Below are 57,671 nucleotides of genomic sequence, written 5' to 3'. Positions count from 1 at the left end.
GAAATGCCCTGCAACCAGATCATGATGCGTATGCTGGCCTCGCTGTCGCGTGTGGATCAGACCCGTATTCGTACCGGCCAGTTGGACGATGAGGACTGGGCGCGAATTTCCAGCACCATGGGTATCCTGCTGGAGAAGCGCAATATGTACATTGACGACTCCTCTGGCCTGACGCCAACCGAAGTGCGCTCCCGTGCGCGGCGTATTTTCCGTGAACATGACGGCATCAGCCTGATCATGATCGACTACCTGCAGTTGATGCGCGTGCCGTCGCTCTCCGACAACCGAACGTTGGAAATCGCCGAGATCTCCCGCTCGTTAAAAGCCCTGGCGAAAGAGCTGCAGGTACCGGTGGTGGCGCTGTCGCAGCTGAACCGAAGCCTGGAGCAGCGCGCCGACAAGCGCCCGGTCAACTCCGACCTGCGTGAGTCCGGCTCCATCGAGCAGGACGCCGACCTGATTATGTTCATCTACCGTGATGAGGTTTATCACGAGAACAGCGATCTGAAAGGGATTGCCGAAATTATTCTGGGTAAGCAGCGTAACGGCCCAATCGGTACCGTACGCCTTACCTTTAACGGCCAGTGGTCGCGCTTCGATAACTATGCGGGGCCACAGTATGATGACGAATAATCAGCTAAGGAACTGAAATGAAAGCGGCAACCGCTGTAATCGACCGCCGCGCTCTGCGACATAATCTGCAACAGGTGCGCCGTCAGGCGCCGCAAAGTCGCCTGATTGCCGTTGTGAAAGCAAACGCTTATGGACATGGCCTGCTGGAAACAGCCCACACCCTGCAAGATGCCGACTGTTACGGCGTGGCCCGCATTGGCGAGGCGTTGAAGCTGCGCTCCGGCGGCATCGTCAAACCCATCCTGATGCTCGAGGGCTTCTTCTCGGCCGAGGATCTGCCGGTGCTGGTGGCCAATAACATCGAAACCGCCGTGCACAGTATCGAACAGCTTGAAGCGCTGGAGCAGGCCACGCTGGCGCGTCCGGTGCCGGTGTGGATGAAGCTGGATACCGGCATGCATCGTCTGGGGGTCCGCCCTGAGCATGCCGAGGCGTTTTATCAGCGTCTCAGCGCCTGCCGCAATGTGGTGCAGCCGGTGAATATCATGAGCCACTTCAGCCGTGCCGATGAGCCGAGTTCCGATGCCACGCTCAAACAAATGCAGTGCTTTGAACAGTTTGCCCGTGGTAAACCGGGCCAGCGTTCTATTGCCGCCTCCGGCGGTACCCTGCTGTGGCCAGATGCGCATAACGACTGGGTTCGCCCAGGCATTATCCTGTATGGCGTCTCGCCGATGGAGGACGCCAACGGCAGCCAGTTTGATCTGCAGCCGGCGATGACGCTCAAGTCCAACCTGATCGCGGTGCGTGAGCACAAGGCCGGCGAGTCCGTAGGCTACGGTGGCACCTGGGTCAGTGAAGGTGATACTCGCTTGGGCGTGGTGGCGATGGGTTACGGCGACGGTTACCCGCGCAGCGCGCCTTCCGGTACGCCGGTGTGGCTCAACGGCCGTGAAGTGCCGATCGTGGGCCGGGTGTCGATGGACATGATGTCGGTCGATCTGGGGCCGAACGCGACCGACAAGGTCGGGGATGAGGTGGTGCTGTGGGGGCGGGAGTTACCGGTCGAACGCATCGCCGAATGCACTGGCATCAGTGCTTATGAACTGATTACCAAGCTGACGCAGCGCGTGGCGATGGAATATATCGGCGAATAAGTCCATTGAGGGGCCGCCAGGCAGCGGCCCCGTTATATTGAGTTACTTCTTCACTGCCAACCACTGATCGATAATGCTTTGATACTCACCGGTCGCCTTGGCCAGGTGCAGCCACTGATCCACATACAGCTTCCAGCTCAAATCGTCACGCGGCAGCATGTAAGCCTTTTCGCCATACTGCATCGGCTTTTTCGGGTTGACCGCGCACAGCTTCGGATAGCGTTTTTGCTGATACTGCGCCTCGGAAGCGTCGGTAATCATCACATCGGCTTTCTTGTCGACCAACTGCTGGAAAATCCCCAAATTATCATGGGTCAACGTCAGTTTGGCCTTGGGCAGATAGGCGTGGACAAAGGCCTCGTTGGTGCCGCCCGCTGGCTCAAGCAGGCGCACGGACGCTTTATTGATCTGATCAATGGTGCGGTATTTCTTCACGTCGGTGCAGCGCACTAACGGGATCTTGCCGTCGGTATCCAACGGGTCGGCGAAGAACACCTGCTTTTGACGTTGCAAGGTGACTGAGATGCCGCCCATGGCGATATCACATTTGCCGGCGACAAAGTCCGGCGTCAGGGTTTTCCAACTGGTTTTCACCCATTTCACCTTGGCGCCCAGGCTTTTTGCCAGCGATTCCGCCATGGCGATATCAATGCCTTCGTAGCTGCCGTCTTCTTTTTGGAAGGTATAGGGTTTGTAATCGCCGGTGGTGCACACTTCCAGCGTGCCTTGTTGTATCACCTTATCCAAATGCGATTGTGCGCTGGCGCTTCCGGCGGCAACCAGCAGTGCGAGAGGGAGAAATCTTTTCATCGGCATCCTTATTATACATTCGTGGTTTTATGCGCTATTTAACCGCTCATTGTTGCTGACTTGCGCGAGTTACCCGTTTTTTATGCCATTGGCAGGCGGAAACGTCCGGCATTGCTGCTGTGCGCTTCACAACCTCGGCGCGGGAAGGGTATCCACAGTCAAAAAACTGATAGGCTGTAACGTCAACATTTATTAACACAGTTTACAGGTGGCTATGTACAACATTGACGATTTTGATATGAAAATCCTGACGCTGTTACAGGCCAATGGCCGTCTGACCAATCAGGAGCTGAGCGATCTGGTGGGGCTGTCGGCATCCCAGTGTTCGCGGCGGCGCATCAGCCTGGAACAGGCACAACTGATCCGCGGTTACCACGCGCGACTGGCACCGGAGGCCGTCGGGCTAGGGTTGGTTGGCCTGATAGAAGTGAGTCTGACCCACCATGCTCAGGAGCAGATCGACAGTTTCCACCAGATGCTGGAAGAAGTGGACGCCATTCTTGACGCTTACAAAACCACTGGCGATGCTGATTATCTGCTGAAGGTTGCGGTGGCGGACCTGCCGGCACTGGACGATTTGATCAGCCAGACGCTGTCCCGCCACAAAAGCGTGGCGCATATCAAAACGGCGGTGGTGCTCAACCGAATCAAGGAAAATGGTTTGTTGCCGGTTGCGAGATAAAGCTCAAACTGAACGGCCTTTTCCGTCTATATTAGGAGCGTAACGCTGTGCCTACTCACCATAATCCAGGAGAATAATCCGTGTTCCAGAATGTTGATGCCTACGCAGGTGACCCGATCCTGTCGCTGATGGAAAAATTCAAAAAAGACTCACGTGCGCACAAGGTTAACCTGAGTATCGGCCTTTACTATGATGAGCAGGGTATTATCCCGCAGATGAAAGCGGTTGCTGCGGCAGAAGCGCAGCTGAACAGCGTGGATCATGGGGCATCGGTGTACCTGCCGATGGAAGGTCTGCTGCCTTACCGCACGGCGATCCAACATTTGCTGTTCGGTGCCGAACACCCGATGCTGCAGCAAGGGCGCATCGCCACCATTCAAACCGTGGGCGGTTCCGGCGCGCTGAAAGTCGGTGCCGACTTCCTGAAAAGCTACTTCCCGGATTCGCAGGTGTGGGTCAGCGATCCGACCTGGGAAAACCACGTTGCCATCTTTGGCGGCGCTGGGTTCAAAGTGAACACCTATCCGTACTTCGACAGCGAAAGCCTGGGCGTGAAATTTGACGCCATGCTGAGCGCGTTGAAACAGCTGCCGAAGCACAGCATCGCATTGCTGCACCCGTGCTGCCATAACCCGACAGGTTCCGACCTGACCCACACTCAGTGGGATGAAGTGGTCAAAGTGATTGCCGAGCGTGAACTGATCCCGTTCCTCGATATCGCTTATCAGGGCTTCGGTGGCGGCATTGACGATGATGCCTACGCTATCCGCACTATTGCTGCGGCCGGTCTGCCATGCCTGGTGAGCAATTCCTTCTCGAAAATTTTCTCGCTGTACGGCGAACGCGTCGGCGGCCTGTCGGTGGTGTGTGAAAGCGAAGAAGCGGCCGGACGCGTGTTGGGGCAACTGAAGGCCACGGTGCGTCGTAACTACTCCAGCCCGCCGAACTTCGGTGCGCAGGTGGTGGCTAAGGTGCTGAACGACGCGCAGCTGAAAGCCCAGTGGTTGGCCGAAGTGGAAACCATGCGCACCCGTATTCTCGAGATGCGCAAGACGCTGGTGGAAGCGCTGAAAATCGCCCTGCCGCAACGGAACTTCGATTATCTGCTCGCACAGCGCGGCATGTTCAGCTACACCGGCTTTAGCGCTGCACAGGTTGATCGCCTGCGTGAAGAATTCGGCGTGTACCTGATCCACAGTGGACGCGTTTGCATGGCTGGCCTGAACCACCACAACGTGCATCAGGTAGCCGAGGCGTTTGCCGCCGTGCAGTAAAAGCTGTTAGGGTAAACTGACGTTAGCCAGGGAGCGATAGCGATATCGCTCCTTTTTTGTTGTCGGTTTGCCGCCAGAGTTGCCGCAAACTGGAGAGAGAATATACTGATTGAGGGGCGCTCACTTATGTGGCATCAGCAAACGCTTATCCTCAGCGCAAAAGCGCGTGGTTTTCATCTGGTTACCGAAGAGATTACTGACCAGCTAACCCACTTACACCGCCTGCAAACTGGCCTGCTGCATCTGTTATTGCAGCATACCTCGGCCTCGCTGACGCTGAACGAGAACTGCGATCCTACGGTGCGAGCCGACATGGAGCAGCATTTCCTGCGTCAGGTGCCAGAGAACGCACCCTATCAGCATGACTACGAAGGGCCGGACGACATGCCGGCGCACATCAAATCCTCTCTGTTGGGCACGTCGTTGACGCTGCCTGTCGGTCACGGGCGGCTGATGCTGGGCACATGGCAGGGAATTTGGCTGGGGGAGCACCGCATCCACGGCGGTTCACGCCGGGTTGTGGCCACGTTACAGGGGGAATAACCCAATGAATAACACAGCATTGCTGGAATACTGCATGGCGAAACCGGGCGCGGAACAGAGCGACCAGAACCAGTGGCAGGCCAGCCAGATCAAAGTCGGCGACGTTATGTTCGCCATGGTGTGCGAGGTTCAGGGGCGACCTGCTTTGGCGGTAAAATCCAGCCCGGAACTGGCGGAAAGCCTACGGGAGCATCACCCGGAGATCGTCCCCTGCGTCGGACTGAACAAGGCACACTGGAATACGGTCTTTCTTGATGGCAATCTGCCGAACTCGCAGTTCTATACGTTGATCGACAGTTCCTATCAACTGGTGCTGGAAGGGTTACCCGACCATGTGCGCCAGGAATTGCGCGCCTAGCCATAGATAACGGCAGGTGTAGCGCCTGCCTGAGTCCTTCGTTTATTTCTTCTGTTTTCAAGCCAAACTGTGATCGCGATTCGATATTGGGAACGTTCCCGTTTTATTGTTGATGAGGAAAGACTAGGCTTTTTAATCAATAAGCCGAAATACCAAAGGATGCCGCGAGATGGCGATGAGTGAAGAAAAACGCAAAATGATTGCCGGTGAATTGTACGACGCCGGCGACGAACTGCTGCGCAGCGAGCGCAAGCGCGCACGCCAATTGATCCACCGCTACAACCATTCGTCACCGGATGAGGGCGACCTGCGTAAACAGGGATTGGCGGAGCTGCTGGGCCAGTATCAGGGGGGTACCATCGAACCGACGTTTCGCTGCGATTACGGCTACAACATCTATCTGGGGAAGAATTTCTACGCCAATTTTGACTGCGTGATCCTCGACGTATGCGAAGTGCATATCGGTGATAACTGCCTGCTGGCGCCTGGAGTGCATATTTATACCGCCACCCATCCGCTGGATGCGGAAACCCGCGTGGGCGGGGCGGAGTTCGGCAAGCCGGTGCGCATTGGCAATAATGTGTGGATTGGCGGTCGTGCGGTGATTAATCCTGGCGTTACGCTGGGGGATAACGTGGTGGTGGCGTCCGGTGCGGTGGTGACCAAGGACGTGCCTGCGAACTGCGTGGTCGGCGGCAATCCGGCGCGAGTGATAAAGCAGCTGTAAGAAAATCGGGCGCCGCTGTGGGCGCCCGAGAGGCTTAGGCTCGCAAAGAGTCGATATCCACCACGAAGCGATATTTCACGTCGCTTTTCAGCATCCGCTCGAAGGCTTCATTGATTTGCTGCATCGGGATCAGTTCGATATCCGAGGTAATGCCGTGCTGGCCGCAGAAATCCAGCATCTCCTGGGTTTCTGCAATGCCGCCAATCAGTGAACCGGCGATGCGACGACGCTTCATGATCAGGTTAAACACCTGCGGTGACGGGTGGTCATGCTCCGGTGCGCCAACCAGCGTCAGGGTGCCGTCACGGCGTAGCAGATTGAGGAACGGGTTCAGATCGTGCTGAGCCGCCACCGTGTTAAGAATAAAATCGAAACTGTTGGTGTGCTGCGCCATCTCTTCCGGATTGCGTGAGATCACCACTTCGTGAGCGCCGAGGCGTTTGGCATCTTCGACTTTGGACGCTGAAGTCGTGAACAGCACCACATGCGCTCCCATCGCCCGGGCCAGTTTAACGCCCATGTGCCCCAGCCCGCCGAGACCGACGATGCCCACCTTTTTACCCGGACCGGCGCCCCATTGACGCAGCGGGGAATAGGTGGTGATACCAGCGCACAGTAAGGGGGCGACACCGGCAGGATCGAGGTTTTCCGGTACGCGAAGTACAAAGTCCTGATCTACTACCATATCGGTGGAGTAGCCGCCGTAGGTGGTGGCGCCGGTTTGTCGATCCTCACCGTTATAGGTGCCGGTAAACCCATTTTCACAATATTGCTCCAGACCCTCGTCACAGCTCGGACAGCTGCGGCAGGAGTCCACCATACAGCCCACGCCGACCAAATCACCGACCTGATAGCGTGACACATGGTTGCCGACGGCGCTCACGCGCCCCACAATTTCGTGGCCGGGAACCACCGGAAAAAGAGTGTTGCTCCATTCGTTGCGGGCCTGGTGCAAATCCGAATGGCAGACGCCACAGAACAGAACCTTGATTTGCACATCGTGGTCGCGCAAGGTGCGCGGCGTGTAATCAAAAGGAACTAACGCTGATTTGGCGTCATGCGCGGCATAGGCGTGCGTAATGTTCATGGTAACTCCAGTCATCAGTGTATGGGGGGAACGGCTTCCGGCAATAGGGTACCGGTGGACGTGGCCTGAGTACGGCAAAGGGCCACAGAGGGAACATTGATGATAAAAGCTGAGAGCGGGGAGGGAAATGCCTGAAAATGTCTAAATCTTGCCTGTTTCTGTTCAATTTGACCGAAACGGGTAAGCGTGCGGGCCGCTACAGTAACGGCCCGCCTGGCAGGGGATTATTTCTTCTTCAGTAACGGCTTAAGGAAGCGCGCGGTGTGCGACGTTTCGCAGTTAGCCACGGTTTCCGGCGTGCCGGCAACCAGGATCTCACCGCCGCCGCTGCCGCCTTCCGGCCCCAGGTCGACAATCCAGTCCGCGGTTTTAATCACGTCCAGGTTGTGCTCAATCACCACGATGGTATTGCCCTGATCGCGCAGTTGATGCAGCACCGCCAGCAGTTGCTGAATATCGGCGAAGTGCAGCCCGGTGGTCGGCTCATCCAGGATGTACAGCGTTTGACCGGTACCGCGTTTTGACAGCTCACGAGCCAGCTTGACGCGCTGCGCCTCCCCGCCGGACAGCGTGGTCGCCGACTGGCCGAGACGGATGTAAGACAGGCCGACTTCAATCAAGGTTTGCAACTTACGCGCCAATGCCGGTACCGCGTCGAAGAAATCACGAGCCTCTTCGATGGTCATCTCCAGCACTTCGTGGATGCTTTTGCCTTTGTACTTCACTTCCAGCGTTTCGCGGTTATAGCGTTTGCCTTTGCACTGGTCGCACGGCACATAGATGTCCGGCAGGAAGTGCATTTCCACCTTGATCACACCGTCACCCTGGCAGGCTTCGCAGCGGCCGCCCTTGACGTTAAAGCTGAAGCGGCCCGGGTTGTAACCGCGACTGCGCGATTCCGGCACGCCGGCGAACAGCTCACGCACCGGGGTAAAGATGCCGGTGTAGGTCGCCGGGTTGGAACGCGGAGTGCGCCCGATCGGGCTTTGATCGATGTCGATCACCTTGTCGAAATGTTCCAGACCGGTCACTTCGCGGAACGGCGCCGGTTCGGCGATAGTGGCACCGTTGAGCTGGCGCTGGGCGATCGGGAACAGCGTGTCGTTGATCAGCGTGGATTTGCCGGAGCCGGATACCCCGGTAATGCAGGTAAATAGCCCCACCGGCAGCGTCAGCGTCACGTCCTTCAGGTTGTTACCGCGAGCACCGCTCAGTTTCAGCACCTTGGTCGGGTCCGCCGGGACGCGTTGCTCCGGAATGGAAATCTCGCGTTTGCCGCTGAGGAACTGGCCGGTCAAGGACTCAGGCTGCGCCATGATGTCTTCGACGGTGCCTTCCGCCACTACCTGGCCGCCGTGCACGCCAGCACCGGGACCGATGTCGATGACATGGTCGGCGGCGCGGATGGCGTCTTCGTCATGTTCCACCACGATCACCGTGTTACCGAGGTTACGCAGGTGGATCAGGGTTTCCAGCAGGCGTTCGTTGTCGCGCTGATGCAGGCCGATTGACGGCTCATCGAGCACGTACATCACGCCCACCAGGCCGGCACCAATCTGGCTGGCCAAACGGATACGCTGCGCTTCACCGCCGGAGAGGGTTTCCGCCGAACGCGACAGCGACAGGTAGTTCAGGCCGACGTTCACCAGGAATTTCAGGCGATCGCCAATCTCTTTCAGCACTTTCTCTGCGATCTTGGCGCGCTGGCCGCTGAGCTTCATGTTCTGGAAGAAGGTCATCGCATGGCCGATGCTCAGATCGGAAATTTCCGGCAGCGTGGTGTCTTCAACGAACACGTTTCGCGCTTCTTCGCGCAGACGGGTGCCGTGGCACGAGGCACAAGGGCGGTTGCTGATAAACTTCGCCAGCTCTTCGCGCACCGCACTGGATTCGGTTTCTTTATAACGGCGCTCCATGTTGTGCAGCACGCCTTCGAACGGATGGCGGCGCACGGTGGTGTCACCGCGATCGTTGATGTATTTGAATTCGATCGATTCTTTACCGGAGCCGCTGAGCACCGCTTTCTGCACGTTGGCGTCCAGGCTGTTGAAAGGCGCTTCAACGTCAAACGCGTAATGCTCTGCCAGCGAACGCAGCATCTGGAAGTAGTAGAAGTTGCGACGATCCCAACCGCGAATGGCACCGCCGGCCAGCGAAAGCTCGGGGTTCTGCACTACGCGTTCCGGATCGAAGAACTGCTGTACGCCCAGACCGTCGCACGTTGGGCAGGCGCCAGCCGGGTTGTTGAACGAAAACAGGCGCGGTTCGAGTTCGCGCATGCTGTAGCCGCAGATAGGGCAGGCGAAGTTGGCGGAGAACAGCAGCTCATCCGCTTTTTCGTCGTCCATATCAGCCACAATGGCGGTGCCGCCGGACAGCTCCAGCGCGGTCTCGAAGGATTCCGCCAGACGCTGCGACAGGTCATCACGCACTTTAAAGCGATCGACTACCACTTCGATGGTGTGCTTTTTCTGCAACTCCAGCTTCGGGGGATCGGAAAGATCGCACACTTCGCCGTCGATGCGCGCACGGATATAGCCCTGGCTCGCGAGGTTTTCCAGCGTTTTGGTGTGCTCGCCCTTGCGGTCTTTTACCACCGGGGCCAGCAGCATCAGGCGTTTGCCTTCCGGCTGGCTGAGCACGTTATCCACCATCTGGCTAACGGTCTGTGCCGCCAGTTCGACATGGTGATCCGGGCAACGCGGTTCGCCGACGCGGGCAAACAGCAGACGCAGGTAATCGTGGATCTCGGTGATGGTGCCGACCGTCGATCGCGGGTTATGCGAGGTCGATTTCTGCTCAATGGAAATTGCCGGTGACAGACCTTCAATGTGGTCGACGTCCGGTTTTTCCATCAGCGAAAGGAACTGGCGTGCATAGGCGGAGAGCGATTCGACGTAGCGACGCTGCCCTTCGGCATAAAGGGTATCAAAGGCCAGCGAGGACTTGCCTGAACCGGACAGACCGGTGACGACGATCAGCTTGTCACGCGGGATAATCAGGTTGATGTTTTTGAGATTATGGGTTCGAGCACCACGAACTTCGATATTGTCCATTTACACTTCCCGTCTTGATGATACACCGCGCCTGTCTGGGTGATTTACGCACGATTATGTGATCGAACGCGCAAAAAACCGGCACAGCCAGTACGAAACGCATAATTATGACACAAAAAAACCTGAATGAATATCCAGTACATGAATGCAAACAGGTCGATCGAAAGGACAATTCCGGAATACAGCACGCAGTAATCAACACGGGTGTCGTTTCAGGCTGAGCGTGTTAAACTTACTCGTTTATACTGTGTAAAAATCAATCATCAGGAGAGTTCTCATGGCCAGCAGAGGCGTAAACAAAGTAATTCTGGTCGGGAATCTGGGCCAAGACCCGGAAGTCCGTTACATGCCGAATGGCGGTGCAGTGGCCAACATTACCCTGGCAACCTCCGAAAGCTGGCGTGACAAGGCGACTGGCGAGCAGAAAGAAAAGACCGAGTGGCACCGTGTCGTGCTGTTCGGCAAGCTGGCTGAAGTGGCGGGCGAATATCTGCGTAAAGGTTCCCAGGTGTACATCGAGGGCGCGCTGCAGACTCGCAAATGGACCGATCAGGCTGGCGTAGAAAAATACACCACCGAAGTTGTGGTTAACGTTGGCGGCACCATGCAGATGCTGGGCGGCCGTCAAGGCGGTGGCGCACCGGCAGGCGGTGGTCAGGCTTCCGGCGGCCAGGGCGGTTGGGGTCAACCTCAGCAGCCACAAGGCGGCAACCAGTTCAGCGGTGGCCAGCAGGCGCGCCCGGCGCAGAACAACGCACCGGCAGCCAGCAGCAATGAACCGCCAATGGACTTCGACGACGATATTCCTTTCTGATATCAGGTTGTCCTAAGCCCAAAAAAAAGCCCCGAAAGGGGCTTTTTGCTTTTCAGAACATTTAAGCCGAAAAACCGCCGTCGATGCTCAGGCTGGCGCCGGTGATATAGCCCGCCTCCGGACCGGCGAGGTAAGCGACAAAGCTGGCGATCTCCTCATCTTTGCCGTAACGGCTGATGGCCATCATGGCTTTTAACTGTTCGGCGAAATCACCGTTGGCCGGATTCATGTCGGTATCGACCGGGCCGGGTTGCACGTTATTGACGGTGATGCCGCGTGGGCCCAGATCGCGCGCCATGCCTTTGGTCAGACCGACCAGCGCGGATTTGCTCATGGCATAAACTGCGCCGCCGGCAAAGGGCATGCGTTCAGCGTTGGTGCTGCCAATATTGATGATTCGGCCACCGTCATTCATATGGCGCGCCGCTTCCTGGCTGGCGACAAATACGCTGCGCACGTTGACAGCCAGCGTGCGATCCAGATCTTCCAGCGGCAGCTCTTCGGTACTGCCCATCGCAAGCACGCCGGCGTTGTTCACCAGAATGTCCAGATTACCCAGGCTGTTTACTGCCTGGCGTACCGCTTGTTGCAGGGCCGCGGCATCGGCACTGTCGGCCTTGATGGCGAGCGCTTTACCGCCGGTGGCGGTGATTTCGGCCACCAGGGCGTCTGCTTTTTCGGCGGAGGCGACGTAGGTGAAGGCTACGGTGGCGCCTTCACGTGCCAGGCGCTTAACGATAGCGGCACCAATGCCGCGTGAGCCGCCCTGAATAAATGCGACTTTGTTTTGCAGAGGATGTGCTGTTGTCATGGTGCTTCTCCAGAGTGGGGTGAGGTTAAACATCTACCGGATCAGTATCTGGGAAACGCCGGGTCGCCACTAGCCACAAAGAGCTATAATCAGCTTAAACCGTGGGTTTGAAATCAACAGGAGCAACCATGCTTGGTCACCTGGAATGTTTTGTCAGCAGTGCAGAGAACGGCAGCTTTTCTGCGGCCGGACGCAAGCTGGGCATCAGCTCTGCGGCAGTCGGGAAGAACGTGACCAAGCTGGAGACGATCGTCGGGGTAAGGCTTTTCCAGCGCAATACGCGCAAATTGATCCTGACCGAAGAGGGCGAACGTTTTTTGCAGGAGGTCAGCGGCGGCCTGTTGTCGATCCAGTGCGCATTAAAAGGAGTAAGCAGCGGCGGCGGGGGGGCGGCCGGCACGCTGAAGGTCAGCATGGGGACGGCGTTCGGCCTGCATTTTGTCATGCCGATGCTGCCCGACTTTCTGGCGCGTTACCCGGCAATTGTCCCAGACTGGCATTTCGACAACCGTAAAGTGGATCTAATTGGTGAGCATTTTGATGCTGCAATGGGGGGCGGTATCGAATTGGCGCAGGGCATGATTGCACGTGAACTGGCTCCAGCCCATGGGGTCCTGGTGGCTTCTGCTGCGTATCTGCAGCGCAACACCGCCATCCGGCAGCCGGAACAGTTGATGAACCATGCGGGCATTTTTATCCGCTCACCGCAAACCGGGCGGATCCGCAATCTGCCGCTACGTAATGCGGAGAATGAACAGCGAGCGCCGTCGATGGAAATCAAAATGACGGTAAATGAACCGGATGCTGCAGCGCAGGCGGCGGAAATGGGGTTGGGGATCGCGCTGATCGCCATGCCGAACGCCTTGCCTTATCTGGAAAGCGGTCGACTGGTGCGGGTATTGTCGGGCTGGTATGTCGATCGCGGCAGCGTGCACCTGTATTTCCCCACCACCAAGTTTCTGCCGACCAAAACCCGAGTGTTTGTTGATTTCATGATCGAACAATTTCGGCTGCAGAAGCTGGCGGCGAGATTTGATGCTCGCTAGAAACGAGAAAAGCCCCTTGCGGGGCTTTTTTCTTCCGTCAGTTTACTGTCTGACGATCAGTTGAAGATTTCTGCGGTGCCATACAGTTTGTTCTGGCCACCGGCGGAGATGATGCGGTAAGAGCTGGCACCGGATGCAGCGGCTTTGCTGGCCAGTTCATTTTCCAGCGTGCTCAGGTTAGAAGCGCCGCTCACGGACACCACACCGATTTTCTGGGCACCGGCCGCAGGCTGGTTAGCGGGTTGGTCAGCGGCAACGCTGGCGAAAGAAGCGGTAGTCAGCAGCAGAGCGGTAGCAAAAAATTTGATGTTTTTCATGATTCAATCCTCAGGGTATTTTTTAGGTGAGAGGCTTTTGTCTCTCGATGTGTTAGATAATAGGCCGTCATGCCCAAAGAGAAAATCGGAGAGTTTTGAGTATCTCTGTCAAATTTATTGATTTAATTTTGAGCGGCAGATGACCTTGTTGGCGGGTGGGATAATTCACCACTACCCTTTAACCAGAAGCCTCGACATATAACGGGTGTGGCAACAGAGTGGAGAAGCCCCATGATTATCGTGCACCATCTAAATAACTCGCGATCGCAGCGCATCCTGTGGTTTTTGGAAGAATTGGGAGTGCCGTACCAGGTGCAGCGCTATCAGCGCGACTCGCAAACCATGCTGGCGCCTGCGGAGTTGAAAAAGATCCATCCGCTCGGCAAGTCGCCAGTGATTGTCGATGGCGATCTGACGCTGGCAGAGTCCGGCGCCATTATTGAATATCTGCAGGAAGCCTACGATGCGCAGGGGCAGTTTATCCCCACCGACTATCATGCCCGGCAACAGTATCGTTACTGGCTACATTATGCCGAAGGGTCACTGATGCCGCTGTTGGTGATGAAGCTGGTGTTTAGCCGCTTGGGCCAGCCGCCCATTCCCTGGCTGTTACGGCCAGTGGCAGGGGCTATTGGCAAAGGCGTACAGCGGGAGTATCTGGATAAACAGATTGCTCCGCACCGCGACTATCTTGAACAGCACCTGGAAAAAAGCACCTGGTTTGTCGGCAATGAATTCAGCGCAGCGGACATCCAGATGAGTTTTCCGCTGGAAGCGATGGCGGCACGTGGCGCATTGGATGGCTGTCCAAAGCTACGCGACTATCTCCAGCGTATCCATGCGCGGCCGGCCTACCAACGGGCGCTGGAGCAGGGCGGGCCTTATGATCTGCTGAAATGAGCGGGTGGGCTATACTCGATGAGGTCACTCTTCGTCGGAGGTAGCCCATGGCTACGCAAATTTTTGTTAACCTGCCGGTGGGCGATTTGCCCGTATCCATCGAGTTTTTCACTCGTCTTGGTTTCAGCTTTAATCCACAGTTCACCGATGACACCGCCGCCTGCATGGTGGTCAGCGACAGCATCTATGTGATGCTGTTGACCCACGACAAATTCAAAATGTTCACCCCGAACCCGATCAGCGATGCCAGAAAGGCGACCGAAGTGCTGATATGCCTGTCGCAGCCTAACCGGGCAGCGGTGGACGATCTGGTGCGCAAAGCGATCGCCGCCGGCGGCAATACCTATAATCAGCCGCAGGATTATGGCTTTATGTACGGACACGGTTTTCAGGATCTGGACGGACACATCTGGGAACTGATGTACATGGATGAAAAGGCGGCCCAGGCTCAGTAGTCGTTTTGCCCTCCGAAAGGGGGGCGTTCCCATCGGATTTACCTATGAGACAAATACCATATTTTCGATAATGATTGATCCCAGTGCTTTTCCGCATAAATTGCCGCGATCTTTGGTTGATCAGACGGTATGGAAGGCTGGATAATCGTTTGCCTTGAATAAACCACCATAAATTACCCGCACCATTCACTGTGAGTTAAACGTTTGCCTTTGATGCGACGCCCATTGGCGACGTGAGCAAAGGGCAGAAAAGCAAACGTTACCCTAATGAACATGCGTGGGCGGAATAACAAGCCTCTTTAAACGGGCTGGCAATGAAACACAGGGGACAGCAACATGTCGAATTCTCAAGCGAATAACGCCGTTAAACCAAAAGGCGGGCTTGATGGTTATTTTAATATTTCTGCGCGCGGCAGCACCGTGCGTCAGGAAGTGGTGGCGGGGCTAACCACCTTCCTGGCGATGGTGTACTCGGTGATCGTGGTGCCGAGCATGCTGGGCAAAGCCGGCTTCCCGCCAACGGCGGTGTTTGTCGCCACCTGCCTGGTGGCGGGTCTCGGTTCGTTGCTGATGGGGTTATGGGCCAATTTGCCGATGGCCATCGGCTGTGCGATTTCACTGACCGCTTTCACGGCGTTCAGTCTGGTGCTGGGCCAACACATCAGCATTCCGGTGGCGTTGGGGGCGGTATTCCTGATGGGGGTGCTTTTTACCATTATTTCGGTAACCGGTATTCGCGCCTGGATCCTGCGCAATTTGCCGATGGGCGTCGCTCATGGTACCGGCATCGGTATCGGTCTGTTCCTGTTGCTGATCGCGGCTAACGGCGTTGGCCTGGTGGTGAAAAACCCACTGGACGGCCTGCCGGTGGCTTTGGGCGCATTCACTTCGTTCCCGGTAGTGATGACGCTGCTCGGGCTGGCGGTGATTTTCGGGCTGGAAAAACTGCGCGTTCCCGGCGGTATTCTGCTGGTGATCATCACTATTTCGGTGGTGGGGTTGGTGTTTGACCCGGCGGTGAAATACCAGGGCTTATTCGCGATGCCAAGCCTGGCGGATGCCAACGGCAATTCGTTGATTTTCAGCCTGGATATCATGGGCGCATTGCAGCCGGTGGTCTTGCCGAGCGTGCTGGCGCTGGTGATGACCGCGGTATTTGACGCTACCGGTACTATCCGTGCGGTGGCCGGTCAGGCCAACCTGCTGGATAAAGACGGGCAAATCATCAACGGCGGCAAGGCGCTGACTTCGGACTCCCTGAGCAGCATTTTCTCTGGTCTGGTCGGTGCGGCCCCGGCGGCGGTGTATATCGAATCCGCAGCGGGCACGGCTGCGGGCGGTAAAACCGGGCTGACAGCAACCGTAGTCGGTTTGCTGTTCCTGCTGATCCTGTTCCTGTCGCCGTTATCTTATCTGGTGCCGGTTTACGCGACCGCACCGGCGCTGATGTACGTTGGCCTGCTGATGTTGAGCAACGTGACCAAGCTGGACTTCAATGATTTTGTCGATGCCATGTCCGGCCTGCTGTGCGCCGTGTTTATCGTGCTGACCTGCAATATCGTCACCGGTATCATGCTGGGCTTCAGCTCATTGGTGATTGGCCGTATCTTCTCCGGCGAATGGCGTCGGCTGAATATCGGTACCGTGCTGATCGCCGTGGCGCTGGTGGCATTCTATGCCGGCGGCTGGGCAATCTAACCGCTATGTCGTTTCCCCCGTCGTTCCGGCGGGGGATGTTTGCCCTCATACCCTATTCAGATAAATCTCCTTCTGCCAATGCTGCATTTTGAAAGGCACAACAAGCTTTAACCGCCGTAAAAAAAGTGATCTACTATCGGGTATACATCAGAGATGTAGTCTGAACCCAAGAGTCTAAGGAAAGCATGGAAATCTTTTTTACAATCCTCATTTTAATTCTGGTGGTCTCCCTGTCCGGTGTGGTGACGCGCATGTTGCCGTTCCAGGTGCCGCTGCCGTTAATGCAAATCGGTATCGGGGCCCTGTTGGCCTGGCCGCATTTCGGGTTGCACGTCGACTTTGACCCTGAATTGTTCCTGGTGCTGTTTATCCCGCCGCTGCTGTTTGCCGATGGCTGGAAAACCCCGACGCGGGAGTTTTTGCACCACGGTCGTGAAATTCTTGGCCTGGCGCTGGTCTTGGTGCTGATCACCGTGGTCGGCGTCGGTTATCTGATTTACGCCATGGTGCCGGGCATTCCTCTGGTGGCGGCGTTTGCGCTGGCGGCGGTGCTGTCGCCAACGGATGCCGTGGCGCTGTCCGGTATCGTCGGTAAAGGGCGTATTCCGAAGCCGATCATGGGCGTGCTGGAAGGCGAGGCGCTGATGAACGACGCGTCCGGCCTGGTCTCACTCAAATTCGCTATCGCGGTGGCGATGGGCACCATGGTGTTTACCGTGGGCGGCGCGACGCTCGAGTTCCTCAAGGTGGCGATCGGCGGCCTGCTGGCAGGCGTAGCGGTCACCTGGCTCTACAGTAAATCTTTGCGGATCATGAGCCGCTGGAGCGGTGATGACCCGGCGACGCAGATAGTCTTCCTGCTGCTGTTACCTTTTGCTTCTTACCTGATTGCCGAGCACATTGGCGTATCCGGCATCCTGGCGGCGGTGGCAGCGGGGATGACCATCAGCCAGTCCGGCGTGATCCGCAACGCGCCGCTGGCGATGCGCCTGCGCGCGAACAGCGTCTGGGCGATGCTGGAGTTTGTGTTCAACGGCATGGTGTTCATCATGTTGGGTCTGCAGCTGCCGGGGATCCTGGAAACCTCCATCCTGCAGGCGGAGCTGGATCCGACCATTCAGACCTGGTACCTGTTTGCCGACGTGGCGATTATCTACGCGGCGTTGCTGGTATTGCGTTTTACCTGGCTGTGGCTGATGAAAAACGCCAGCCGTCGCTTTATGAAAAAACGGCCGTTGCAGTTCGGCGATTACACCACCCGCGAACTGTGGGTAGCGTCGTTTGCCGGGGTACGCGGGGCGATTACGCTGGCCGGTGTGCTGTCAATTCCGCTGTTGCTGAGTGACGGCACCGCGTTCCCGGCGCGTTACCAACTGGTGTTTATCGCTGCAGGGGTGATCCTGCTTTCATTGATTGCCGGCGTACTGGCGCTGCCGCTGTTGCTGCGCGGCGTTCAGGTGGCGGATAAGAGCGTCAGCAAAAGCGAAGAGCGGATGGCAATCGCTATGGCGGCTGAAGTGGCGATCGAAAGCATCAACAAAATGGAAGAGCGGTTGGCGGTTGATACCGAGGAAAACCTCGATCCGCAGGTGCTGAAAGAGATCAGTTCACGAGTGGTGGGGACGCTGCGGCGCCGTATCACCACCAAGGACGATATCGAGAATGCGCTGATGCTGGAGAACCTCGAGCGACGTTTCCGCCTGACGGCGCTACGCGCTGAGCGCGGTGAGCTATATCACCTGCGCGCTACGCAAAAAATCAGTAACGAGACGCTGCAAAAGCTGTTGCACGATCTCGACCTGCTGGAAGCGCTGTTGATAGAGCGAGAAGGATAAGACTCACGGGGCCGCATATGCGGCCCTGATTTGATGACAAACACCCGAAAAGCGTGGTTTTCGGGTGTTTGGGGTAAAACTGAAGACATCATCCTTTGTTTTTATCAGCACACAATCCATGACTTTTAAGTACAAAGGAATTATCAGCAGTCTGGGGCCGCATATGCGGCCCTTGTTATTTGTGGTGACTGGTACTGGCTGCGGGCCAGTAGTCGCGGCAGCAGGCTATCCATGCCTGTGCACTGTGCGACAGGTAGCTGCCCTGCCGCCAGATCAACCCGACTTTCCATTCCATACGGGGTTCCAGCGGCAGCCAGATCAGGTTTTCCTTATCCAGCCATTGGCAGACCGGCTCCGGCAGGGTGGCGATGCCGACCCCGGCCTGTACCATCGAAGCCAAAAAATCCCACTGTCCGCTGCGCACCGCAATCTGTGGCTCAAACCCGGCCTGACGGAACGCTTTCATCAGCATTTTGTACAGCGCGAAGTCCTCGTTATAAAGCAGGATCGGCCAGTTAGCCAACTCGGTGATATTGATGCTGGTGCGATTAAGCCAGTGTGGCGTACGCGGCGCAACCACGCACATGGGGTGGACGAGTAACGGCAGGAAGGTCAGTGGTTGATCCGAATCGACCGGCAGTATGGTCATTGCCAGATCCAGCTCGCCGGACATCACCGCCTGCTCCACCGACAGCCCACCCAGTTCGGAGATTTTCAGCTCGATGCCAGGGTAGGTTTGGCGGAATTGACGGATCAGATCGGCAATCTGCCGGCCGACCATGGGGGGAATACCCAGCCGCAGCACGCCTTTTTTGACCGAACTGATGTCTTCCAGCTCCGCCTCCAATTGGCGGAACTCATCGATGATCGCCAGCCCGCGCTGGTATACCGCTTGCCCGCTGTCGGTCAGGTGCAGTTTGCGGCCTTCGCGGATCAGCAGCGTGCATTCCAGCTCTTCTTCCAAATGGCGCAGCATCTTGCTGATGGTCGGTTGGGTGACGAACAGTTTCTCCGCCGCGCGGGTAAAGCTTTGCTGGCGCACCACTTCCACGAAGTAGCGCAGGGTGCGGACATCCACGTTGGATTCTCCTGGGGAAGTACCGTCGGGAAACTATTCCCTGATGGCATGATGTCGATAATTTTAATTCATTTCAGGCGAGGTTTCCTGGCTGCGTATACTGTAAACCGTGAATTTTTTGTTTAAGGCCTTCCCCCATGTTATTGGCGTTCCGCCACGCAGCTCCCTCTTTGTTGAACCGGCTGCAGGTGCCGATCCAGGTTGCTTTATATGCGGTGTTATTTTTGATTGCCGACCGATTGGTGCAGCAGTTCCATCTGCCGCTGCCCGCCAACATTGTTGGCATGTTGATATTGTTGGCGCTGATCCTGTTGCGCATTCTGCCGCTGAACTGGGTCAAGGCCGGTTCGCGCTGGTTGCTGGCCGAGATGCTGCTGTTCTTTGTTCCGGCGGTGGTGGCCGTGGTGAACTATGCCCAGCTGTTAATGGTGGAGGGCTGGAAAATTTTCCTGGTGATTGCTGTCAGCACCATGCTAACGCTGGGCGCGACCGGATTGGTGGTCGATCGCGTCTATAGACTGGAAGTCTGGCTGCAACGGCGTAAACAACGCGATGAATGATTTTATCCTTAGCCTCGCCTGCTTTCTGGCAACCCTGGTGTTGTACTTCGCCAATAAAAAACTCTACCGGCGCCGTCGTACCCTGCTGCTGATGCCATTGGTGTTGACGCCGATGATCCTGGTGCTGCTGCTGGTGGTGACCCATATTTCCTACCAGGACTACATCGGTGAAACGCACTGGTTGTTATGGCTATTAGGGCCGGCGACCATCGCCTTCGCGGTGCCGGTCTACGAAAATCTGCATATCATTCGACGCCATTGGTTATCGCTCAGCGCCGGGGTGCTAACGGCGGTGTTGGTGGCGGTTTACAGCTCGGTGTGGCTGGCTCGCCTGCTGACCTTGCCGGAAGAAGTGCAACGCAGCCTGGCGGTGCGCTCCATCACCACGCCGTTTGCGCTGGAGGCCGCCAAACAGATGGGCGGCCAGCCGGATCTGGTGGCGCTGTTCGTGGTGATCACCGGGGTATTCGGTATGGCAGTGGGGGACATCCTGTTTCTGCGGCTGTCAGTGCGTAGCAGTCTGGCGAAAGGGGCCGGGCTGGGGGCTTCGTCGCACGGCGCCGGTACCGCGAAAGCCTATGAGATGGGGCAGGAAGAAGGCGTCGTCTCCAGCCTGGTGATGATGCTGGCGGGGATTATCACGGTGATTGCCGCCCCACTGATAGGGCAACTGATGTGGTGAACCTGCGATTACAACCCAGAAGGAGGATCATAGCGGCATGATCCTCCTTATTGCCGAATCTGGGGCTATCAGGCCGTTGCCGCGGTCCTGATCAGTTCCACCACCAGTGGTGAAAGCTCGTTTCGCAATGCCGCACGTTCGGACTGAAACAGCGTGGCAGCGTAAAAACGGTGTCCCGGTAGCTCCACCGAGCGAACGTCACCTTCACCGTCGTGGCCGCTGATTATCAGCGGGTGCCGTTGCAGATCGGCGACAAACTCCGGGTTGACGCCAAAGTTGCAGTGGTAGCCTTCGTGCGTTTCCAGCTTGCCGTAGACACGGGCTGCCAGCGTATTGGGTTGGAAAATAATGGCACCGCTTTTTTCGACCAGCGAACAGCTCAGCGGGGCTATCACCAACCGACCCCCGCTGTCGGTTTCCGCATGCCCGGCATCGTGCCAGCCCATCACGTTACGGGCGTATTCTACGATCGCATATTGGAAACCGCCGCAAGAGCCCAGGAAGGGAACGTTTTGCTCGCGCGCATGGCGGATAGCCATAAAGGCACCATCGTCATGATTATACGGGCTGCCGGGTACCACCCAGATGGCATCGTAGTCCTGCAGTACCGACGTGTCGGTAATGGTTTCTGTGGGCAGCCAGTGGGATTGAATGTCGACGTTAAGATGGGAGGCGGTGAGCTGGAGAGCAATGGGGATGGCCTGGTGAGAAATGGCCTGAGGTTGGTAGTCACCGACCAGAGCAATACGGACTTGAGCTTTCATCATTTCCTTTTCCTGTGCGGGTAAAAAAGGAGGTTACAGCAAAGATCGGCGCTCATCCGCAATTTTTTAAATCCGGCGCACAAAAAAGCCCGGCATTGGCCGGGCTGATAAATATGGTTTTTGGGCTCAGTACAATGATGGAGCCCCGACCGGCCGGGTTTTAAAGCGACGATGCAGCCACATGTATTGCTCAGGTGCGCGCATGATTTCTTTTTCCACCACTTTATTCATGTAAGCCGCCGCGGCAATCTCATCGCCGATAGGATAATTTTCCAGCGCAGGTTGGATCAGCAGGTCATAACCCCGACCTTTTTCGCGGCGGATCAGAACCACCGGCACCAGCGCCGGCTTGGCCATGCGCGCCAGCATAAAGGTACCGCTGGTGGTGGCGGCCTGATCGACGGCGAACAATGGAGCGAACACGCTACCGCGTGGGCCGTAGTCTTGATCCGGGGCGAACCATACGGCCTCGCCGCGCTTGAGGGCATGAACCATGCCGCGCAAATCTTTGCGATCGAGCATCGCCTTGTTGGAGCGCATGCGGCCTTTGGTTTGTGCCCATTCCATGGCTTTATTGTTGTGTGGGCGGTACATCGCCATCATGGGTTGGCACAAACCCATGGCACGGCCACCCAGCTCCAGCGACATAAAGTGCACGCCAATCACCAACACACCGCGTTGGTTTCGTTGTGCCATTTTCAGGTGATTGATACCGGAAACGTTGAACCAGCGCTTAACGCGCTTATCAGACCAGAACCAGGCCATGCCGGTTTCCAGCAGGCCCATGCCGAGAGATTCGAAGTTGCCTACCACTTTGCGTTCGCGTTGAGCCTCGTCCATATCCGGGAAGCACAGCTCCAGGTTACGGCGGGTGATGGCAACGCGGCGTTTCAGGAATCGCATTGAGGTGCGGCCCATCCACACGCCGAGCTTGTGCAGCACCGGGTAGGGAAGTTGGACCAATAAGAATAAGCAAGCCAGGCCGAACCAGGTGAACCAATAGCGCGGATGCAGCAGGGCCGATTTGAATTTTTGCGGACGCTTCATATGAACTCATTTATGCGTTAAGGGGGCAGCAACCTGTAACGCATAAAGATCCACTCAATTGCGATACAACCACTCAGACACCCAGATACCACTATGGTTTAGCCAGATTCCATAATTGACTAAATCTTTACACTCGAAGGGCGGTTCGCGCTGCTATCAGGCTTCGGAAGGAGGGCTGTAGGCCAGCGAAGGCGGCTCTAGGAATGCGTATTGTATCACACAATACTGGGTGCAGCAGAAGAGGGGCATGCGAATATTCTCATTCGTGTTGTACCCCTATTGAAGATCGGAATTTTACAGGCTGGGAAAGATGATGGCGGCGAAAATTGCGGCAATCACCAGCCATTTTAGCAGGTAATACCCACGGCGATTACGGGCTTTCAGGCCTTGACCGGCATCACGCGCGGCGTTGACGTATTTGAATATCCGGTTGATGAAGCCGGTGCGGTCTTTATCATCGTTAGGTGAACTGGCGGCCGACATGAGGGTGGCACCGACCCAATGATTTACCGCCTGTGCCCAACGCCATTTCATTGGCCGTTCAATATCACAGAACAGGATGATTCGTGTCTGGTTAGTGGCGTTTTGCGCCCAATGCACATAGGTTTCATCGAAAATCACCGACTGGCCGTCACGCCAACTGTGTTGCTGCCCATCTACGTCGATGAAACAGCGATCGTCATTGGGGGTTACCAGCCCCAGATGATAACGCACCGAGCCGGCATAGGGATCGCGATGTTTGCCCAGATGGCTACCGGCCGGTAACTCGGCAAACATGGCTGCCTTAACCGATGGGAGGCGATTCAGCAACTCAACCGTCTGCGGACATAGCGCTTCGGCTGACGGGTGGCTGTCGCTGTACCATTTGAGGTAAAAACGTTTCCAACCGCGTTTGAAGAAGGTATTGAAGCCAGCATCGTTGTGCGATTGCGCCTTCTTGATATGATCTTGCAAGCGAACTGCTTCATCGCGGATCGTCGACCAGTTGTCGCTCAGGATCTGCAACTCGGGAAACTCACGAGGATCGAAATAAGGCTGTTTGGCAGGCAGTCGTGAAAAACCCGTCATGAACATATTGATCGGCCCCATAAATGTAGAGTGATCAAAAAGCTGACGTGTCACTTTTAGTTTTTCTTTTCCGCGGGAGTGCGCATAGGCAAAGCTGATGATAAATATGCCAATGATGATGACAGCAACCATAGAATCCATCCTATTTATTGCGTGTTAAAAAACGGATAAATTATAGTTTGTGACATGAAAAATTTTAATTTTTTGTGCCTTGATTGGAGCGAACGCGGTAAGTAGCAGGGGTAGCATAAAAGTTCGAACAACTGAATGTTGAAGAGCTTTTGTATCGTGTTTTGGCATTTTAGTCCTATTCCTAAGGCGCATAAGAGAAAAATTATGCCATCTTGTTCTAGGCTGAATAGCACGTATCTGAAAAGAGGGAATTATGAAAAAATCAATTTTTGCCTTGTCTGCATTGTTACTCGCTTCTCCGGTGTTTGCTGCAACTACGACGCAGGCCAGCGATGAGGTTGTTGCGCAAGCGCACAAGGGCGCAGATACCGCCAAAGAAAAACTGCACCAAACGCAGGATAAAGGCGATGAGCTGAAGCTGAAAGCTAAGCATGCTGCTGAAGGCAAAAGCGATACTACGGGCAGCAAAGTGACCGAGGGTACGCAAAAAGCCTGGCACAGCACCAAACAAGGTACCGAGAAAGCCTGGGATAAAACCAAGCAAGAAACGGAAAGCCTAAAGAACAAAGTCACCGAATAACTCGGTAGCTATACTGCAAGAGGGCCGGGCTTCCGGCCTTTTTTATTGCCCGCAATCCGGAAAAAGAAAAAGGCGCCGCCTCTTGCGAGGTTGCGCCTTTTCAACATGCCAACTGACTAGTATCAGTTCATGCCGTATTTTTTCAATTTCTTACGCAGCGTACCGCGGTTGATGCCCATCATCAGGGCTGCACGGGTCTGGTTGCCACGGGTGTATTGCATCACCATGTCCAACAGTGGCTGTTCAACTTCAGCCAATACCAGCTCATACAGATCGTTAACGTCTTGACCATTCAGTTGAGCAAAATAGTTCTTCAGTGCTTGTTTAACCGAGTCACGCAGAGGCTTTTGAGTCACTTGATCCTGTGAGTTCACGGTTGAAACGGTCAGTACGTCAGAATTTACGCGTTGTTCGAACATAGTTCTGTCAGCTCTTTTTTGTTACGCAAGATTTTCGAAATATGCCTCCAACGCCTCCAGCTGTTCGCTGGCATCCTCTATGGCGTTGAATGTGCGCCGAAACTGGTCATTCGGGGCGTGCTCCTGGAGATACCAGGATACGTGCTTACGAGCAATCCGGAATCCCTTGCCTTGGCCGTAAAAGCCGTGCAATTCCCGAATATGCCCTATCAACAAACGCTTAACCTCGCCAAGTGGCAGAGGGGGCAGCAGTTCCCCAGTGTCCAGATAATGCTGGATTTCCCGGAAGATCCAGGGTCTCCCCTGAGCAGCGCGGCCTATCATCAGGGCATCAGCCCCAGTGTAGTCGAGCACTGCTCTGGCTTTATGCGGGTCAGTAATGTCACCATTCGCGATAATCGGAATGGAAACATTCTGCTTAACTGCCCGAATGCTGTCGTACTCCGCGTCGCCGTTGAACAGGCAGGCACGGGTTCGGCCATGAATAGTCAGGGCCTGTATACCACAGTCTTCGGCCAGTTGGGCAATCTCTACACAGTTACGGTGTTCTGGCGCCCAGCCAGTGCGGATCTTAAGCGTTACCGGCACATCCACGGCGTTAACCACCGCGTGGAGGATCTGTTTAACCAGATCCGGGTACTGCAGCAAAGCAGACCCTGCAAGTTTCCGGTTCACTTTCTTGGCCGGGCAACCCATATTGATGTCGATGATCTGTGCACCGCCGGCCACGTTAATACGCGCCGCGGCGGCCATATCATCCGGATCGCATCCGGCAATCTGCACGGAACGGATCCCTGGTTCATCGCTATGGACCATACGCAGACGCGACTTATCCGTCCGCCACACCTCCGGATTGGAGGAGAGCATTTCGGATACAGCCATCCCAGCACCCATCGCATGACATAGGGTCCTAAATGGGCGATCTGTAATGCCGGCCATCGGGGCCGCAATCAGGCAATTTGTAAGCTGGTGGTGTCCAATGCGCATAGACAAAGAGTAACCATACTGTGTCCGCAAGGGCGCGTATATTACGCATTTTTGCGCTGAGATGAAAGGCCAAACTTTGACCAATTGGCCGCTATTCGCCATTAAAAATGCGGTTTGTCGGGATTCATAAAAATATTATATATACTTAACAATGGCTTGCCTGATTTTGGTTAATTAGTGCGCTATAAAATATTCCCAACACAACAGGATTTTATCTGTAATGAGTCTCGATTCAGCTCGAGAACGGCAGTGATTTAAGTCGTTTGGCAGGGTTTTTCATTGAGAATGGGCTGAATTATGCTGAAATCGCGTGGTGAAGGCTTAGGCAGAAAATATTCAGGGCCACGTGAATTTGGCATGGCGTTTCAAAGGGGCGGGGTGCCGACGTCGCGTAGACAGGAAAAACAAAAAACCACCGCCACGGGCTACGTTGGCGGTGGTTTTTATCAGGGCAGTAAGGGGATTACCTACGCTGACCGGTGATGCGGCACCACTCTTCACGCTCTGCGACCGGATCCAGCGTGAATTTCTCTTCATAGGCTTGCGCCACGCTTGCCGCCTGTGTTGCCAGCACGCCGGACAGGCCCAGATAACCGCCGGACTTCGGCAGACAGCCGATCAAGGGGGCCAGCTCACGCAATGGGCCCGCCAGGATGTTGGCGACGACCACGTCGGCCTGCAGATCGGCAGGCTGGTCTTTTGGCAGATACAGCTCCAGACGCTCTGAAACGCCGTTACGCTGCGCGTTGTCGCGGCTGGCCTGAATGGCCTGGGGATCGATATCGATGCCGATAGCGCGCGCTGCACCGAGCTTCAACGCGGCAATTGCCAGGATGCCGGAACCACAGCCGAAGTCGATAATGGTTTTACCAGCCAGATCGAGGCCGTCTAGCCATTGAAGGCACAGTGCAGTCGTTGGGTGAGTGCCGGTACCAAATGCCAGGCCCGGGTCCAGCATGACGTTGACCGCGTTCGGGTCGGGCACGTCGCGCCAGCTTGGGCAGATCCACAGACGTTCGCCGAAGCGCATCGGGTGGAAGTTGTCCATCCACTCGCGCTCCCAGTCCTTGTCTTCCAGCTGTTCAATTTTATGGCGGAAGCCGACGCCCAGCAGCGGGTGCTGTTCCAGCATGGCGACCACGTCGGCCATGTCGGTTTCGGCATCGTACAACCCGATCACATCAGTGTCGCCCCACAGCAGGGTCTCGCCCGGTAGCGGTTCGAACACTGGATTATCGTGGGTGTCCTGGAAGGTGACCGATACGGCGCCGCTTTCAACCAGCGCGTCGCTCAGGTCTTCCGCCTGGCTGCCGGTGGTGTTCAGTTTTAGTTGGATCCAAGGCATAACAATTCTCTTTAAGAGGCTAATGATGACGCCACTCGGCGCTTTTCGCCTATGACGTTACCGATATAAAACGCCAGCAGGCTAAGCAGCAGCGAAGGCACGATAGGGTGCAACCCTGCTAGCTGCAGATTAAAGCTGGCCAATAGCGTATAGCATACCGCACCCGTCACCATTGAGCTAAGTGCTCCCTGCGCATTGGCGCGTTCCCAGTACAGGCCCAGCACCAGTGGCCACAGGAATACCGCTTCCAGGCCGCCAAATGCCAGCAGGTTCAGCCAGATGATCATTTCCGGTGGCCGCCAGGCCGCCAACAGCACCAGCAAGCCCAAAATCAACGTGGTCAGGCTGGAGAAGCGTTTGATCAGGCGCTCGTTCTGCATGTGCTGTGGGCGTACGCCAAGGTAGAGATCTTTGATGATGGTGGCGGAAGATTGCAGCAATTGGGCGTTAATGGTCGACATGATTGCCGCCATCGGCGCCGCCAGGAAAATACCGGCGGCATAAGGCGGCAGCACGGTGATCATCAGCGTCGGGATCACCTGATCGGGGATCTTCAGGTCCGGCAATACCGCCCGGCCCAGCGCGCCAGCCAGATGCATGCCAAACATCAGAACCGCGACCACCATGGTGCCGAGGATGATCCCGCGATGCACTGCTTTGCTGTCCTTGTAGGAGATGCAGCGCACCGCCGTGTGCGGCAGGCCAATCACGCCAAAGCACACCAGGATCCAGAACGATGCCATAAACGGCAGGCTGAGGATCTGTTCACCGCCCTGCGGTGATACCAGCGCGGGGTCAATCTGTTGCAGCTTATCTACGGCGCTGTGCAGGCCGCCGGCGGCGTGAATCACCGCAACCAGCAGCAGCACGGTGCCGATCAGCATCACCAGCCCCTGCATGGCGTCATTGAGCACGCTGGCGCGGAAGCCGCCAAAGGCGGTATACAGCGCGATGCTGATACCGAAGATCAGCAAACCGGTGTCGTAAGGAATACCGGCTGCGGTTTCCAGCAGGCGCGCGCCGCCGATAAACTGCACCGTCATGGCACCCAGGAACGCCACCAGCAGGCTGAGGCTGGCCAGCCAGACCAACAGACGACTTTGATAGCGGCCGTAAAGCATGTCGTTCAGGGTAATGGCGTTGTAGCGGCGCGCCAGAATGGCAAACTTCTTGCCCAGCACGCCCAGTGAAAGCCAAACCGCCGGCAGTTGGATCATCGCCAACAGCACCCAGCCAAGGCCGTATTTATAGGCGGCGCCGGGGCCCCCGATAAACGAACTGGCACTGATATAGGTGGCGGTCAAGGTCATGGCCAGTACGAAGCCGCCCATCGATCGGTTGCCCAGAAAATATTCGCTGAGGAAGTTGCCGCTCTGGCGTCGGCTATAGGCGTAAACCGACAGCCCGAACACCAGCACCAGATAGGCGACCAGCGGCAGAATGACTTCAGTTTGCATCGCCGTCCTCCAGCGAAATATCGCGGAATATGCCGCGTACCATTAGCCAACACAGGCCGATGAACAGCAGCGGAACCAACAGGCAGGCCATTTCGAACCAGTGCGGCAGACCGGTAATACCGGATGCGCTGTCCGGCAGATAGGCTGCCAGCGACCAGGCCAGCAGATAAAGCAGCGTCAGGCTCAGAGCCCAGCGCGCCTCGCGGTGAGCTTGAATAAAACGTGTGTCCATCCGTTTCTCCAATATACCCGTCATACTTGAAGCTGCCTCTGTGTTGGCTGCGCTCACTTACCCGAATCACTTACTACAGTAAGCTCATCGGGATGCGCTCCTTTGCCGCCTTGATGCAACTCCAATTATTTAGGGTATACAACTATTATGGATTTGATCATCCATTGAGTGACCCAAAGCAGTAAAGAAAAAGGCCGGTGATTAACCGGCCTTCTGTCAGGCGATGCGAATAGCCTGCCTTAGGTTTCCTGCAGACCGAGCTTTTTCTCCAGATAGTGGATGTTGGTGCCACCGTGCTGGAAGTTTTCGTCGCTCATGATCCGCTGTTGCAGTTCAACGTTGGTTTTGATGCCATCGATGATCAGCTCAGCCAGGGCGTTCTTCATGCGGGCAATCGCCACGTCACGGTTTTCACCGTAGGTGATCAGTTTGCCGATCATGGAATCATAGTACGGCGGTACGGTATAACCGGCGTAAATATGAGATTCCCAACGCACGCCGAAACCGCCTGGCGCGTGGAAACGGGTGATCTTGCCTGGGCTAGGCAGGAAGGTGTTCGGGTCTTCGGCGTTGATACGGCATTCTACCGCGTGGCCGTGAACCTTCACTTCTTCCTGTTTGATCGACAAAGGCTGACCGGCAGCGATACGCAGCTGCTCTTTGATCAGATCCACGCCGGTGATCATCTCGGTAACCGGATGCTCAACCTGAATACGGGTGTTCATTTCGATGAAATAGAACTCGCCGTTTTCATACAGGAACTCGAAAGTGCCCGCGCCGCGGTAACCGATTTCCACACAGGCCTTCGAGCAGCGCTCGCCGATATAACGGCGCATTTCGCTGGTGATGCCCGGTGCCGGAGCCTCTTCAACCACTTTCTGGTGGCGGCGCTGCATGGAGCAGTCGCGCTCGGCCAGATAGATGGCGTTACCCTGACCGTCCGCCAACACCTGAATTTCGATATGGCGTGGGTTTTCCAGGTATTTTTCCATGTAAACCATGTCGTTGTTGAAAGCCGCTTTGGCCTCCGCCTTGGTCATGGAAATGGATTGCTCGAGGTCTTTGTCGCTGCGCACTACGCGCATGCCACGACCGCCGCCGCCGCCGGATGCCTTGATGATAACCGGGTAGCCGATGCGCTTGGCGAAGGCACGGTTTTTATCCATGTCGTCGGTCAGCGGGCCATCAGAGCCAGGTACGCAAGGCACGCCTGCTTTCTTCATGGCATTGATGGCAGAAACCTTGTCGCCCATCAGGCGGATAGTTTCGGCTCTCGGGCCAATGAAGATAAAGCCGGAGCGTTCGATCTGCTCGGCGAAATCGGCGTTTTCAGACAGGAAGCCGTAGCCCGGGTGGATCGCCACTGCGCCGGTGATTTCAGCCGCAGAGATGATTGCCGGGATATTCAGGTAACTTTTTACCGATGGCGCAGGACCGATACACACGGTCTCGTCAGCCAGCAGTACGTGTTTCAGATCGCGATCGGCTGTCGAGTGCACGGCAACGGTTTTGATGCCCAGCTCTTTACAAGCACGCAGGATACGAAGCGCGATCTCGCCACGGTTGGCGATAACAATTTTATCAAGCATGTTCGCCTCGTTATTCGATGACGACCAGTGGCTCGTCAAATTCTACCGGTTGGCCGTTCTCTACCAGGATGGCTTTCACCACGCCGGATTTGTCCGCTTCGATCTGGTTCATCATTTTCATTGCTTCAACGATGCACAGAGTGTCGCCGGCGTTCACTTTCTGGCCGACTTCGATGAAGGCTTTCGCATCCGGGCTTGGCGTGCGGTAGAAAGTACCGACCATTGGGGAACGAACGACGTGGCCACTCATGGCCGCTGGTGCTGCAGGCGTTTCGGCTGGCGCGCTGGCAACGGCGGTAGCCAGTGCTGGCTGCGGCTGTGCCGGCATTGCGTATGCCTGTGGCATCATTGGGTAAGCCTGCGCTGGAGCAGCGCGGCTGATGCGAACTGACTCTTCGCCTTCAGAAATTTCCAGTTCAGAAATACCTGATTCTTCAACCAGTTCGATCAGTTTCTTGATTTTACGAATATCCATGAGTGTGATTCCGTACTCTTTTGCGTAGCAATTAGTGGGTTTTCGACAGACGGTTAACCGCTGCCTGTAAAGCAAATGTGTAGCCATCCGCGCCGAGGCCGCAAATCACGCCTACCGCAATATCGGAGAGGTAAGAGTGATGGCGGAAAGGCTCTCGGGCATGCACGTTGGAGAGGTGGATCTCGATAAACGGGATCTGCACCGCCAGCAATGCATCACGCAGCGCCACGCTGGTATGCGTGAACGCGGCAGGGTTAATCAGAATAAAATCTGTGTTGCCGCGCGCCTGATGTATGCGGTCGATCAGCGCATGTTCGGCGTTAGACTGCAGATGGCTCAGGGTAATATCCAGTGCGGATGCCTGGTTTTCCAATCCGTTAACAATCTCTGTTAACGTCGTGCTGCCGTACTTCTCCGGCTCACGCGTCCCCAGCAGATTCAGATTGGGGCCGTTCAGAAGCAAAATGTGAAACTTATCCGCCATTGTGCTGGTATCTCCGGCAATAAAACCATCATCGTAGAAAATAACCCGACGTCACAGATTTGTCACCTGTTAAGGGGAAAATTCACCCTGAGAACAGGAACAAGGTCGGGCATTATAACGATATCGTAGCAATTCGCAGCTAAATACTGGTCTTATCAGCGAAGATATTCAACCCTAAATCAGTAAACTGGCCAGGGCGATATTGCATTATGAGGGGTAGAACACAGAAAAGTTCCGGCTTTTAACGCCACCAATTGCGGAATTTCTTGTATCGCAGCGCCAGTAGCGCGACGGCCAGCAGAGCATAAATGAAGGGCTGCGGCGAAAAGGTTTTTACCGACCACAGGTAGTGAATCGGTGCCAGGATCGCCACCAGATAGACCAGATTATGCAACGTCTGCCATTTGGCCCCCAGTTTACGCATCGCCCACAGCGTGGAGGTTGCGGCCAGCGCCAGCAGGATCAGCCAACTGACAATGCCGAGCGTCAGGTAAGGGCGGGTGACCAGTTCACGCCCCAGCAGGCCGATATTGCTCAGCCCCAGCTCCAGCGTCGAATAGCTTATCAGATGCAGCGTGCCCCAGGCAAAACACCATAGTCCCACCAGACGACGACAGCGAATCAGCAGCGGTTGCCGGGCATAGCGCGCCAGTGGCGCAATCATCAAGGTCGCCAGCAACAGTTTCAACGTCATTCTGCCGGTAAAGTGTTGAATGTCTTTGGCCGGATCGGCGCTGAACCAACCCTGGTCCACCGACAGCACCAGCCAGAGAAAAGGCAGGAATGCCGCCAGATAAATGGCGACCTTAATCCACTTGATATGAGCCGGAGTTAAACGCACCTAAAAATTCTCCCTTAGATCCAGGCCGCGGTACAGCGACGCTACCTGTTCGCCATAGCCGTTAAACAGCAGCGTGGGTTGGCGTTTAACGTCCAGGATGCCGCCGGAACCGATAAAGCGTTCGGTGGCCTGTGACCAGCGTGGATGATCGACGTTCGGGTTTACGTTGGCATAGAAGCCGTACTCATTCGGCGCAGATTCATTCCAGGTGGTGGGCGGCTGATCACGCACCAGACGGATATGGACGATCGACTTAATGCCTTTAAAGCCGTATTTCCAGGGGGTGATCAACCGCAGCGGCGCACCGTTTTGCGGCGGCAGCGTTTTGCCGTATACGCCGACGGTCAGCAGGGCCAATGGGTTCATGGCCTCATCGAGACGCAGCCCTTCAACATAAGGGTATTTCAGCCCGCCGCCGATAAAACGATCCTTCTGGCCCGGCATCTGTTCCGGGTCGTACAGCGTTTGGAAAGCGACGTAGCGGGCATTGCTGTTCGGCTCCGCCAGCTTGATCAGCTTACCCAGCTCAAAGCCAATCCAGGGCACGACCATCGACCAGGCCTCCACGCAGCGCATACGGTAGATGCGTTGTTCCAGCGGGAAGCGTTTGATCAAGTCATCGATATCCAATGTGATCGGTTTGGCGACCTCACCGTCGATACGCACTTTCCAGCCTTCGGTTTTCAGGCCGCCGGCATTCGCGGCAGGATCGGCTTTATCCAGACCGAATTCGTAGAAGTTGTTGTAACCGGTGACTTTGTCTTCCGGCGTCATGGCCAGTTGCGCCTGCCAGGCCGCAGGCTTGCTGAATGACAGCGGTTTGCCGGCGGGGGCCTTGGGCCGATCGTTGCCTTTGAACCATGACAGCAAATCGGCCTGCGCATTATGCGGCAAGGCCAGCGACGCGGCGGTGATACCCAACGCCTGCAGCACTTTGCGCCGCTGATGGAACACGCTCTCGGGCGTGACATCGGCTTCGGTCAATTTAGGGGGCTTTCTCATGGTGTTTTCTCCGCGTTTCATCCCCGCCGCCTTTCAGGTGCGGGTACTCAAACCTGCTCCCGTCAGAGTGACTGTAGGGGGTAACCTTCTGAGCCCGATTAACGCGGACGCAGCATGCAACGCCCCTACAGTATGCTGGGGTATCTGTGTTGTAAGCATGGCGTGAAATCAGGCCATATGCGAGAGGGCGCGGGAAAATATGAAATTTCGCAGGCGAATGTTCCCCCCGTTGCCGGGGGGCGATTTAAGCTTTAGCGGATTTTAACCAGAGTGCGACCGGTCACTTGATGATTCAGCAGCGCGGCGGCGGTGGCCGGTGCCTGTTCCAAAGTGATTTCCTGGGTGGCCTGTTGGTAGAAACTGTCCGGCAAAATACCGGCTAGCCGTTCCCAGGCGGTTTGGCGGCGATGCAGTGGCGTATGCACCGAGTCCACGCCCTGCAGGCGAACGTTGCGCAGGATAAACGGCATCACCGTGGTGGGCAGGTGATAGCCACCGGCCAGGCCACAGGCGGCGACCGTGCCGTTATAATTCATCTGTGCCAGGACTCGCGCCAGCAGCGTGTCGCCAACGGTATCGACCGCCCCGGCCCAGAGTTGCTTTTCCAGCGGACGCGGGGCTTCCAGGTAGCCGTCGCGCGACAGGACTTCTTTGGCGCCCAGCGCTTTCAGATACTCGGTATTGCTCTCGCGGCCGCTGATGGCGGTGACGTGATAGCCCAACGCCGCCAGAATGGCGATGGCCGTGCTGCCTACGCCGCCGCTGGCACCGGTAACCAAAATATCGCCGTCGTCCGGGCGCACGCCACCTTCTTCAAGCGCCATCACGCACAGCATGGCGGTAAAGCCGGCGGTACCCAGGATCATCGCTTTGCGTTCATCCAGCCCGTTTGGCAAGGGCACCAGCCATTCGCCTGAGACTCGTGCCTGTTCGGCCAGGCCACCCCAGTGGTTTTCACCCACGCCCCAACCGGTGAGCACCACGCTTTGGCCTTCTTTAAAACGATCGTCGCGGCTTTCGCGTACCGTACCGGCGAAATCGATGCCTGGCACCATCGGGAAGTTACGCACGATCTTGCCTTTGCCGGTGATCGCCAACGCATCTTTATAGTTAAGGCTGGACCAGTTGACGTCCACCAGGACATCGCCGTCGGGCAGCAGATCGCTGCTGATATCCTTGATGTGAGCCAGAGTTTGATCGCCTTGTTGTTCCAATAACAGTGCACGCATGTCACTCTTCCTCTTGTTTGCATTTTTGCCATGGATGGCTGAACCAGATTTAATTGACTATATGCATATAAGAAATTTATGTCCTGATAAAAGACAAAAAAGGGTGATTGAAGGTTTTCTTCGTTGTCGAGGCTTGGTAGCTTGGGTGGCGTGAACCGACAACGGGTATCGCCGGAGCGGTACCCGCTATTCATTAAAAAAATCAGGATATTGTGTTGGATTCATTTGAGCGGATTCGGGGCCTTTATACTTCCAAAGGTGAAAACTCACGTAACCATACCGGACAAGGCACAGGGATGCGATTCACCACCAAACTCTCTGCATTGATCACCTTGCTTGTTGCTTTGGCGATGTTTTTGATGCTGATGGGCTGCTCATACAGCTTCTTTTACGTCACTCAGGAGCGTCTGGATCGCCGCTTCGAGTCGCTGATGACCTCGCTCGATCAGGCGATGCTGCATGAGTCCCCAGAGGAACAGAAACGCTGGTTGCCGTTGGTGATGCGTCCACTGGGCATTGTGGCGGTCAGCGTGGATACCAGCCACAGTAACCTCCTTTCCTATAAATTGCCGACGCTCAACAAACAGCCCTGGGATCCGCTCAACGGTTACAGGCAGGTGGCTTTGCCGCTGATGCAGCATCCCGGCGCGGCGCTGCAAATTACTTATATCGATCCTTTCGCCAGCGACGTACGCTCGTTGCAATCTACTGCCGCCGTGACGCTTTCGATCGTTGTGATGGTGGTGATCTTGCTGTTTAGCCTGCGCTGGCTTCGCGATCAGGCCGACGGAGAGGATCGGCTGGAACGCCGTGCACGGCGCATTCTTAACGGTGAAAGAGAGAGCGTGATGCAGGGCGATATGCGCGAATGGCCGGCGAACGTCAGTGGCGCGCTCGATCGCTTGCTGGCAGATTTGGCGGAAGCGCGCGAGGAACGTAATCGGGTCGATACCTTGATCCGCGCCTTTGCCGCTCAGGATGCCAAAACTGGCCTGAATAACCGCCTGTTCTTCGACAACCAGCTAACCACTCAACTGGAAGAGGAAGGCTCGCACGGCATTGTGATGATGGTACGACTGCCCGATTTTGACACGCTGCGGGAAATTCACGGCAATGGCGCGGTGCAGGAACTGATGTACTCGCTGGTCAATCTGTTGTCGACCTTCGTGATGCGTTATCCGGCGGCGCTGCTGGCACGTTATTTCCACAGCGATTTCACCGTGTTGTTACCGCATCGAACCCTGAAAGAGGCGGACGGCATTGCTTCGCAGTTGGTGAACGCGATTGATGCCTTGCCTTCAACGGCGCTTATCGATCGTGAAGCATTCCTGCACATTGGCATCGTGGCGTACCGCAGCGGACAAACCACCGAACAGGTGATCGATTACGCGGAGCAGGCAACGCGCCATGCTACGTTGCAAGGCGAAAACGGCTGGTACGTTTATGACAGCCAGGTGCCGGAAAAAGGGCGCGGCAGCGTCAAGTGGCGCACCCTGCTGGAACAGGTGCTGGCGCGGGGAGGCCCGCGTTTGTATCAGAAACCGGCGGTGACGGTAGAAGGGGAAGTGCATCACCGTGAGATCATGAGCCGGATCTACGATGGCACCCAGGAACTGCTGCCATCGGAGTATATGCCTCTGGTGCGGCAGTTAGGGCTGGCGGAAAGCTACGATCGTCAACATCTGAGCCGTATTCTTCCTTTACTGACGCTGTGGCCCGAAGAGACATTGGCTTTTACGCTGAGCGTAGACTCACTGTTGCAGCGTAGTTTCCAGCGTTGGCTGCGTGATAGCCTGTTACAGTGTGAAAAAAGTCATCGTCGGCGAATTCTGATTGAACTTGCAGAGGCAGACGTGTGTCAACATATCGACCGTTTACGTCCGGTACTGAAGTTACTGTCAGGGCTGGGCTGTCGTCTGGCGGTGTCCCAGGCCGGGTTAACCGTGGTAAGTACCTCCTATATCAAGTCCTTACCGGTGGAATTGGTTAAGCTCCATCCGGGTCTGGTGCGGAGTATTGATAAGCGTGATGAAAATCAGCTGTTCGTTCAGAGCCTGACCGGCGCCTGTGAAGGTACCAACACTCAGGTTTTCGCCGCCAGCGTGCGGACGCGTAATGAGTGGCAGACGCTGAAAGAGCGGGGGATCCTCGGTGGACAGGGCGACTTTTTCGCGTCGCCGGAACCGATAGACGTCGGGCGTAAAAAATATTCGCGTCGTTATCGTGTTTAACCTGAATACCGAACAAAAATTAACGTAGAATGAGCGCCAATTCATCTGGGCTTTTTTCTCTGTCATTTTGGGATAACCCCCAAACTGCCTGCGACAATGACGCCTATTTGATATAGGCTCTTGTCAGTCCTTTTCTGTTGAACGTTGGTAGGTGCTTACCACCAGCGGCAATCAGGGAATATGTTAGATTTTATGAGCTGTGTTACGCCGTTTCGTGCGCTGACAGGGTGGTAAACTGAGCCTTTGTTCAGGGAATTCAGGCCTCATCCAATTTCCGTGCATTCGAGCAGAAACAATACAGACTATTTTTCACCGAAGTAGAACGTTTTTGCGCCTTGTCGCTGCTTCGTGTGGTTGGTAAAGTAGGCGGATTTTATTTTCCGCCCCCAGCTTGCAGGATTATCCTTTAGTTATGTTTAAGAAATTTCGTGGCATGTTTTCCAATGACTTGTCCATCGACTTGGGTACCGCCAATACCCTGATTTATGTTAAAGGGCAAGGCATTGTACTGAACGAACCGTCGGTGGTTGCCATTCGCCAGGATCGTGCCGGTTCACCCAAGAGCGTTGCGGCCGTGGGTCATGAGGCTAAACAAATGCTGGGGCGTACGCCCGGCAATATCGCGGCTATTCGTCCGATGAAAGACGGCGTGATCGCCGATTTCTTCGTGACCGAAAAAATGCTGCAGCACTTTATTAAACAGGTTCACAGCAACAGCTTCATGCGGCCAAGCCCGCGCGTGCTGGTGTGTGTGCCGGTTGGCGCAACTCAAGTTGAGCGCCGCGCCATCCGCGAATCTGCCCAAGGGGCCGGTGCGCGTGAGGTGTTTCTGATTGAAGAACCTATGGCTGCCGCAATCGGTGCCGGCCTGCCGGTTTCTGAAGCGACAGGTTCCATGGTGGTGGATATCGGTGGCGGTACCACTGAAGTGGCCGTGATCTCACTGAACGGTGTGGTCTACTCTTCTTCTGTACGTATCGGTGGTGACCGTTTCGACGAAGCTATCATTAATTACGTGCGTCGTAACTACGGCTCACTGATCGGTGAAGCAACTGCCGAACGTATCAAGCATGGCATCGGTTCCGCTTATCCGGGCGATGAAGTGCATGAAATCGAAGTTCGCGGCCGTAACCTGGCTGAGGGCGTGCCACGTGGCTTTACCCTGAATTCCAATGAAATCCTTGAAGCGCTGCAGGAGCCGTTGACCGGCATCGTCAGTGCGGTGATGGTGGCGCTGGAGCAGTGTCCACCAGAGCTGGCTTCCGACATTTCCGAACGCGGCATGGTGTTGACCGGCGGTGGCGCATTGCTGCGCAACCTGGATCGCCTGCTGATGGAAGAAACCGGCATTCCGGTGGTCGTGGCAGAAGATCCGCTGACCTGCGTAGCCCGCGGCGGTGGCAAGGCGTTGGAAATGATCGACATGCATGGCGGCGATTTGTTCAGCGAAGAATAGTCAGCCCCAAGAAGGAGGAATCGTATCGGGTGAATGCGCAAAGCGAAAATCAGGTACGGTTCCTCTTTCTGTTGTCGAGGAACACGCATAATTTATGAAGCCGATTTTTAGCAGGGGGCCTTCCCTGCAACTACGACTTTTTTTGGCGGTGATCGTGGCCATTGGCCTGATCGTTGCCGATAGCCGTCTCGGTACGTTCGTGAAAATACGTAACTACATGGACACGGCCGTCAGCCCTTTCTATTTTTTGGCCAATGGGCCACGTAAAGTTTTGGACAGCGTTTCAGAAACGCTGGCTACCCGCCAACAGCTGGAGCTGGAAAACCGGGCTCTGCGGCAGGAACTGCTGCTGAAAAACAGCGATATTCTTCTTCTTGGCCAATTCAAGCAGGAAAACGCCCGCTTGCGTGAGCTGTTAGGCTCGCCGCTGCGCCAGGACGAACACAAAATGGTCACTCAGGTGATCTCGACCGGCTCGGATCCTTACAGCGATCAGGTAGTGATCGACAAAGGATCGGATAACGGCGTTTATGAAGGCCAGCCGGTCATCAGTGATAAAGGCGTAGTGGGCCAGGTGGTGGCGGTGGCTAAAGTCACCAGCCGCGTGTTGCTGATCTGCGATGCTTCACATGCGCTGCCAATTCAGGTGCTGCGCAACGATATCCGGGTGATCGCCGCAGGCAGCGGCTGTGCCGACGATTTACAGCTTGAACATCTGCCGAACAATACCGATATCCGCGTGGGTGATGTGCTGGTCACATCCGGCCTTGGTGGTCGCTTCCCTGAAGGCTATCCGGTGGCGGTGGTGTCCTCGGTCAAAGTGGATAATCAGCGCGCCTATACCGTGATTCAGGCTCGACCAACCGCAGGGTTACAGCGCTTGCGCTATCTGCTGCTGCTGTGGGGGGCCGATCGTAACGGCGACATGCCGTTGCCGCCCGATGAAGTTCATCGCGTCGCCAATGAGCGTCTGATGCAGATGATGCCGCAGGTTCTGCCGCCGGCTGATGCGGTGGGGCCGCAACTGCCTCTGCCTGCTCCGGCAACCGGGGCCGCGGTACAAACCGCCGCTCCTGCTGCGGGAGTCACGCAATGAATCGTTACCGCAGCAACGGGCGCTGGATAATCTGGCTATCATTCCTGGTGGCGCTGGTGCTGCAAATCATGCCGTGGCCGGAACAGATCTACATGTTCCGTCCCTCCTGGCTGGCTTTGATCCTGATCTACTGGGTGATGGCGCTGCCTCATCGGGTTAACGTCGGCACCGGCTTCGTGCTGGGGCTGATTATGGATCTGATCCTCGGTTCCACGCTGGGCGTACGCGCGCTGGCGTTAGGTATTATTGCCTATCTGGTGGCGTTCAAATTCCAACTGTTCCGCAATATGGCGCTCTGGCAACAGGCGCTGATCGTCGTGCTGCTGTCACTGGCGATGGACGTTGTGGTGTTCTGGGCCGAGTTTTTAGTGATCAACGTTTCTTTCCGCCCAGAGGTGTTCTGGAGTAGTGTGGTAAACGGCATCCTGTGGCCTTGGTTGTTCCTGTTGATGCGAAAAATTCGCCGTCAGTTCGCCGTACAGTAAGGGTATAACAATGACTTCGCTTTATCTGGCCTCCGGCTCTCCCCGTCGACATGAATTACTGACCCTGTTGGGCGTCCCCTTTGAAGTTATCCTGACGGATACCGAAGAGCAGCGGCAGGAAGGGGAATCCGCGGAAGCCTATGTGCGCCGTTTGGCTCAGGATAAGGCCAAAGCCGGCGTGGCGCTGGCACCGCAGGCGTGGCCGGTGCTGGGTGCCGATACCATTGTGGTGCTCAATGGCCGGGTGTTGGAAAAACCTCAGGACGAGACGCACGCGGCACAAATGCTGGCGGCGCTGTCGGGTAAACAGCATCAAGTGATGACTGCGGTGGCGATCGCCGATCGCCATGACGTTCTGTGCCAACTGGTGGTGACGGACGTGACATTCCGCAACCTGTCACAGCAGGATATCTGCGACTATATTGCTACGGGCGAGCCGATGGATAAAGCGGGCGCCTACGGAATTCAAGGAAAGGGTGGTTGTTTCGTCAGAACGATAACCGGGAGTTATCATGCGGTGATGGGCCTGCCGTTAGTCGAAACACATGAGCTGCTCAGTAATTTTGTCGCATTACGTGATGTAAGAACCGGTTGATGGGCGCTGCCATTATCGACCGGCTCTGAGGAGAAGGCATGACAGCTGAGCTACTGGTTAATATCACACCGTCTGAAACGCGGGTTGCCTATATTGATGGCGGCATCCTGCAAGAGATCCATATCGAACGCGAATCCAAGCGCGGCATCGTCGGCAATATTTATAAAGGGCGCGTAAGCCGCGTGTTGCCGGGCATGCAGGCGGCATTCGTCGATATCGGCCTGGATAAAGCGGCCTTCCTGCACGCTTCCGATATCATGCCGCACACGGAATGTGTCGCCGGCGATGAGCAGAAAAATTTCCACGTGCGTGACATTGCCGAACTGGTGCGCCAGGGACAGGATCTGATGGTTCAGGTGGTGAAAGATCCGCTCGGTACCAAGGGCGCACGCCTGACCACCGACATCACTTTGCCTTCGCGTTACCTGGTGTTTATGCCAGGGGCGGCGCACGTTGGCGTTTCGCAGCGTATAGAAAGTGAAGCCGAGCGCGATCGCCTGAAAAAAGCGGTGGCCGGTTACTGTGATGAGCTGGGCGGCTTTATCATCCGCACCGCGGCTGAAGGCATTGGCGAAGAAGAGTTGGCGCAGGACGCCGCTTTCCTCAAACGCCTGTGGACCAAGGTGATGGAGCGTAAAAAACGCAACCAGACCAAATACAAATTATACGGTGAGCTGGCGTTGGCGCAGCGCATTTTGCGTGACTTCGCCGGCGCGGCGCTGGACCGGATCCGCGTGGATTCCCGCCTGACCCACGACCTGCTGGTGGAGTTTACCGGTGAGTACATCCCGGATATCACCGCCAAGCTGGAGCTGTACACCGGCAGCCAGCCAATCTTCGATCTGTACGACGTCGAAAACGAGATACAGCGTGCGCTGGAGCGTAAGGTCGAGCTGAAGTCCGGCGGTTATCTGATCATCGATCAGACCGAGGCGATGACGACCGTGGATATCAATACCGGCGCCTTTGTCGGCCACCGCAATCTCGACGAAACCATCTTCAATACCAATATCGAAGCGACCCAGGCCATTGCCCGCCAACTGCGGCTGCGCAACTTGGGCGGCATTATCATCATTGACTTCATTGATATGAATAATGAAGAACATCGCCGTCGGGTGTTGCATTCGCTGGAGCTGGCGCTGAGTAAAGATCGGGTAAAAACCACGATCAACGGCTTCTCTCAGCTAGGCTTAGTGGAAATGACGCGTAAACGTACGCGGGAAAGCATTGAACATGTGCTGTGTAACGATTGTCCTACCTGTCAGGGACGCGGCACGGTGAAAACAGTGGAAACCGTGTGCTACGAAATTTTGCGTGAAATTGTGCGCGTGCACCATGCTTATGATTCAGATCGTTTCCTGGTTTACGCCTCCGCGGCGGTGGGTGAGGCGCTGAAAAGCGAAGAGTCCCATGCGCTGGCCGAAGTGGAAATCTTTGTGGGCAAGCAGGTGAAGGTACAAATCGAACCTTTATACAGCCAGGAACAATTTGACGTTGTCATGATGTAGTTCGCCCGTTGGTGGCTAAAGTCAGACATGAGTGGGGCTCAGCATACTGAGCCCCATCGTGCATAGATATTCCCGTTGCCAGGCAGCGGAAGCAAGGAGAACTGCGTGAGGCGACTGCCTGGGATTTTGTTAGCTACAGGCGCCACTCTGATTGTCATCGTGGCGTTGCTGATCAGCGGGCTGCGTCTGGCGCTGCCTGAACTGAACAACTATCGCCCTCAATTACTGGCAAAGGTTGAAAGCCTCTCCGGCGTGCCCGTACAGGTCGATTTCATCCAGGGCAGTTGGGAAACTTTTGGCCCACAGCTTGAAATGCGCAACGTGCGCGCCACGCTGCCCAAAAGCAATCTGAAGATTGAACGCGTGACCTTGGCGCTGGACGTGTGGCAATCGCTGCTGCATTTGCGCTGGCAGTTCCGCGATCTTACCTTTCACCAACTCCAGTTCGATCTTAACACCACGCTGGGCGGCGATGAGCACCAGGGTAGCACCATCGAACCGGGTAAAATCACCGATTTGCTGCTGCATCAGCTGGATCATTTCGACCTGCGCGACAGCCGCATCTCATTCCTGACGCCCGCCGGCGCGCGTGCCGAATTCGAAATCCCGCAGTTGACCTGGCTGAACGGCCGCGATCGTCACCGGGCAGAAGGGCAGATCAGCCTGTCGACGCTGAACGGTCAGCATGGTGTGGTGCAACTGCGCATGGATCTGCGTGATAACCAAGGGCTATTGAATACCGGCACTGTCTATATGCAGGCCGACAATATCGATATGAAGCCCTGGTTCACCCGTTGGCTGCGTGCCAATACCGGGCTGGAAAGCGCAGACTTCAGTCTGGCGGCCTGGCTGCAGATCCAAAATGGTGAAATCGCCACCGGCAGTGCATTACTGAAACAGGGGGCGGCCAACTGGAACGTGGGGACTCAAGCTCATCGGCTCGACGTGGACAACCTGGCGCTGACGCTCAGCCGTCAGGGTACCGGCTGGCAGGTGGACGTTCCGCAGTTGAACCTGGCCACCGACGGTCAGGCCTGGCCACAGGGTAAGCTGTCTGCGCTGTGGTTGCCGGAAAACACCGAGTTCCTGGGCCCAGGGCAAACCGAAGAGCTGCGCGTGCGCGCCACTGACATTCAGCTTGAGCGCCTGGCCGCGCTACTGCCGACCTTCTCTTTCCTCAGCCCGGACGTGTTGGATCGCTGGAACGATCTGCAGCCGCAAGGCAAGGTCAACGCGCTGGCGTTGGATATCCCGCTGAAACAACCGGAAAAAACGCGTTTCCAGGCCCTTTGGCAGGATGTCAGCTGGCAGCACTGGAAACTGTTGCCCGGCGTGAATCACTTCTCCGGCGCACTGAGTGGCGGTGTGGAAAATGGTCGTCTGCAGCTTGATCTCAATAACAGCACCTTGCCGTATGGCGATATGTTCCGGGCACCTCTGGAAATCAGCAGCGCGCGAGGGGCTCTGACCTGGCAGAATAATGACCAGGGCTGGGAACTGGCGAGCCAAAACCTGGATGTGAAAGCCAAATCGCTGTGGGTTAACGGTGACTTCCGCTATCAGCAGCCGGCCAAAGGCGAGCCGTGGCTGAATATTCTGGCGGGTATCCGTCTGTACGATGGCGCGGACGCCTGGCGCTACTTCCCTGAGCCCCTGATGGGCAAGCATCTGGTGGATTACCTCAGCGGCGCCATCCAGGGTGGGCAGGTGGATAACGCCACGCTGATCTACAACGGCGATCCGCAGCATTTCCCATACCGCAAAAACGAAGGTCAGTTTGAGGTGTTTGTCCCGCTGCGTCATTCCACCTTCCAGTTCCAACCGGATTGGCCGGCGTTGACCGATCTGGCTATCGATCTCGACTTCGCCAATGAAGGGCTGTGGATGAATGCTCCGCAAACCAAATTGGGTAAAGTCGATGGCAAAAATGTCAGCGCCGTCATTCCGGACTACCTGAAAGAGCGTTTGTTGGTGGATGCCGAGGTCGCGGGCCAGGGGGGGGAAATCCATGACTATTTCAAACAGACTCCGCTGCACGATTCATTGGGCTCGGCCCTGGACGAACTGCAGATTGGTGGTAATGTCAGTGGGCGCTTACACCTCGATATTCCCTTGAACGGCGAGCTGGTGCGCGCCACCGGTGAAGTTGCACTGAACAATAACTCACTGTTGGTGAAGCCTATCGACAGTGAGCTGCAAAAGGTCAGCGGCAAGTTCCGTTTTGATAACGGCAACCTGAGCAGCGATACCCTGTCTGCCAATTGGTTTGGACAGCCGGTGGCGGTGGATTTCAACACTCAGGAAGGGAAAAACGATTACAAGGTCAACGTTGGCCTGAAAGCTGACTGGCAGCCGGGCAAATTCCCTGGCATCCCGCAGGAAGTGAGCGATGCACTGAGCGGCAGCGCCCCTTGGCAAGGCCAAGTGGCTATTGTCTTGCCTCATCAGGGCGCGGCCAGCTATGACATTGGCGTTGATGCGGACCTTAAGAAAGTAAGTAGTCACTTACCTTCGCCATTAGATAAACCGGCGGGTGAGCCATTGCCGCTGAGCGTAAAAGTGAAAGGTGGCCTGAATGGATTCATGCTGACCGGCAGTGCTGGCAAACAAAACAAATTCAACAGCGAATGGACCTTCGCCAAACAGCAGGTCACGCTGGCACGGGCGGCCTGGCAAACCGCTGGTAGTGGAACCCCACCGTTACCGAACGGAAAATCGCTGACGCTGAACCTGCCGCCGCTGGACGGTGAGAAATGGCTGGGCCTGATGGCACCGGCGCTGAAACAAAGTGGCGGTATGGGCAAGGTGGGCGGATTTAACTTCCCGACCACCGTCGCACTAAAAACGCCACAGCTGCTGCTAGGCGGTCAGGCGTGGCATAAGTTGACGCTGTCGGCAGAGAAGCAGCTGGGGGCCACGCTGGTCAGCGCCAAGGGCGATGAGGTTGATGGCAGTTTACGGGTGGCGGACCGGGGGCCGTGGCGCGCCGATATCAATTATCTCTATTACAACCCGCAGTTTGACGCCGCTAAGAGCACTCCGACGGCGACCGCAGCTGCGCAGGTGGCCGCAGACAAGGTTTCCTTCCGCGACTGGCCGTCGCTGATGCTGCGCTGTAAGTCGTGCTGGGTGATGGGGCAGAACCTCGGCAAGGTTGAGGCGGATTTAACCAATCAGGGGGATACCCTCCTGCTGACGCACGGGTTAGTCGATACCGGCAAAGGGCGCATGACCGCCAGCGGTTTATGGAAACAGAATGCCCAGGAAGAGCGCAGCTCGCTGAAAGGTAAACTGCTGGGTGCCAAAATTGATGAAACTGCGGCTTTCTTTGGCATCACCACGCCGCTGAAAGGTGCACCTTATGACGTCGATTTCGATCTCTACTGGCGCGGCCAGCCGTGGAAACCGCAGTTGAACACCTTGAGTGGCGCGCTGAAAATTAATATGGGCAAGGGCGAAATCGACAGCATGGGCGGCGGTCGTGCCGGCCAGCTGTTGCGTCTGGTGAGCTTCGATGCCCTGTTACGCAAGCTACAGTTCGATTTCAGCGATACCTTTGGCAAAGGCTTCTACTTTGACTCCATCCGCAGCACCTCGTGGTTGAAAGATGGCATAATGCATACCGATAACCTTTTGGTTGACGGGCTGGCAGCGGATATTGCCATGAGCGGGCAAATTGACCTGGCGCGTCGGCAGATTGATATGGAAGCGGTGGTGGCGCCGGAAATTTCAGCCACCGTCGGCGTGGCGACGGCATTCGTGATTAACCCGATTGTCGGTGCTGCGGTGTTTGCCGCGTCCAAAGTGCTGGGGCCGCTGTGGAACAAGATTTCGCTGATTCGTTACCATATCGGCGGCAGCCTGGATCAGCCGAAGATCAATGAGGTGTTGCGTAAGCCAAAGGAGGATAAGGCGTCATGAGAAATGCTAACGTTGCGTTGTTACAGTTGTGCAGTGGCGATCGGGTGCGTGACAACCTGGCCCAGATTGAACAGCAGATTAAGCAGCTCAATGCCGGGGTAAAACTGGTAATGACGCCGGAGAATGCGCTGCTGTTCGCCAACTCTGCGGCCTATCGTGAGCATGCGGAGCAACAGGGCGACGGGCCGTTGCAAAACGCGGTGCGTGAAATGGCGCGACGCTATGGCGTGTGGTTGCTGGTCGGTTCCATGCCGCTGGTCAGCCGCGAAAATCCTGCGCTTATCACTACCAGCAGCCTGCTGTTTGACGATCAGGGCGAGATCCGGGCGCGTTACGACAAACTGCACATGTTCGACGTGGACATTAACGACTCCCACGGCCATTATCGTGAGTCGGACACCTATCAACATGGCCAACAGCTCACGGTAGTGGATACCCCGGTCGGTCGGCTTGGCATGACCATCTGCTACGATTTGCGCTTCCCGGCGCTGTTCCAGGCGTTGCGAGCGCAGGGCGCTGAACTGATTTCCGTGCCTGCAGCCTTTACTCGCGTGACCGGCGAAGCGCACTGGGAAATACTGCTGCGCGCAAGGGCGATTGAAAACCAGTGTGTGATCCTGGCGCCGGCGCAGGTCGGCAGCCATGGCCCGACTCGCCGCACCTGGGGCCACTCGCTGGCGGTAGACGGTTGGGGCAAGGTGCTGGCTGAAAACGCGGATGCGGTCTCGGCGTTGAAAGTGCGGGTTGACACTACCGGCCTCAAAACGATTCGTGAGCAGATGCCGGTGTTGCAACACAACAGATTCCAGATGTCGCTGACGGCGCCGTTTGAAAAAAAACTCCTCCATTAAAGAGTGAAAAAATTATGAGCCTGACGTTTGTCAGTGAGCAGTTACTTGCTGCGAATAAGTTGAGCCACCAAGACCTGTTTTCCGTCCTGGGGCAACTGGCAGAACGCCGCCTCGATTATGCCGATCTCTATTTCCAGTCGAGCTACCATGAAGCCTGGGTGATTGAAGACGGCATTATCAAGGATGGTTCTTACAATATCGATCAAGGGGTCGGGGTGCGCGCCGTCAGCGGCGAAAAAACCGGCTTCGCCTATGCCGATCAGATCACCCTGAACGCTTTGCAGCAGAGCGCTCAGGCGGCGCGCAGCATCGTACGTGACAAGGGCAACGGCCAGGTACATACCCTGGGCGAAATCAGCCATAAGGCGCTGTACCCGCTGCTTGATCCGCTGCAAAGCCTGCCGCGTGAAGAAAAAATTGCCTTGCTGCATCGCGTTGATAAGGTGGCCCGCGCTACCGATAAGCGCGTACAGGAAGTCAGCGCCAGTATCACCGGCGTATATGAGCAGATCCTGGTCGCGGCTACCGACGGCACCCTGGCGGCGGACGTGCGCCCCTTAGTGCGTTTGTCCGTCAGCGTGCTGGTGGAACAAGACGGCAAGCGTGAGCGCGGCTCCAGCGGCGGCGGCGGTCGTTTTGGCTATGATTATTTCCTGGAAATCGTCGAGGGTGACGTTCGCGCCGATGCCTACGCCAAAGAGGCGGTGCGCATGGCGTTGATCAACCTGTCTGCCGTTGCGGCGCCGGCGGGCAATATGCCGGTGGTGTTGGGCGCAGGCTGGCCAGGCGTACTGCTGCATGAGGCGGTAGGCCACGGCCTGGAAGGTGACTTCAACCGTCGCGGTACGTCGGTGTTCAGTGGTCAGATGGGCCAACTGGTGGCTTCCGAGCTTTGCACCGTAGTGGATGACGGTACTCTGCAAGGGCGTCGTGGGTCACTGGCTATCGATGACGAAGGCGTACCGGGTCAGTACAACGTGCTGATTGAGAACGGCATCCTGAAAGGCTACATGCAGGATAAGCTAAATGCGCGCCTGATGGGCGTTGCACCGACCGGTAACGGCCGCCGCGAGTCTTATGCGCACCTGCCAATGCCGCGCATGACCAATACCTACATGCTGGCGGGTAAGTCGACGCCGGAAGAGATCATCGCCAGCGTCGAGTACGGGCTGTATGCGCCTAACTTCGGCGGCGGTCAGGTGGACATCACTTCGGGCAAGTTCGTGTTCTCCACCACCGAAGCCTATTTGATTGAAAATGGCCGCATCACCAAACCGGTGAAAGGCGCTACGCTGATTGGCTCCGGTATCGAGGCGATGCAGCAGATTTCAATGGTCGGCAACGATCTGGCGCTGGATAAAGGCGTTGGTGTATGTGGCAAAGAGGGGCAAAGCCTGCCGGTGGGCGTCGGCCAACCGACCCTGAAGCTGGACACCCTGACCGTTGGCGGTACCGCGTAACCGTCTCCTGGGGCCGGATCCCGGCCCCTATCAAACGCCATTTTGCGGCCTGCATCGCATTAACGGCAATGAGTTGGCTTTGCTTAAATTAAGAGCGATCCACTGTTTTTCCCAGCCTCAGTAAATCAATAAATTAGATTTAACTATTTGAAGCTATTTTCTGCGGTTTTCCCTAAGAGCTTTCTGTATCGATTGCCCTAATTGCCTCTCCAGCTAATGATTCACAGCTTGTTACATTCTTCCTTCCGTCGTTAAAATGCTGAAAAAACACACGGATGATCTTCTGAATGGATTCAGTGACTCAACGGCTTTCGACAGCTTTGCTGTGCATTTTCTTTTCCTCCGCGGCGGGCGCTAACCTGCTTAGCCCGGCAGATCGTGACACCATTCAACAACAGCAGCGCGAATTGCTGGAGCAAAACCAGCAGCAGCGGCAGGAGCTGCAACGTAGCCTGACGCCGGCCTTGCCGACCCCTGCAACACCCAACGCCAACGCTGGCGGACCTTGTTTTAGCATCACCCATATCCGGCTGGAAGGCGCGGCTCATCTGCCCGCCAGTGCACAACGTAAACTCACGCAGCCTTATCTGCAGCAATGTCTGAATCTGGGCCAAGTCCAGACGCTGGTGCAGCAGATCTCCGATTGGTATATCAACCGTGGCTATATCACCAGCCGCGCATTCCTGACCGAACAGGATCTGTCGCGCGGCGAGCTGCGGTTGCTGGTGCTGGAGGGCAAGCTGGAGAACGTTCTGCTGGAGCAACGAGACGATCGCATGCTGAAAATGGCCTTCCCGGGCCTGCAGGGCAATATTCTTAATCTGCGTGATATCGAACAAGGCATGGAACAGATCAACCGACTGCGTCAGCAGCCGGTACAGATAGAAATTCTGCCGGGTAGCCGGCCGGGTTACTCGGTGGTCAATCTGAGCGCCAAACCTGAGTTTCCTCTGACGCTGGGGGCAGGGTTTGACAACAGCGGGCAAAAAAGTACCGGTGCCGGTCAGATCAACGGATCGCTGACCGGCAATAACCTGCTGGGGCTGGCGGATCAATGGTTTGTCGCCGGTGCCCGTAGCAGCGATTTTGCCAACGATCACAATGCGCGCAGCGTGCAGGCCGGCCTCAGCTTGCCTTACGGCTACTGGACGTTGGATTACAACTATTCCTACAGCGACTACCTGGCTACCCTCAACAACCAGGGCTTTGACTGGCGTTCCAGCGGTGACAGCCAGACCCATCGGTTGGGCGTTTCGCGGGTGTTGTTCCGTGACGGCGAAATGAAAACCGGCCTGTCGCTGGGGGTCACGCACCGCATCAATCGCAATTATCTCAATGACACCCGGCTGGAAAGCAGCAGCCGCAAACTGACCAGCGTGACGCTGGGTGTTAGCCACAGCCAAAAGCTGTTGGGCGGTTTCGCCACCCTGAACCCGGCTTACAGCCGCGGGGTGCCGTGGCTCGGGGCAGAGAACGACAGCGGCAAAATCAAGGAAGCCCCTCGCGCCGAATTTCATAAACTTTCGCTTTCCGGCAGCTACTACCTGCCGCTGGCGCAAGATTGGACTTACCTCACCAGCCTGTACAGCCAGTGGAGCAATCACCGCTTATACGGGAGCGAACGTCTGACCATCGGTGGTGAGAGCTCTGTACGTGGTTTCAAGGAGCAGTATCTTTCCGGTGACAAGGGCGGCTACTGGCGTAATGAAGTTAACCGGGCGCTGGTGACCTTGCCGTACGTCGGCAGTATTAACGCCATGGCGGCGGTAGACGGCGGCTATCTGCACCGTGACGCGCTGGATGCCAATGCCTCGGGGACGCTGTGGGGCGGCGCCCTGGGCCTGGGGAGCCGTAGCCGCTATTTCAGCAGTCAACTGACCGTCGGCTGGCCACTGGCTTACCCGGATGGAATGAAACCGGATCGTGTTTCGGTCTATTACCGGGTCAATATCGTTATTTAACGCTAACGCACAGGAAGGTTTCAAGGATGAAAAATATTGATAATCAAAACCTTAATACCACGCAGCGCCTGCTGAGCTATACCCTGTGCACATTGCTGGCGGGGCAACCGTTGCTGCCTGTACTGGCCGAGGGCATTAACGTAGCCGAAGGCAATACCCGAGTGGATCAGGCCGCCAATGGTGTGCCGGTGATCAATATCGCCACGCCGAACCAGGCTGGTATTTCGCATAACAAATACAACGATTTCAACGTTGGCAAAGAGGGGACGATCCTCAACAACGCCACTGGCCAGCTCAATCAGAGCCAGCTTGGCGGGCTGATCCAGAACAACCCCAACCTGCAGGCCGGCGGGGAAGCGCAGGGCATCATCAATGAGGTGGTGGCACCGAACCCCTCACAGCTGCGCGGTTACCTGGAGGTCGCGGGCAAGCAGGCCAGCGTGATGGTAGCCAACCCCTATGGCATCACCTGCGACGGCTGCGGTTTTATCAATACCCCCAACGCGACGCTGACGACCGGCAAGCCGGTGCTGGGTGCTGACGGCAAGCTGCAGGCGTTGGAAGTCACCCAGGGGGCAATCACCATTCAGGGTAACGGGCTGGACGCCGGCAAGAGCGAAAAATTTGCCTTGATCGCCCGCGCAACCGAGATTAACGCGCAACTGCACGCCAAGGACCTCAGCATCACGCTCGGGGCCAACCGGGTAGATGCTACCGGCAAGGCCACGGCGATTGAAGGCAGTAGCGACGCGCCCAAGGTGGCGATTGATACTGGTGCGCTTGGTGGCATGTACGCCAACCGTATCCACCTGGTCTCCAGTGAAAAAGGCGTTGGGGTCAACCTCGGTAACCTCAACGCGCGTGAGGGCGATATTCAATTGGATGCCAATGGGCAACTGCGGCTGAATAATACGCTGGCAGAGGGGAGCCTGAATGCTACGGCGGCAGGAATGACGCTGAGCGGCAACCATAAGGCCGGCCAGGCGATGAGCCTGAACAGCCGGGGTGAACTGGCCCTGGACAAGGCCGCGTTGAACGCCAAAGGCGATATGCAGCTTACCGCCGCAGGCAAATTGCAGGCAGGCAAAGCCAGTACTGATGGCAAACTGCAGTTGACCGCAGGCAGCCTGAGCAGCGTTAAAGACAGCAGCCTGACTGCCGAAGGTGACATCAATATGACGCTTAACGGTGACGGCGACTGGCAGGGCGTTCTGACCGCCGGGCGCGATCTGCACCTGCAAGCCAATAACCTCAGCAGCAGCGGCCAGCTGGCCGCCAACCGCGACAGCCACATTCAGACACGGGGCCTGGACAACAGCGGGCGAATACAGGCACAGGGCACGCAGACGCTGATCGGCGAACGGCTCGATAACCGGGGGCAGTTGCAAGCGGGCGGTGTTCAGCGGATTACGGCCAAAAGCGTCGATAACCAGGGGGCCATCGGGGCCAGGCAGCACCTTGAGCTGCGGGTGCGCGACAAGGTTAACGTGGCAGGTTCCCTGTCTGCAGATGGCCTCTTAACCGTACAGGCCGGGGAATTCTTGCTGGCGGGCAGCGCCAGCGGCAAACAGGGCATCACCCTCAACGGCGGCATACTGAGCACAGTTGCAGGCTCATCGCTGCTGAGTGATAGCGATATTGTCATTCAGGCTAATGACGTGCGGTTGGGTGGGCTGCTTTCCAGCGAACTCGCCCTGACGATGGACAGCCAGAATTTGTCGACCACCGCAGGCGCCCGCACCCAGGCCAAACAGGGCATGGCGTTAAAAATTACGCAGGATGCGCAGTTGGCGGGCGTGTTTAACACCTTGGGGAATTTGAACTTTTCCGCTGCGACGGCCGATAACAGCGGCCAAATCAACGCACTTAACATTGACTGGCGCGGTGGTTCACTGCGCCAGCGAGGGCATCTGCAGGCCGATAATGGCTTCACGCTGAAGGTAAATCGGCTCGATCAACAAGGCGAACTGCTGGCCGGCAAACGGCTGACGGTGAATGGCACTACCCTGATCAACAGCGGGCAGATCGGCGCCTCCGGAGTGGAACTGAGCTTTAGTGAAAAGGTGGACAACCAGGGCAAGCTGGTGGCGGACAATACGCTGACGTTAAAGGCTCCAACGTTGAACAATACCGGCACCCTCGCGGCCAACAGCATGAAGCTCACGGCGCAAGACGTGGAGAACAGTGGGCTGATACAGGCCAAGGGGTTGGCGGAGATTACAGCAAAAGATCTGCAAAACCGCGTGGCAGGGCGAGTGCTGGCCGGGGGGGCGTTGGCGCTGCAGGGGGAACAGTTGAATAACGCCGGTAAGCTACAGGGACAGAACATTGATATCGGCGTACAAGGTTGGGCCAACACTGGCAGTACCCTGGGGGAAAATGGGCTGACGGCAACGGTTGAACAGACATTGCACAACAGTGGGCAAGTGCTGAGCCAGGGGCCACTGAAACTGACGGCTGCCACGCTGAAAAACGACGGCAAGGTATTGAGCGAAGGCGCATTACAGCTTTCGGCCGACAGCATCAGCAATCAGGGGGAAGCGCAGGGTGCGGCGACCACCGTCACGGCCAACACGGTGAACAACAGCGGCAATCTGATTGGTCTACGGCAGTTGGCGTTGCAGTTGCAAAAGGATCTGAACAACACAGTAAGCGGCAAGTTGCTCAGCGAAGGGGAACTGACGGTAGGGGCGGCGACAGTCGAAAACGACGGAGTATGGCAGGGCGACAGCATCAGGCTGGCGGCTCAGCAGTTGGATCATAAAGGCGTGTTGCAGGCGGGCACGGGAGGGGTCCATTTGGATCTCAGTGACAGCCTCAAGACGGAAACCAGCAGCAAGATCTTCTCCAGTGGGAAAACGGATCTGACGGCGCAGACCTTGAACAATCAGGGCCATGTACAGACGGGCGAGTTGACGTTAAAAGCCGCTGAACTGACCAACACCGGCAGGCTGCAGGGGCAGAAAAATCTGGAGGCCAAGCTGAGTGGCATATTCCATAACCTGGCTGGTGGCACGGTGCGCAGCCTGGGAACCCTGCGGGTAGAGGCGGCAGAGCTAAACAACGCTGGGGATCTGCAGGGAGATGGCGGCAGCGTATTGCGGTTGGATCGCCAGTTGATCAACTCAGGCAAAATGATCGTCGGCGGCGCACTGGATCTTCAAGCGCCTTCGCTGAATAACCTCGGCTGGCTGCAGGCCAATAGCCTGACGTTCAGGGGCACCCGGTTGGATAACAGCGGCACATTGAGCGGTATCGGAGATACCCGGTTTACGCTCGATGTTCTGAATAATATGGGAACCCTGCAGGGCGGCAATTTAACGCTGCAGACAGGCAGCCTGGATAATACCGGCACGCTATTGGCGACAAGCCAGATGAGCGTTAACGCGCGGCAGATTGATAACCACCAGAACGGCAAGCTGTTCAGCGGTGGCGATGCGACATTGGTGAGCAGCCTGCTGAATCAGTACGGTCAACTGGTGGCGCTGGGCAATATTACGCTGACGTTAAAGGAAGCCTTCACCCAGAATGGCACTTTGGCGGCAGGTAAAAAGCTGACCCTGAGCAGCGACGGCGATGTTGTGCTGCTGGGTACCCTCCAGGGCCAGAGCATCGATGTGCGTAGCGCTGGCCAACTGACCCATGCCGGTACCCTGCGCGGCGGAAGCGGCGACGTGCGGATCGAAGCCGCCGGCATCACGCAAACCAGCACCGCCAGTCTGCAGTCGGGTGGCTGGGTACAGTTGCTGAGCCGTGGCGACATCAATAATAACGGGTTTATCGGTACCGCCGGCAATTTGCTGCTGAGCGCGGCTAACCATCTGCTCAACATCGGCATGTTGTACGGCGGTGGCGATGTGCAACTGTTGGCGGAACGTATCACTAACCAGCGTGGCGACGTCCTGGCGGGCAACAACCTGTGGATGCAAAAAGACGCGGCCGGCAATGCCAACAGTGAGATCGTCAACACCTCCGGCACCATCGAGACCGAAAATGGCAATATTCAGATCAACACCGCGCATTTGCTCAATCAGCGTGATGGCTGGTCGGTGAGCACCGAAAAGCAGACGACGGCGAAAGATCCGCTGTGGAATGGCCAGACGCTGGTCAATATGAAACTGGGGGATTTGGCTGAAAGCGAGCTCGGTTATTACATCAAAACGGTGCGCACCGGCGGCAGCATGGGGCATGGCAACGGTTCCGTTGATGATTACTATTATTTAGCGCCTAAAGCGCCTGCCGTTGATAAAAAGATCCTGGTTGAATCCTCCAGCGTAACCGTCACTGCGAACGGGGGCGCTGGGCGAATTGCCGCAGGAAAGGACATTGTCGGCACCATTACGCGTTTTGACAATATTGCCAGCGACATGCTGGCCAATGGTGATATTTCGCTGGGTGGTGGCTCGCTGAATAATGAGAGCACCCAGGCAGGAAGCCAGAATAAATACCTGAATTACCGTTATGACGGCGAAATCGCACAGTATGATTTCGACAAGCACCGCTCGTTGGCTGACTTCAAAAAGAGCGGCAATTACATCCGTGATAACGTCAATACCCCCATTCAGTACCGCTTAACCGGACAGCCAGAGTACCAGAACGAAAACACCGCTGTTTATCGCAGCGTGATCCAGGCCGGTGGTGCCGTTAACGTCCGTTTTACCGACGATATCAGCAACAGCATGGTGACACCGAACGCCGGCAGCCTGAGCCATACCCTGGCTAGACCAACGTTGGACAGCCTGCAGCAGCCGGAGGCTATCAGCGGTGTTCAACAGCAGGATCTGGCGGCGGATCAGAGCGTTGCCTTCGGTTCAGCGGAGTGGAAAGATAACCTGCAGGCGGCCCTGGGCTCGCTGGGTAATAACGCCGTAGCCTTGGCGGACTACCCACTGCCGGGCGGGGATAGCGGCAGTTTTGTCGTCAGCGCGGATCCCAATAGCCCATACCTGATCACCACCAACCCGAAACTGGACGGCCTGGGGCAGTTGGATAACAGCCTGTTCAACGATCTCTACGCCATGCTGGGCCAACAGCCGGGTGCCGCTCCGCGTGAAAACGACCGCCGTTTTACCGATGAAAAACAGTTTATCGGTTCGGCCTACTTCCTCGATCGGCTGCGACTTAATCCGGACTACGACTATCGGTTCCTGGGGAATGCGGCGTTCGATACCCGCTATATCAGCAACGCCATGCTCAGCCAGACCGGCAAGCGCTATCTCAACGGTATCGGCTCCGATTTGGCGCAGATGCAGCAGTTGATCGACAACGCCGCACAAGCGCAGAGCGGCCTGAACTTGCAGTTTGGCGTTAGCCTGACGCCGGGCCAGGTTGCGCAGTTGGATAAAAGCATCGTCTGGTGGGAGAAGGTAACGATCAACGGCCAGACGGTGTTGGCGCCAAAACTCTATTTGGCCAAAGGTGACGCAGCCCAGCTCAACGGCAGCGTGATCACCGGCAATATCGTTAACCTGAACGGCGGCAGTATTCGTAATGACGGCAGCTCGCTACAAGGTGGTGAACGGCTCAACGTTAATAGTAAAACGGTTATCAGCAACCTTAACCAGGGGCTGTTCGACGCCGACGGCAATTTGCAGCTCAGCGCCATTGGCGATATCAGCAATATCGGCTCGACCATCAGCGGCAAGCGGGTCGCGATTGAAAGTCTGGATGGCAGCATTATCAATAAAACTCAGGCTCGCCAGTGGGATGCCACAGGGACTCAGGGCGGCCAGACGTTGTCCCTGTCGCGTACAGAAGTTGGCGATACTGCTGTCATCAGCGCAGAAGATGCGTTGATCATGCGTGCCGACAAAAATATCGATGTTATCGGCGCGAGGATCGCCTCTGATGGCACGATGAATCTGCAGGCGACGGGTGATATCAACCTGCTTGTTAATCGCACGGAATCCATTGATAAAACCAGTAATAGCGAGCGCATCAGCAGCGGTGCCGATCGCAGCATCATCACCAGTAGTGGGAATATGACGCTACATGCCGAGCGTGATTTGAACTCGCAGGGGGCGGTGTTGGTGGGCGACAGCGACATCCTACTGAGTGGCAAGCGAGACGTAAATCTTAACAGCGTGGAAAACCGGGAGTATCAGGCAAGCCACGGCGGCGGCCAGCAGCGGGTGAAGGAGTCCATACGCCAACAGGTCACCGAAATCGCCGGCGGCAGTTTGCGCGTTGATGCTGGCCAGGATGCCATCTTCGAGGGTACGCAGGCACAGGTAAGTGGAGATTTGGTGGTTAACGCCGACCGTAATATCGTGGTGGACAGCGTAGCTGAAAGTGACTACAGCTTCTTCGAAGAGACTAAGGTCAAAAAAGGATTTATGTCCAAAACCACCACCCATACGGTGGAGGAGGACTACGCGACTCATGAGAAAGGAACGGTACTGAGTGGCGACAACGTTTTACTCAACGCCGGTAACGACCTGACAGTACGGGGCTCGACGGTAGTGGGGGACGGCCAGGTCACATTAAAGGCCGATAATAACATCGATATTTTTGCCGCCACCGAGGAGCAATCCCTTTACCGGCTGAACGAGAAAAAAACCAGCGGCGTGTTCAGCGGCGGCGGCATCGGCGTGACCATCGGCAGTAAATCTTCTCGTCATCAATTGAACGAAGATGGCACTACCCAAAGCCAGAGCGTCAGCACCATAGGTTCGACCGGCGGCAGCGTGGATATCGAAGCGCGCGGCAAGGTGCATATCAGTGGCGCAGATGTGATTGCGGATAAGAACCTGTCGGTGACGGGGGATAGCGTCCATATCGACCCGGGTAAGGATATTCGTCGTCGTGACGAAGCCTTCGAACAGAAACAGAGTGGCCTGAGTCTGGCGCTGTCCGGTACGGTGGGCAGTGCGATTAATAGTGCGGTGACAACGGCTCAACAGGCAAAGCAGGAGACCGACGGTCGACTGGCTGCCTTGCAGAGGGCCAAAGCGGCATTATCCGGCGTGCAGGCCGCTCAGGCGGGTCGACTGGCAAAAGTCGGCGATACCGATACTGAAGAAGGCAGCATGGTGGGGATCAGTATTTCTCTTGGCGGCCAGAAATCGTCGTCGAAACAGCATCAGGAACAAACGAGCATCGCCGGTTCAACATTCAGTGCCGGTAATAATATGCAGGTGACTGCAACCGGCAAGGGCAATACTGCTGACAGCGGTGACATTGTCGTTGTCGGCAGTCAGTTTAAAGTGGCGGGCAACACCACTCTGGCCGCCGAGCGTGACATCTTGCTGTTGGGCGCAGCCAATACTCAGAAGACCGAAGGAAGTAACAAGAGCAGCGGCGGCAATATCGGCGTCAGCATTGGTGTGGGAAAACAGACGGGATTGAGCGTCTTCGCCAATGCCAACAAAAGCCAGGGCAGTGAGCATGGTGATGGAACGTTTTGGACTGAGACGACGATAGACACCGGTGGCGTGATGTCAATGCGCAGTACCCGGGATACCCTTTTGTCAGGGGCACAAATCAGTGGCGAAAGGGTGGAGGTGGATACCGCCGGTAACCTGATAATGCAAAGCCAGCAGGATAGCGACAACTATGACGCCAAACAAAGCAGCGTCAGTGGTGGTGTCAGTGTGGCTATCTTCGGTGCTGGCGGCTCGGCGAGTCTGAGTATGAGCCGTGACAAATTGCACAGCAATTATGACAGCGTGCAGGAACAAACGGGTATATTTGCCGGCAAGGGCGGCTATGATATTAAGGTTAACCAGCATACGCAGTTGGACGGCGCGGTCATCGCCAGTACTGCCGCGCCAGAGAAAAACCGTCTTGATACCGGCACCCTGGGCTTCAGTGATATCCATAATCAGGCGGATTTCAAGGCCGAGCATCAAGGGGGCAGCATCAGCAGCGGCGGCCCGGTGGGGTCAGATCTGCTGACCAATCTGGCGGGCGCGGCCCTTTCCGGCGCGGGCAATAAAGGGCATGCAGAAGGCACGACCAAGGCTGCGGTGTCGGGCGGTAGCGTGGTTATTCG

The 57,671-nt window shown here is 56.4% G+C and carries 47 protein-coding genes (1 of these 47 running past the window's edge); 27 read left to right on the top strand and 20 right to left on the bottom strand.

Annotated features, from left to right (window positions below; translation table 11 throughout):
- Positions 1-633 carry the 3' end of a replicative DNA helicase gene (gene dnaB / locus NR114_RS13090; protein WP_020837159.1) on the top strand. The gene continues 792 nt to the left of window position 1, outside the view, so the window shows 633 of its 1,425 coding nt (coding positions 793-1,425); its start codon lies off the left edge, out of view; its stop codon occupies positions 631-633.
- Positions 634-650: 17 nt separating this feature from the next.
- Positions 651-1,730 (top strand): alanine racemase, encoded by a 1,080-nt coding sequence (alr, locus tag NR114_RS13085; RefSeq protein ID WP_020837158.1) that lies wholly within the window; start codon positions 651-653, stop codon positions 1,728-1,730.
- 42 nt (positions 1,731-1,772) lie between these two features.
- Here the strand turns inward: alr and NR114_RS13080 are convergent, their stop codons facing one another.
- Positions 1,773-2,540 (bottom strand): transporter substrate-binding domain-containing protein, encoded by a 768-nt coding sequence (locus NR114_RS13080; RefSeq protein WP_046372529.1) that lies wholly within the window; start codon positions 2,538-2,540, stop codon positions 1,773-1,775.
- 214 nt (positions 2,541-2,754) lie between these two features.
- On the opposite strand from NR114_RS13080, the gene NR114_RS13075 reads away from it, so the two are divergent.
- The 5 genes from NR114_RS13075 (at position 2,755) to maa (ending at position 6,124) form a co-directional block, all read left to right on the top strand.
- Positions 2,755-3,222 (top strand): Lrp/AsnC family transcriptional regulator, encoded by a 468-nt coding sequence (locus NR114_RS13075; RefSeq protein WP_020837156.1) that lies wholly within the window; start codon positions 2,755-2,757, stop codon positions 3,220-3,222.
- 80 nt (positions 3,223-3,302) lie between these two features.
- Positions 3,303-4,496 (top strand): amino acid aminotransferase, encoded by a 1,194-nt coding sequence (locus NR114_RS13070; RefSeq protein WP_234529167.1) that lies wholly within the window; start codon positions 3,303-3,305, stop codon positions 4,494-4,496.
- A gap of 126 nt (positions 4,497-4,622) precedes the next feature.
- Positions 4,623-5,039: a secondary thiamine-phosphate synthase enzyme YjbQ gene (locus tag NR114_RS13065; protein ID WP_017894193.1), complete on the top strand. Its 417-nt coding sequence runs from the start codon at positions 4,623-4,625 to the stop codon at positions 5,037-5,039.
- A 4-nt stretch (positions 5,040-5,043) separates the two neighbouring features.
- Positions 5,044-5,397: an MmcQ/YjbR family DNA-binding protein gene (locus NR114_RS13060; protein WP_020837154.1), complete on the top strand. Its 354-nt coding sequence runs from the start codon at positions 5,044-5,046 to the stop codon at positions 5,395-5,397.
- 169 nt (positions 5,398-5,566) lie between these two features.
- A complete protein-coding gene (gene maa, locus NR114_RS13055; RefSeq protein ID WP_044553781.1) occupies positions 5,567-6,124 on the top strand; it encodes a maltose O-acetyltransferase in 558 nt (185 codons plus the stop codon).
- A 34-nt stretch (positions 6,125-6,158) separates the two neighbouring features.
- Here maa and NR114_RS13050 read toward each other — a convergent pair whose 3' ends face one another.
- Together NR114_RS13050 and uvrA are read right to left on the bottom strand one after the other, a co-directional pair.
- The gene (locus NR114_RS13050) at positions 6,159-7,211 is read right to left on the bottom strand and encodes an NAD(P)-dependent alcohol dehydrogenase (RefSeq protein ID WP_044553778.1); all 1,053 of its coding nucleotides are present in this window, start codon (positions 7,209-7,211) and stop codon (positions 6,159-6,161) included.
- 224 nt (positions 7,212-7,435) lie between these two features.
- A complete protein-coding gene (uvrA, locus tag NR114_RS13045; protein ID WP_046372532.1) occupies positions 7,436-10,267 on the bottom strand; it encodes an excinuclease ABC subunit UvrA in 2,832 nt (943 codons plus the stop codon).
- A 277-nt stretch (positions 10,268-10,544) separates the two neighbouring features.
- On the opposite strand from uvrA, the gene ssb1 reads away from it, so the two are divergent.
- On the top strand, positions 10,545-11,081 hold the full coding sequence (gene ssb1, locus NR114_RS13040; protein WP_020837150.1) for a single-stranded DNA-binding protein SSB1: 537 nt from the start codon (positions 10,545-10,547) through the stop codon (positions 11,079-11,081).
- 61 nt (positions 11,082-11,142) lie between these two features.
- On the opposite strand, the gene NR114_RS13035 is transcribed toward ssb1, so the two are convergent.
- Entirely contained in the window at positions 11,143-11,892 is a 750-nt protein-coding gene (locus NR114_RS13035) for a 3-oxoacyl-ACP reductase family protein (protein ID WP_234529169.1), read from the bottom strand.
- Positions 11,893-12,020: 128 nt separating this feature from the next.
- On the opposite strand from NR114_RS13035, the gene NR114_RS13030 reads away from it, so the two are divergent.
- Positions 12,021-12,938 (top strand): LysR family transcriptional regulator, encoded by a 918-nt coding sequence (locus NR114_RS13030; protein ID WP_234529170.1) that lies wholly within the window; start codon positions 12,021-12,023, stop codon positions 12,936-12,938.
- Positions 12,939-12,994: 56 nt separating this feature from the next.
- On the opposite strand, the gene NR114_RS13025 is transcribed toward NR114_RS13030, so the two are convergent.
- On the bottom strand, positions 12,995-13,255 hold the full coding sequence (locus tag NR114_RS13025) for a YdgH/BhsA/McbA-like domain containing protein (RefSeq protein WP_020837147.1): 261 nt from the start codon (positions 13,253-13,255) through the stop codon (positions 12,995-12,997).
- A gap of 231 nt (positions 13,256-13,486) precedes the next feature.
- On the opposite strand from NR114_RS13025, the gene NR114_RS13020 reads away from it, so the two are divergent.
- From NR114_RS13020 to NR114_RS13005, 4 genes are all read left to right on the top strand, one after another.
- Positions 13,487-14,155 carry a glutathione S-transferase family protein gene (locus NR114_RS13020; RefSeq protein ID WP_234529171.1) on the top strand — a complete coding sequence of 223 codons (669 nt, stop codon included), beginning with the start codon at positions 13,487-13,489 and terminating at the stop codon, positions 14,153-14,155.
- 47 nt (positions 14,156-14,202) lie between these two features.
- On the top strand, positions 14,203-14,610 hold the full coding sequence (locus tag NR114_RS13015; RefSeq protein ID WP_020837145.1) for a VOC family protein: 408 nt from the start codon (positions 14,203-14,205) through the stop codon (positions 14,608-14,610).
- A gap of 336 nt (positions 14,611-14,946) precedes the next feature.
- Positions 14,947-16,308, top strand: a complete 1,362-nt coding sequence (locus NR114_RS13010; protein ID WP_020837144.1) for an NCS2 family permease — start codon at positions 14,947-14,949, stop codon at positions 16,306-16,308.
- A 185-nt stretch (positions 16,309-16,493) separates the two neighbouring features.
- Positions 16,494-18,143: a Na+/H+ antiporter gene (locus NR114_RS13005; protein ID WP_020837143.1), complete on the top strand. Its 1,650-nt coding sequence runs from the start codon at positions 16,494-16,496 to the stop codon at positions 18,141-18,143.
- 175 nt (positions 18,144-18,318) lie between these two features.
- On the opposite strand, the gene NR114_RS13000 is transcribed toward NR114_RS13005, so the two are convergent.
- Positions 18,319-19,221 carry a LysR family transcriptional regulator gene (locus NR114_RS13000; RefSeq protein WP_020837142.1) on the bottom strand — a complete coding sequence of 301 codons (903 nt, stop codon included), beginning with the start codon at positions 19,219-19,221 and terminating at the stop codon, positions 18,319-18,321.
- Between the two features lie 137 nt (positions 19,222-19,358).
- On the opposite strand from NR114_RS13000, the gene NR114_RS12995 reads away from it, so the two are divergent.
- Positions 19,359-19,781 carry a CidA/LrgA family protein gene (locus NR114_RS12995; RefSeq protein ID WP_234529172.1) on the top strand — a complete coding sequence of 141 codons (423 nt, stop codon included), beginning with the start codon at positions 19,359-19,361 and terminating at the stop codon, positions 19,779-19,781.
- Positions 19,774-20,463: an LrgB family protein gene (locus NR114_RS12990; protein WP_020837140.1), complete on the top strand. Its 690-nt coding sequence runs from the start codon at positions 19,774-19,776 to the stop codon at positions 20,461-20,463. The genes NR114_RS12995 and NR114_RS12990 overlap by 8 nt, the downstream gene beginning before the upstream one ends.
- Before the next feature lie 68 nt (positions 20,464-20,531).
- Here the strand turns inward: NR114_RS12990 and NR114_RS12985 are convergent, their stop codons facing one another.
- From NR114_RS12985 to lpxO, 3 genes are all read right to left on the bottom strand, one after another.
- The gene (locus tag NR114_RS12985) at positions 20,532-21,227 is read right to left on the bottom strand and encodes a CTP synthase (protein WP_234529174.1); all 696 of its coding nucleotides are present in this window, start codon (positions 21,225-21,227) and stop codon (positions 20,532-20,534) included.
- Positions 21,228-21,353: 126 nt separating this feature from the next.
- Positions 21,354-22,274, bottom strand: coding sequence for a kdo(2)-lipid IV(A) palmitoleoyltransferase (lpxP, locus tag NR114_RS12980; protein WP_020837138.1), 921 nt, complete (start codon positions 22,272-22,274; stop codon positions 21,354-21,356).
- Between the two features lie 294 nt (positions 22,275-22,568).
- Entirely contained in the window at positions 22,569-23,474 is a 906-nt protein-coding gene (gene lpxO, locus NR114_RS12975) for a lipid A hydroxylase LpxO (protein ID WP_129984028.1), read from the bottom strand.
- A gap of 253 nt (positions 23,475-23,727) precedes the next feature.
- Between lpxO and NR114_RS12970 the strand changes: the two genes are divergently transcribed.
- Positions 23,728-24,054 (top strand): hypothetical protein, encoded by a 327-nt coding sequence (locus NR114_RS12970; RefSeq protein WP_020837135.1) that lies wholly within the window; start codon positions 23,728-23,730, stop codon positions 24,052-24,054.
- Between the two features lie 122 nt (positions 24,055-24,176).
- Here the strand turns inward: NR114_RS12970 and fis are convergent, their stop codons facing one another.
- From fis to NR114_RS12915, 11 genes are all read right to left on the bottom strand, one after another.
- On the bottom strand, positions 24,177-24,473 hold the full coding sequence (gene fis, locus NR114_RS12965; RefSeq protein WP_000462905.1) for a DNA-binding transcriptional regulator Fis: 297 nt from the start codon (positions 24,471-24,473) through the stop codon (positions 24,177-24,179).
- A gap of 21 nt (positions 24,474-24,494) precedes the next feature.
- Positions 24,495-25,460, bottom strand: coding sequence for a tRNA dihydrouridine synthase DusB (gene dusB / locus NR114_RS12960; protein WP_046374956.1), 966 nt, complete (start codon positions 25,458-25,460; stop codon positions 24,495-24,497).
- Positions 25,461-25,923: 463 nt separating this feature from the next.
- The gene (prmA, locus tag NR114_RS12955; protein ID WP_256814163.1) at positions 25,924-26,805 is read right to left on the bottom strand and encodes a 50S ribosomal protein L11 methyltransferase; all 882 of its coding nucleotides are present in this window, start codon (positions 26,803-26,805) and stop codon (positions 25,924-25,926) included.
- A gap of 11 nt (positions 26,806-26,816) precedes the next feature.
- Complete coding sequence (panF, locus tag NR114_RS12950; protein WP_122080321.1) at positions 26,817-28,262, bottom strand: sodium/pantothenate symporter; 1,446 nt, start codon at positions 28,260-28,262, stop codon at positions 26,817-26,819.
- Complete coding sequence (locus NR114_RS12945; RefSeq protein ID WP_234530552.1) at positions 28,252-28,494, bottom strand: YhdT family protein; 243 nt, start codon at positions 28,492-28,494, stop codon at positions 28,252-28,254. Before NR114_RS12945 ends, panF begins: the two co-directional genes overlap by 11 nt.
- 239 nt (positions 28,495-28,733) lie before the next feature.
- The gene (gene accC / locus NR114_RS12940) at positions 28,734-30,083 is read right to left on the bottom strand and encodes an acetyl-CoA carboxylase biotin carboxylase subunit (RefSeq protein ID WP_020832086.1); all 1,350 of its coding nucleotides are present in this window, start codon (positions 30,081-30,083) and stop codon (positions 28,734-28,736) included.
- A gap of 10 nt (positions 30,084-30,093) precedes the next feature.
- Positions 30,094-30,558, bottom strand: a complete 465-nt coding sequence (gene accB / locus NR114_RS12935; RefSeq protein ID WP_020832085.1) for an acetyl-CoA carboxylase biotin carboxyl carrier protein — start codon at positions 30,556-30,558, stop codon at positions 30,094-30,096.
- Between the two features lie 31 nt (positions 30,559-30,589).
- Positions 30,590-31,042: a type II 3-dehydroquinate dehydratase gene (aroQ, locus tag NR114_RS12930; RefSeq protein ID WP_020832079.1), complete on the bottom strand. Its 453-nt coding sequence runs from the start codon at positions 31,040-31,042 to the stop codon at positions 30,590-30,592.
- Positions 31,043-31,283: 241 nt separating this feature from the next.
- Entirely contained in the window at positions 31,284-31,883 is a 600-nt protein-coding gene (gene msrQ / locus NR114_RS12925) for a protein-methionine-sulfoxide reductase heme-binding subunit MsrQ (protein WP_020832077.1), read from the bottom strand.
- The gene (gene msrP / locus NR114_RS12920; RefSeq protein WP_048760001.1) at positions 31,884-32,885 is read right to left on the bottom strand and encodes a protein-methionine-sulfoxide reductase catalytic subunit MsrP; all 1,002 of its coding nucleotides are present in this window, start codon (positions 32,883-32,885) and stop codon (positions 31,884-31,886) included.
- Between the two features lie 251 nt (positions 32,886-33,136).
- Entirely contained in the window at positions 33,137-34,114 is a 978-nt protein-coding gene (locus NR114_RS12915) for an oxidoreductase (RefSeq protein ID WP_122080319.1), read from the bottom strand.
- Between the two features lie 296 nt (positions 34,115-34,410).
- On the opposite strand from NR114_RS12915, the gene csrD reads away from it, so the two are divergent.
- The 11 genes from csrD to NR114_RS12860 form a co-directional block, all read left to right on the top strand.
- A complete protein-coding gene (gene csrD / locus NR114_RS12910) occupies positions 34,411-36,345 on the top strand; it encodes an RNase E specificity factor CsrD (RefSeq protein ID WP_234530551.1) in 1,935 nt (644 codons plus the stop codon).
- A 412-nt stretch (positions 36,346-36,757) separates the two neighbouring features.
- The gene (mreB, locus tag NR114_RS12905) at positions 36,758-37,801 is read left to right on the top strand and encodes a rod shape-determining protein MreB (RefSeq protein WP_012147106.1); all 1,044 of its coding nucleotides are present in this window, start codon (positions 36,758-36,760) and stop codon (positions 37,799-37,801) included.
- A gap of 94 nt (positions 37,802-37,895) precedes the next feature.
- A complete protein-coding gene (mreC, locus tag NR114_RS12900) occupies positions 37,896-38,897 on the top strand; it encodes a rod shape-determining protein MreC (protein ID WP_041415027.1) in 1,002 nt (333 codons plus the stop codon).
- Positions 38,894-39,382, top strand: a complete 489-nt coding sequence (mreD, locus tag NR114_RS12895) for a rod shape-determining protein MreD (RefSeq protein WP_012147104.1) — start codon at positions 38,894-38,896, stop codon at positions 39,380-39,382. The genes mreC and mreD overlap by 4 nt, the downstream gene beginning before the upstream one ends.
- A gap of 10 nt (positions 39,383-39,392) precedes the next feature.
- Complete coding sequence (locus NR114_RS12890) at positions 39,393-39,977, top strand: nucleoside triphosphate pyrophosphatase (protein WP_020832069.1); 585 nt, start codon at positions 39,393-39,395, stop codon at positions 39,975-39,977.
- Positions 39,978-40,015: 38 nt separating this feature from the next.
- Positions 40,016-41,485, top strand: coding sequence for a ribonuclease G (rng, locus tag NR114_RS12885; RefSeq protein ID WP_020832068.1), 1,470 nt, complete (start codon positions 40,016-40,018; stop codon positions 41,483-41,485).
- A 105-nt stretch (positions 41,486-41,590) separates the two neighbouring features.
- On the top strand, positions 41,591-45,406 hold the full coding sequence (gene yhdP, locus NR114_RS12880) for an AsmA2 domain-containing protein YhdP (protein WP_256814158.1): 3,816 nt from the start codon (positions 41,591-41,593) through the stop codon (positions 45,404-45,406).
- Positions 45,403-46,257 carry a deaminated glutathione amidase gene (gene nit1, locus NR114_RS12875; RefSeq protein ID WP_256814156.1) on the top strand — a complete coding sequence of 285 codons (855 nt, stop codon included), beginning with the start codon at positions 45,403-45,405 and terminating at the stop codon, positions 46,255-46,257. The genes yhdP and nit1 overlap by 4 nt, the downstream gene beginning before the upstream one ends.
- A gap of 14 nt (positions 46,258-46,271) precedes the next feature.
- On the top strand, positions 46,272-47,717 hold the full coding sequence (tldD, locus tag NR114_RS12870; protein ID WP_046372542.1) for a metalloprotease TldD: 1,446 nt from the start codon (positions 46,272-46,274) through the stop codon (positions 47,715-47,717).
- Between the two features lie 287 nt (positions 47,718-48,004).
- A complete protein-coding gene (locus NR114_RS12865) occupies positions 48,005-49,678 on the top strand; it encodes a ShlB/FhaC/HecB family hemolysin secretion/activation protein (RefSeq protein ID WP_256814154.1) in 1,674 nt (557 codons plus the stop codon).
- A gap of 26 nt (positions 49,679-49,704) precedes the next feature.
- The coding region (locus tag NR114_RS12860) for a hemagglutinin repeat-containing protein (protein WP_256824836.1) at positions 49,705-57,671 on the top strand (7,967 nt) is incomplete at its 3' end.

The sequence above is a fragment of the Serratia sp. Ser99 genome (assembly GCF_024519545.1).
Classification (GTDB): Bacteria; Pseudomonadota; Gammaproteobacteria; order Enterobacterales; family Enterobacteriaceae; genus Serratia; species Serratia liquefaciens.
This window is presented reverse-complemented; position numbering and strand designations above follow the sequence as displayed.

Coding starts and splice junctions, on each gene's coding strand:
- alr (WP_020837158.1), top strand. CDS start 651: ATGAAAGCGGCAACCGCTGTAATCGACCGCCGCGCTCTGCGACATAAT.
- NR114_RS13080 (WP_046372529.1), bottom strand. CDS start 2,540: ATGAAAAGATTTCTCCCTCTCGCACTGCTGGTTGCCGCCGGAAGCGCC.
- NR114_RS13075 (WP_020837156.1), top strand. CDS start 2,755: ATGTACAACATTGACGATTTTGATATGAAAATCCTGACGCTGTTACAG.
- NR114_RS13065 (WP_017894193.1), top strand. CDS start 4,623: ATGTGGCATCAGCAAACGCTTATCCTCAGCGCAAAAGCGCGTGGTTTT.
- NR114_RS13060 (WP_020837154.1), top strand. CDS start 5,044: ATGAATAACACAGCATTGCTGGAATACTGCATGGCGAAACCGGGCGCG.
- maa (WP_044553781.1), top strand. CDS start 5,567: ATGGCGATGAGTGAAGAAAAACGCAAAATGATTGCCGGTGAATTGTAC.
- NR114_RS13050 (WP_044553778.1), bottom strand. CDS start 7,211: ATGAACATTACGCACGCCTATGCCGCGCATGACGCCAAATCAGCGTTA.
- uvrA (WP_046372532.1), bottom strand. CDS start 10,267: ATGGACAATATCGAAGTTCGTGGTGCTCGAACCCATAATCTCAAAAAC.
- ssb1 (WP_020837150.1), top strand. CDS start 10,545: ATGGCCAGCAGAGGCGTAAACAAAGTAATTCTGGTCGGGAATCTGGGC.
- NR114_RS13035 (WP_234529169.1), bottom strand. CDS start 11,892: ATGACAACAGCACATCCTCTGCAAAACAAAGTCGCATTTATTCAGGGC.
- NR114_RS13030 (WP_234529170.1), top strand. CDS start 12,021: ATGCTTGGTCACCTGGAATGTTTTGTCAGCAGTGCAGAGAACGGCAGC.
- NR114_RS13025 (WP_020837147.1), bottom strand. CDS start 13,255: ATGAAAAACATCAAATTTTTTGCTACCGCTCTGCTGCTGACTACCGCT.
- NR114_RS13020 (WP_234529171.1), top strand. CDS start 13,487: ATGATTATCGTGCACCATCTAAATAACTCGCGATCGCAGCGCATCCTG.
- NR114_RS13015 (WP_020837145.1), top strand. CDS start 14,203: ATGGCTACGCAAATTTTTGTTAACCTGCCGGTGGGCGATTTGCCCGTA.
- NR114_RS13010 (WP_020837144.1), top strand. CDS start 14,947: ATGTCGAATTCTCAAGCGAATAACGCCGTTAAACCAAAAGGCGGGCTT.
- NR114_RS13005 (WP_020837143.1), top strand. CDS start 16,494: ATGGAAATCTTTTTTACAATCCTCATTTTAATTCTGGTGGTCTCCCTG.
- NR114_RS12995 (WP_234529172.1), top strand. CDS start 19,359: ATGTTATTGGCGTTCCGCCACGCAGCTCCCTCTTTGTTGAACCGGCTG.
- NR114_RS12990 (WP_020837140.1), top strand. CDS start 19,774: ATGAATGATTTTATCCTTAGCCTCGCCTGCTTTCTGGCAACCCTGGTG.
- NR114_RS12985 (WP_234529174.1), bottom strand. CDS start 21,227: ATGAAAGCTCAAGTCCGTATTGCTCTGGTCGGTGACTACCAACCTCAG.
- lpxP (WP_020837138.1), bottom strand. CDS start 22,274: ATGAAGCGTCCGCAAAAATTCAAATCGGCCCTGCTGCATCCGCGCTAT.
- lpxO (WP_129984028.1), bottom strand. CDS start 23,474: ATGGTTGCTGTCATCATCATTGGCATATTTATCATCAGCTTTGCCTAT.
- NR114_RS12970 (WP_020837135.1), top strand. CDS start 23,728: ATGAAAAAATCAATTTTTGCCTTGTCTGCATTGTTACTCGCTTCTCCG.
- fis (WP_000462905.1), bottom strand. CDS start 24,473: ATGTTCGAACAACGCGTAAATTCTGACGTACTGACCGTTTCAACCGTG.
- dusB (WP_046374956.1), bottom strand. CDS start 25,460: ATGCGCATTGGACACCACCAGCTTACAAATTGCCTGATTGCGGCCCCG.
- prmA (WP_256814163.1), bottom strand. CDS start 26,805: ATGCCTTGGATCCAACTAAAACTGAACACCACCGGCAGCCAGGCGGAA.
- panF (WP_122080321.1), bottom strand. CDS start 28,262: ATGCAAACTGAAGTCATTCTGCCGCTGGTCGCCTATCTGGTGCTGGTG.
- NR114_RS12945 (WP_234530552.1), bottom strand. CDS start 28,494: ATGGACACACGTTTTATTCAAGCTCACCGCGAGGCGCGCTGGGCTCTG.
- accC (WP_020832086.1), bottom strand. CDS start 30,083: ATGCTTGATAAAATTGTTATCGCCAACCGTGGCGAGATCGCGCTTCGT.
- accB (WP_020832085.1), bottom strand. CDS start 30,558: ATGGATATTCGTAAAATCAAGAAACTGATCGAACTGGTTGAAGAATCA.
- aroQ (WP_020832079.1), bottom strand. CDS start 31,042: ATGGCGGATAAGTTTCACATTTTGCTTCTGAACGGCCCCAATCTGAAT.
- msrP (WP_048760001.1), bottom strand. CDS start 32,885: ATGAGAAAGCCCCCTAAATTGACCGAAGCCGATGTCACGCCCGAGAGC.
- NR114_RS12915 (WP_122080319.1), bottom strand. CDS start 34,114: ATGCGTGCACTGTTATTGGAACAACAAGGCGATCAAACTCTGGCTCAC.
- csrD (WP_234530551.1), top strand. CDS start 34,411: ATGCGATTCACCACCAAACTCTCTGCATTGATCACCTTGCTTGTTGCT.
- mreB (WP_012147106.1), top strand. CDS start 36,758: ATGTTTAAGAAATTTCGTGGCATGTTTTCCAATGACTTGTCCATCGAC.
- mreC (WP_041415027.1), top strand. CDS start 37,896: ATGAAGCCGATTTTTAGCAGGGGGCCTTCCCTGCAACTACGACTTTTT.
- mreD (WP_012147104.1), top strand. CDS start 38,894: ATGAATCGTTACCGCAGCAACGGGCGCTGGATAATCTGGCTATCATTC.
- NR114_RS12890 (WP_020832069.1), top strand. CDS start 39,393: ATGACTTCGCTTTATCTGGCCTCCGGCTCTCCCCGTCGACATGAATTA.
- rng (WP_020832068.1), top strand. CDS start 40,016: ATGACAGCTGAGCTACTGGTTAATATCACACCGTCTGAAACGCGGGTT.
- nit1 (WP_256814156.1), top strand. CDS start 45,403: ATGAGAAATGCTAACGTTGCGTTGTTACAGTTGTGCAGTGGCGATCGG.
- tldD (WP_046372542.1), top strand. CDS start 46,272: ATGAGCCTGACGTTTGTCAGTGAGCAGTTACTTGCTGCGAATAAGTTG.
- NR114_RS12865 (WP_256814154.1), top strand. CDS start 48,005: ATGGATTCAGTGACTCAACGGCTTTCGACAGCTTTGCTGTGCATTTTC.